General features: G+C 62.7%; 55 protein-coding genes and 1 pseudogene (2 of these 56 running past the window's edge). 29 read left to right on the top strand and 27 right to left on the bottom strand.

What is annotated here, in order from left to right; genetic code table 11:
- Window positions 1-393 carry the 5' portion of a dUTP diphosphatase gene (gene dut, locus JL474_RS12810; protein WP_123635184.1) on the bottom strand. The gene continues 69 nt to the left of window position 1, outside the view, so the window shows 393 of its 462 coding nt (coding positions 1-393); its start codon is at window positions 391-393; the stop codon falls past the left edge of the window.
- 25 nt (window positions 394-418) lie between these two features.
- Entirely contained in the window at window positions 419-1,630 is a 1,212-nt protein-coding gene (coaBC, locus tag JL474_RS12805) for a bifunctional phosphopantothenoylcysteine decarboxylase/phosphopantothenate--cysteine ligase CoaBC (protein WP_203142343.1), read from the bottom strand.
- Between the two features lie 226 nt (window positions 1,631-1,856).
- Here coaBC and radC point away from each other — a divergent pair, with 226 nt between their 5' ends.
- The 3 genes from radC (at window position 1,857) to rpmG (ending at window position 3,146) form a co-directional block, all read left to right on the top strand.
- On the top strand, window positions 1,857-2,534 hold the full coding sequence (gene radC / locus JL474_RS12800) for a RadC family protein (RefSeq protein WP_203142342.1): 678 nt from the start codon (window positions 1,857-1,859) through the stop codon (window positions 2,532-2,534).
- Window positions 2,535-2,742: 208 nt separating this feature from the next.
- Window positions 2,743-2,979, top strand: coding sequence for a 50S ribosomal protein L28 (gene rpmB, locus JL474_RS12795; RefSeq protein WP_004579959.1), 237 nt, complete (start codon window positions 2,743-2,745; stop codon window positions 2,977-2,979).
- A gap of 11 nt (window positions 2,980-2,990) precedes the next feature.
- Window positions 2,991-3,146 carry a 50S ribosomal protein L33 gene (gene rpmG / locus JL474_RS12790; RefSeq protein WP_123635181.1) on the top strand — a complete coding sequence of 52 codons (156 nt, stop codon included), beginning with the start codon at window positions 2,991-2,993 and terminating at the stop codon, window positions 3,144-3,146.
- Window positions 3,147-3,235: 89 nt separating this feature from the next.
- On the opposite strand, the gene JL474_RS12785 is transcribed toward rpmG, so the two are convergent.
- The 3 genes from JL474_RS12785 to JL474_RS12775 all read right to left on the bottom strand — a co-directional run bounded on the left by JL474_RS12785 (window position 3,236) and on the right by JL474_RS12775 (window position 5,583).
- Entirely contained in the window at window positions 3,236-4,105 is an 870-nt protein-coding gene (locus JL474_RS12785) for an endonuclease/exonuclease/phosphatase family protein (protein WP_123635180.1), read from the bottom strand.
- 35 nt (window positions 4,106-4,140) lie between these two features.
- Window positions 4,141-4,773 carry a thiol:disulfide interchange protein DsbA/DsbL gene (locus tag JL474_RS12780; protein ID WP_123635179.1) on the bottom strand — a complete coding sequence of 211 codons (633 nt, stop codon included), beginning with the start codon at window positions 4,771-4,773 and terminating at the stop codon, window positions 4,141-4,143.
- Between the two features lie 195 nt (window positions 4,774-4,968).
- Window positions 4,969-5,583, bottom strand: coding sequence for a c-type cytochrome (locus tag JL474_RS12775; RefSeq protein ID WP_203142341.1), 615 nt, complete (start codon window positions 5,581-5,583; stop codon window positions 4,969-4,971).
- 270 nt (window positions 5,584-5,853) lie between these two features.
- Between JL474_RS12775 and yihA the strand changes: the two genes are divergently transcribed.
- Window positions 5,854-6,516 (top strand): ribosome biogenesis GTP-binding protein YihA/YsxC, encoded by a 663-nt coding sequence (gene yihA, locus JL474_RS12770; RefSeq protein ID WP_190294892.1) that lies wholly within the window; start codon window positions 5,854-5,856, stop codon window positions 6,514-6,516.
- Window positions 6,517-6,684: 168 nt separating this feature from the next.
- Here the strand turns inward: yihA and JL474_RS12765 are convergent, their stop codons facing one another.
- Window positions 6,685-7,380 (bottom strand): TetR/AcrR family transcriptional regulator, encoded by a 696-nt coding sequence (locus tag JL474_RS12765; protein WP_203142340.1) that lies wholly within the window; start codon window positions 7,378-7,380, stop codon window positions 6,685-6,687.
- Between the two features lie 269 nt (window positions 7,381-7,649).
- Here JL474_RS12765 and JL474_RS12760 point away from each other — a divergent pair, with 269 nt between their 5' ends.
- The 4 genes from JL474_RS12760 (at window position 7,650) to ggt (ending at window position 11,842) form a co-directional block, all read left to right on the top strand.
- Window positions 7,650-9,095: a coniferyl aldehyde dehydrogenase gene (locus JL474_RS12760; protein WP_203142339.1), complete on the top strand. Its 1,446-nt coding sequence runs from the start codon at window positions 7,650-7,652 to the stop codon at window positions 9,093-9,095.
- Window positions 9,096-9,246: 151 nt separating this feature from the next.
- Entirely contained in the window at window positions 9,247-9,729 is a 483-nt protein-coding gene (gene coaD, locus JL474_RS12755) for a pantetheine-phosphate adenylyltransferase (RefSeq protein ID WP_123635175.1), read from the top strand.
- Between the two features lie 152 nt (window positions 9,730-9,881).
- A complete protein-coding gene (locus JL474_RS12750; protein WP_123635174.1) occupies window positions 9,882-10,130 on the top strand; it encodes a YfhL family 4Fe-4S dicluster ferredoxin in 249 nt (82 codons plus the stop codon).
- Window positions 10,131-10,132: 2 nt separating this feature from the next.
- Window positions 10,133-11,842, top strand: coding sequence for a gamma-glutamyltransferase (ggt, locus tag JL474_RS12745; protein WP_236012212.1), 1,710 nt, complete (start codon window positions 10,133-10,135; stop codon window positions 11,840-11,842).
- On the opposite strand, the gene JL474_RS12740 is transcribed toward ggt, so the two are convergent.
- From JL474_RS12740 to hemB, 4 genes are read right to left on the bottom strand one after another with little or no spacing between them, the layout of a single operon-like run.
- Window positions 11,835-13,127, bottom strand: a complete 1,293-nt coding sequence (locus tag JL474_RS12740; protein WP_203142338.1) for a DUF945 family protein — start codon at window positions 13,125-13,127, stop codon at window positions 11,835-11,837. The two genes, ggt and JL474_RS12740, sit on opposite strands and share 8 nt — an antisense overlap.
- Window positions 13,124-14,026, bottom strand: coding sequence for a cobalamin-binding protein (locus JL474_RS12735; RefSeq protein ID WP_203142337.1), 903 nt, complete (start codon window positions 14,024-14,026; stop codon window positions 13,124-13,126). Before JL474_RS12735 ends, JL474_RS12740 begins: the two co-directional genes overlap by 4 nt.
- Before the next feature lie 5 nt (window positions 14,027-14,031).
- Window positions 14,032-16,137, bottom strand: coding sequence for a polyphosphate kinase 1 (gene ppk1 / locus JL474_RS12730; RefSeq protein WP_203142336.1), 2,106 nt, complete (start codon window positions 16,135-16,137; stop codon window positions 14,032-14,034).
- A gap of 35 nt (window positions 16,138-16,172) precedes the next feature.
- A complete protein-coding gene (gene hemB / locus JL474_RS12725) occupies window positions 16,173-17,186 on the bottom strand; it encodes a porphobilinogen synthase (protein WP_223807951.1) in 1,014 nt (337 codons plus the stop codon).
- 270 nt (window positions 17,187-17,456) lie between these two features.
- Between hemB and lpdA the strand changes: the two genes are divergently transcribed.
- Window positions 17,457-19,595 (top strand): dihydrolipoyl dehydrogenase, encoded by a 2,139-nt coding sequence (gene lpdA / locus JL474_RS12720; protein WP_203142335.1) that lies wholly within the window; start codon window positions 17,457-17,459, stop codon window positions 19,593-19,595.
- A gap of 18 nt (window positions 19,596-19,613) precedes the next feature.
- Here lpdA and JL474_RS12715 read toward each other — a convergent pair whose 3' ends face one another.
- Window positions 19,614-20,567 (bottom strand): lipase secretion chaperone, encoded by a 954-nt coding sequence (locus tag JL474_RS12715; protein ID WP_203142334.1) that lies wholly within the window; start codon window positions 20,565-20,567, stop codon window positions 19,614-19,616.
- A 212-nt stretch (window positions 20,568-20,779) separates the two neighbouring features.
- Window positions 20,780-21,010 (bottom strand): hypothetical protein, encoded by a 231-nt coding sequence (locus tag JL474_RS12710; RefSeq protein WP_123635167.1) that lies wholly within the window; start codon window positions 21,008-21,010, stop codon window positions 20,780-20,782.
- Window positions 21,011-21,310: 300 nt separating this feature from the next.
- Here JL474_RS12710 and JL474_RS12705 point away from each other — a divergent pair, with 300 nt between their 5' ends.
- The 5 genes from JL474_RS12705 to JL474_RS12685 all read left to right on the top strand — a co-directional run bounded on the left by JL474_RS12705 (window position 21,311) and on the right by JL474_RS12685 (window position 26,619).
- A complete protein-coding gene (locus JL474_RS12705; protein ID WP_123635166.1) occupies window positions 21,311-21,958 on the top strand; it encodes a TetR/AcrR family transcriptional regulator in 648 nt (215 codons plus the stop codon).
- Window positions 21,959-21,962: 4 nt separating this feature from the next.
- Complete coding sequence (locus JL474_RS12700) at window positions 21,963-23,669, top strand: isovaleryl-CoA dehydrogenase (protein WP_203142333.1); 1,707 nt, start codon at window positions 21,963-21,965, stop codon at window positions 23,667-23,669.
- 84 nt (window positions 23,670-23,753) lie between these two features.
- On the top strand, window positions 23,754-24,092 hold the full coding sequence (locus JL474_RS12695; RefSeq protein ID WP_123635164.1) for a DUF503 domain-containing protein: 339 nt from the start codon (window positions 23,754-23,756) through the stop codon (window positions 24,090-24,092).
- A gap of 260 nt (window positions 24,093-24,352) precedes the next feature.
- Window positions 24,353-26,023, top strand: coding sequence for a pyridoxal-dependent aspartate 1-decarboxylase PanP (panP, locus tag JL474_RS12690; protein ID WP_203142332.1), 1,671 nt, complete (start codon window positions 24,353-24,355; stop codon window positions 26,021-26,023).
- Between the two features lie 125 nt (window positions 26,024-26,148).
- Window positions 26,149-26,619, top strand: a complete 471-nt coding sequence (locus JL474_RS12685; protein ID WP_203142331.1) for an Mpo1 family 2-hydroxy fatty acid dioxygenase — start codon at window positions 26,149-26,151, stop codon at window positions 26,617-26,619.
- A gap of 345 nt (window positions 26,620-26,964) precedes the next feature.
- Here JL474_RS12685 and JL474_RS12680 read toward each other — a convergent pair whose 3' ends face one another.
- Both JL474_RS12680 and JL474_RS12675 read right to left on the bottom strand, forming a co-directional pair.
- Window positions 26,965-27,231, bottom strand: coding sequence for a hypothetical protein (locus JL474_RS12680; RefSeq protein WP_123635161.1), 267 nt, complete (start codon window positions 27,229-27,231; stop codon window positions 26,965-26,967).
- A gap of 86 nt (window positions 27,232-27,317) precedes the next feature.
- A complete protein-coding gene (locus tag JL474_RS12675) occupies window positions 27,318-28,883 on the bottom strand; it encodes an inorganic phosphate transporter (protein ID WP_203142330.1) in 1,566 nt (521 codons plus the stop codon).
- 441 nt (window positions 28,884-29,324) lie between these two features.
- On the opposite strand from JL474_RS12675, the gene JL474_RS12670 reads away from it, so the two are divergent.
- The 3 genes from JL474_RS12670 to JL474_RS12660 all read left to right on the top strand — a co-directional run bounded on the left by JL474_RS12670 (window position 29,325) and on the right by JL474_RS12660 (window position 33,737).
- Window positions 29,325-30,413 carry a GGDEF domain-containing protein gene (locus JL474_RS12670; protein WP_123635159.1) on the top strand — a complete coding sequence of 363 codons (1,089 nt, stop codon included), beginning with the start codon at window positions 29,325-29,327 and terminating at the stop codon, window positions 30,411-30,413.
- 61 nt (window positions 30,414-30,474) lie between these two features.
- A complete protein-coding gene (locus JL474_RS12665; RefSeq protein WP_203142329.1) occupies window positions 30,475-30,930 on the top strand; it encodes a flavodoxin in 456 nt (151 codons plus the stop codon).
- 233 nt (window positions 30,931-31,163) lie between these two features.
- Window positions 31,164-33,737, top strand: a complete 2,574-nt coding sequence (locus tag JL474_RS12660; protein WP_203142328.1) for an EAL domain-containing protein — start codon at window positions 31,164-31,166, stop codon at window positions 33,735-33,737.
- Between the two features lie 31 nt (window positions 33,738-33,768).
- Here the strand turns inward: JL474_RS12660 and tesB are convergent, their stop codons facing one another.
- The gene (gene tesB / locus JL474_RS12655) at window positions 33,769-34,635 is read right to left on the bottom strand and encodes an acyl-CoA thioesterase II (protein WP_123635156.1); all 867 of its coding nucleotides are present in this window, start codon (window positions 34,633-34,635) and stop codon (window positions 33,769-33,771) included.
- 145 nt (window positions 34,636-34,780) lie between these two features.
- Between tesB and JL474_RS12650 the strand changes: the two genes are divergently transcribed.
- Window positions 34,781-35,149, top strand: a complete 369-nt coding sequence (locus tag JL474_RS12650) for a hypothetical protein (protein WP_203142327.1) — start codon at window positions 34,781-34,783, stop codon at window positions 35,147-35,149.
- Between the two features lie 51 nt (window positions 35,150-35,200).
- On the opposite strand, the gene JL474_RS12645 is transcribed toward JL474_RS12650, so the two are convergent.
- Together JL474_RS12645 and rd are read right to left on the bottom strand one after the other, a co-directional pair.
- A complete protein-coding gene (locus tag JL474_RS12645; RefSeq protein WP_203142326.1) occupies window positions 35,201-36,355 on the bottom strand; it encodes an FAD-dependent oxidoreductase in 1,155 nt (384 codons plus the stop codon).
- A 65-nt stretch (window positions 36,356-36,420) separates the two neighbouring features.
- Complete coding sequence (gene rd / locus JL474_RS12640; protein WP_123635153.1) at window positions 36,421-36,588, bottom strand: rubredoxin; 168 nt, start codon at window positions 36,586-36,588, stop codon at window positions 36,421-36,423.
- A gap of 268 nt (window positions 36,589-36,856) precedes the next feature.
- On the opposite strand from rd, the gene JL474_RS12635 reads away from it, so the two are divergent.
- From JL474_RS12635 to phoR, 5 genes are all read left to right on the top strand, one after another.
- Complete coding sequence (locus JL474_RS12635) at window positions 36,857-37,414, top strand: hypoxanthine-guanine phosphoribosyltransferase (RefSeq protein ID WP_203142325.1); 558 nt, start codon at window positions 36,857-36,859, stop codon at window positions 37,412-37,414.
- A 25-nt stretch (window positions 37,415-37,439) separates the two neighbouring features.
- Entirely contained in the window at window positions 37,440-37,991 is a 552-nt protein-coding gene (locus JL474_RS12630) for a chorismate--pyruvate lyase family protein (RefSeq protein WP_203142324.1), read from the top strand.
- Window positions 37,992-38,070: 79 nt separating this feature from the next.
- Entirely contained in the window at window positions 38,071-38,961 is an 891-nt protein-coding gene (gene ubiA, locus JL474_RS12625) for a 4-hydroxybenzoate octaprenyltransferase (protein WP_203142323.1), read from the top strand.
- A 201-nt stretch (window positions 38,962-39,162) separates the two neighbouring features.
- Window positions 39,163-39,855 (top strand): phosphate regulon transcriptional regulator PhoB, encoded by a 693-nt coding sequence (phoB, locus tag JL474_RS12620; RefSeq protein WP_123635149.1) that lies wholly within the window; start codon window positions 39,163-39,165, stop codon window positions 39,853-39,855.
- A 67-nt stretch (window positions 39,856-39,922) separates the two neighbouring features.
- The gene (phoR, locus tag JL474_RS12615) at window positions 39,923-41,236 is read left to right on the top strand and encodes a phosphate regulon sensor histidine kinase PhoR (protein ID WP_203142322.1); all 1,314 of its coding nucleotides are present in this window, start codon (window positions 39,923-39,925) and stop codon (window positions 41,234-41,236) included.
- 6 nt (window positions 41,237-41,242) lie between these two features.
- Here the strand turns inward: phoR and JL474_RS12610 are convergent, their stop codons facing one another.
- Entirely contained in the window at window positions 41,243-42,067 is an 825-nt protein-coding gene (locus tag JL474_RS12610) for a response regulator (protein WP_203142321.1), read from the bottom strand.
- A 201-nt stretch (window positions 42,068-42,268) separates the two neighbouring features.
- On the opposite strand from JL474_RS12610, the gene JL474_RS12605 reads away from it, so the two are divergent.
- The 4 genes from JL474_RS12605 (at window position 42,269) to JL474_RS12590 (ending at window position 45,783) form a co-directional block, all read left to right on the top strand.
- Window positions 42,269-43,483 carry a lytic murein transglycosylase gene (locus JL474_RS12605; RefSeq protein WP_123635218.1) on the top strand — a complete coding sequence of 405 codons (1,215 nt, stop codon included), beginning with the start codon at window positions 42,269-42,271 and terminating at the stop codon, window positions 43,481-43,483.
- Window positions 43,484-43,487: 4 nt separating this feature from the next.
- Window positions 43,488-44,033: an ADP compounds hydrolase NudE gene (gene nudE / locus JL474_RS12600; RefSeq protein WP_203142320.1), complete on the top strand. Its 546-nt coding sequence runs from the start codon at window positions 43,488-43,490 to the stop codon at window positions 44,031-44,033.
- A 160-nt stretch (window positions 44,034-44,193) separates the two neighbouring features.
- Window positions 44,194-44,940 (top strand): THxN family PEP-CTERM protein, encoded by a 747-nt coding sequence (locus JL474_RS12595; RefSeq protein ID WP_123635217.1) that lies wholly within the window; start codon window positions 44,194-44,196, stop codon window positions 44,938-44,940.
- 117 nt (window positions 44,941-45,057) lie between these two features.
- Entirely contained in the window at window positions 45,058-45,783 is a 726-nt protein-coding gene (locus JL474_RS12590; RefSeq protein WP_407944058.1) for a pseudouridine synthase, read from the top strand.
- A 16-nt stretch (window positions 45,784-45,799) separates the two neighbouring features.
- Here JL474_RS12590 and JL474_RS12585 read toward each other — a convergent pair whose 3' ends face one another.
- The 7 genes from JL474_RS12585 to JL474_RS12555 all read right to left on the bottom strand — a co-directional run bounded on the left by JL474_RS12585 (window position 45,800) and on the right by JL474_RS12555 (window position 51,499).
- Complete coding sequence (locus tag JL474_RS12585; RefSeq protein WP_203142319.1) at window positions 45,800-46,291, bottom strand: asparaginase domain-containing protein; 492 nt, start codon at window positions 46,289-46,291, stop codon at window positions 45,800-45,802.
- 27 nt (window positions 46,292-46,318) lie between these two features.
- Window positions 46,319-47,221 (bottom strand): D-alanyl-D-alanine endopeptidase, encoded by a 903-nt coding sequence (pbpG, locus tag JL474_RS12580; RefSeq protein ID WP_223807949.1) that lies wholly within the window; start codon window positions 47,219-47,221, stop codon window positions 46,319-46,321.
- Between the two features lie 231 nt (window positions 47,222-47,452).
- Window positions 47,453-47,917, bottom strand: coding sequence for a CopD family protein (locus JL474_RS12575; protein WP_203142317.1), 465 nt, complete (start codon window positions 47,915-47,917; stop codon window positions 47,453-47,455).
- A gap of 86 nt (window positions 47,918-48,003) precedes the next feature.
- Window positions 48,004-48,327 (bottom strand): thioredoxin, encoded by a 324-nt coding sequence (gene trxA, locus JL474_RS12570; RefSeq protein WP_203142316.1) that lies wholly within the window; start codon window positions 48,325-48,327, stop codon window positions 48,004-48,006.
- Window positions 48,328-48,470: 143 nt separating this feature from the next.
- Window positions 48,471-49,100 (bottom strand): TetR/AcrR family transcriptional regulator, encoded by a 630-nt coding sequence (locus JL474_RS12565; protein ID WP_203142315.1) that lies wholly within the window; start codon window positions 49,098-49,100, stop codon window positions 48,471-48,473.
- Between the two features lie 86 nt (window positions 49,101-49,186).
- Window positions 49,187-50,863 carry a dihydroxy-acid dehydratase gene (gene ilvD, locus JL474_RS12560; RefSeq protein ID WP_123635140.1) on the bottom strand — a complete coding sequence of 559 codons (1,677 nt, stop codon included), beginning with the start codon at window positions 50,861-50,863 and terminating at the stop codon, window positions 49,187-49,189.
- Window positions 50,864-50,905: 42 nt separating this feature from the next.
- Window positions 50,906-51,499: a DUF938 domain-containing protein gene (locus JL474_RS12555; RefSeq protein WP_203142314.1), complete on the bottom strand. Its 594-nt coding sequence runs from the start codon at window positions 51,497-51,499 to the stop codon at window positions 50,906-50,908.
- 263 nt (window positions 51,500-51,762) lie between these two features.
- Here JL474_RS12555 and JL474_RS12550 point away from each other — a divergent pair, with 263 nt between their 5' ends.
- Window positions 51,763-54,354: an EAL domain-containing protein gene (locus JL474_RS12550; protein WP_203142313.1), complete on the top strand. Its 2,592-nt coding sequence runs from the start codon at window positions 51,763-51,765 to the stop codon at window positions 54,352-54,354.
- Here the strand turns inward: JL474_RS12550 and JL474_RS12545 are convergent.
- Window positions 54,323-55,165, bottom strand: coding sequence for an SDR family NAD(P)-dependent oxidoreductase (locus tag JL474_RS12545; protein WP_203142312.1), 843 nt, complete (start codon window positions 55,163-55,165; stop codon window positions 54,323-54,325). The two genes, JL474_RS12550 and JL474_RS12545, sit on opposite strands and share 32 nt — an antisense overlap.
- 96 nt (window positions 55,166-55,261) lie before the next feature.
- Here JL474_RS12545 and JL474_RS21635 point away from each other — a divergent pair.
- A pseudogene (locus JL474_RS21635) lies at window positions 55,262-55,438 on the top strand (TetR/AcrR family transcriptional regulator); the annotation flags it as partial.
- Window positions 55,439-55,918: 480 nt separating this feature from the next.
- On the opposite strand, the gene JL474_RS12540 reads toward JL474_RS21635, so the two are convergent.
- On the bottom strand, window positions 55,919-56,444 hold the 3' portion of the coding sequence (locus tag JL474_RS12540; protein ID WP_123635136.1) for a Yip1 family protein. Its footprint extends 83 nt past the window's final position; the window shows 526 of its 609 coding nt (coding positions 84-609); its start codon lies off the right edge, out of view; the stop codon is at window positions 55,919-55,921.

The raw sequence follows: 56,444 nt of genomic DNA, 5'->3' as shown, positions 1-56,444 counted from the left end.
GAAGTCGCCCTGGACCACCGGCACCAGCACCAACTGGGCCACCCGCTCGCCGGGTTCGATGGTGAAGGAGGTCTGGCCACGGTTCCAGCAGGAGACCATCAGTTCGCCCTGGTAATCGGAATCGATCAGCCCCACGAGGTTACCCAGTACGATGCCGTGTTTGTGCCCCAATCCAGAGCGCGGCAGGATCATCGCCGCCAGGGACGGATCACCGATGTGCAGCGCCAGGCCGGTCTTCAGCAGCGTCGTGTCGCCCGGCTCAAGGGTCAGCGGATCGTCCAGGCAGGCCCGCAGATCCAGGCCGGCAGAGCCTTCGGTGGCGTAGGTGGGCATCGGGATGTCGCGGCCGATGCGTTCGTCGAGGATGCGAACCTGGAAGGTCTGTCGGGTCATGCAGTACACCTTAATCTGTCATTCGTTAAAGATTGGAGTCAGTGGAAAAAGCGCGTTGGGCGATCAGGCTGAGCAGGTCCCGTGCCAGGGCCTGCTTGCTGGCCGGTTCGAAGGTACGGCTGTCGGTATCCCAGAACACGGTGACGGCGTTGTGGTCGCTGTTGAAACCCAGACCCGGGCGCGAGACGTCGTTGGCGACGATCATGTCCAGATGCTTGCGCGCCATCTTGTCTCGGGCGTAATGCTCGACATCGCGGGTTTCGGCGGCAAAGCCGACGGTGAAGGGCTTGTCGGCGCGGGCGGCAATGGTCGCCAGGGTGTCCGGGTTGCGCACCAGGGACAGACTCATGCTGTCGCGGGATTTCTTGATCTTGTCGCCGGCGCAGGTTTCCGGCCGGTAATCGGCAACCGCGGCGGTGGCGATGAACAGATCGCAACCGGCTGTCACAGCCGCTTCCGCGGTCTTCAGCATTTCCTCGGCGGTGATCACCGATTCCCGGCGCACGCCGGCCGGACAGTCGAGGGTAACCGGGCCGCTGACCAGCACCACCTCGGCGCCTGCGTCACGGGCCGCGCTGGCCAGGGCATAACCCATCTTGCCGGAGCTGTGGTTGGTGATGTAGCGCACCGGGTCAATCGGCTCCCGGGTGGGTCCGGCGGTAATCACCACACGCCTGCCGGCCAGGGGCTTCGGGCCATCCAGGCGGTCCAGCAAGCGACCGGCCAGGGCGTCCGGCTCCAGCATGCGACCGGGGCCCACATCGCCACAGGCCTGATCACCGGCATCCGGCCCCCAAAGCTCCACCTGCGGATCGTCCGCCAGCAAGCGGGCATTGCGCTGGGTCCGGCCGTTGCTCCACATGGCCTGGTTCATGGCAGGCGCCAGGATGATCGGCGCGGTTGTGGCACAACAGACGGTCGTCAACAGATCGTCCGCCATGCCCTGGGCCAGACGGGCCATGAAGTCGGCGGAGGCAGGCGCCACCATCACCATATCGGCCCACTTGGCCAGCTCGATATGGCCCATGCCGGCTTCTGCTTCGGGGTCCAGTAACGACATGCGCACCGGCTCGCCGCTGAGGGCCTGGAAGGTCAGCGGCGTCATAAACGCTTCGGCGCCGTGCGTCATGACCACCTGCACCGCGTGTCCGGCCTTTTTCAGCAGCCGCACCAGTTCGGCAGATTTGTACGCCGCAATACCGCCTGTCACGCCCAGCAGGATGTTTTTCTGCGCCATGCCCTCTCCCATCTCGTTCCGGTCCACACAACGGGGCCATCATAAACGCCATAAGATAGCACCACAGGCACCCTCCCGACAGCCCGGCGACCATGGTAAGCTGCCCCGCGGCGACGGATTCGCCCACTGCATCTATAAGGAAGCCACAGCGCCCCGATATTCATCACACGGCCCCCGCTGGCGTGCCGTTGTGGTCCGGGGACGCATTGACCCGGAGGGAATCGGGATGACCACACCAACCGCCTGGCCGACGGATGAACGGCCCCGTGAGCGTCTGCTCAAGCACGGCCCTGGCAGTCTCAGCGATGCCGAGTTGCTCGCCATTTTCCTGCGAACCGGTACCACCGGCCAGCCCGTGATGGACCTTTCGCGGTCGCTGCTCAATGATTTTGGCAGTCTGCGGGAGCTGATGACCGCCTCCGCCAATCGGTTCTGCCAGATCCGCGGCCTGGGCACCGCCAAATACGCCCAGGTCCAGGCCGCCATGGAGATGGCCCGGCGGGTTCTCGATGCGCCCCTGCACCAGGGCGATCCGCTGCGCTCGCCGGAGGACACTCGCCGCTACCTCAGCAGCCGGCTGGGCCACTATCCCCATGAAGTCTTTGCCGGCCTGTTTCTGGACAATCGCCATCGCATCATCCGGTATGAGGAGCTGTTCCGCGGCACCATCGACGGCGCGGCCGTCTACCCGCGAGAAGTGGTCCGCCAGGCCCTGGATCACAATGCAGCGGCGGTGATTTTCGCCCATAATCACCCCTCCGGCGTGGCCGAACCCAGCCAGGCCGATATCAGCCTGACCCGTCGCCTGTCCGACGCGCTGCAGTTGCTGGATATCCGGGTGCTGGATCACATGGTGGTGGGCCATGGCGAGGTGGTGTCGCTGGCCGAACGGGGCCTCCTGTAAAGCGCCATACAGACGACAAAACGCCGTCATTCAGCCCCCCATATGAGTAATGCCCGAAAAAACTGGCCAAATTCCCAACAATTTTTTGCGTTGGCCTGGGCATTCTGGTATAAAAGCGTCCCTTTCTGGCGGCGTCTGGCGAGCACCCAGAGGCGCGAAATAACGAATTCTGTATTTCAGGACTTAAGAGCTCAGGTCGGAGGCAAACATGTCCAGAGTCTGTCAGGTTACCGGTAAGCGGCCGGTCACCGGTAATAACGTATCTCACGCGATGAACCACACCAAGCGTCGTTTTCTGCCGAATCTGCAGAACCATCGCTTTTGGGTAGAAACTGAAAAGCGCTTTGTGAAGCTGCGCGTCTCTACCAAAGGTATGCGTATCATCGACAAAAAAGGCATTGACGCTGTGCTGGCCGACCTTCGTGCCCGCGGCGAGAAGGTATAAGGAGCCGCATCATGCGCGAGAAGATCAAGCTGGTATCATCTGCAGGTACGGGTCACTTCTACACGACCCACAAAAACAAGCGCAACACGCCTGAGAAAATCGAGATCAAGAAGTACGATCCGGTTGTTCGCAAGCACGTTGCCTACAAGGAAGCCAAGATCAAGTAATCTTGATCCGCTTTCGAAAAAGCCGACGCTCACCTCGTGACCGTCGGCTTTTTTGTGCCTGTTTGACCGGTAACCGATTCAGAGGGGCTTCAGAATTTCGCGACGTAGCCGGACGGCAGGGCGATGTCCATGGCGATGGGCAGATGATCGGAGACCGGGTGGTTGATGACTTCGGCGCGCCGGATTTCCAGCGAGGGGCTCACGAGAATGTGGTCAAGCGCCCGCTCGGGCCGCCAGCTGGGGAAACTGTGGGCGGTTTCCGGCAGCGGCACCAGGTCGGTTTCCGAGAGCGGCGTGTTGCCCAGCAATTGCTCGGCGTGATTGTTCATATCGCCCATGAGGACCACGTGCTGGTACTCGCCAATCAGGTCGCGCACAAAACCCAGCTGTCGATTCTGGGCCTGGGCACTCAGGGACAGGTGCATCATTACCAGCACCAGGGGATCGTTGGGGTCGCCGTAGCGAGCAACGATAGCACCCCGCCCGGGAATCAGGCCGGGCAATTTGTACTCGGTGACATCCAGCGGTCGGTAGCGGCTGAGCAAACCGTTGCTGTGCTGGGCCAGTCGACCGAGGTTACGATTGAGCTGCTGATACCAGTAAGGAATGCCGCTGGCTTCGGCCAGGTACTGCACCTGGTTAATGAAGCCACTGCGCAGACTGCCGCCGTCACACTCCTGCAGCGCCACCACATCGTAATTGCGCAGCAGTTGGGAAATCTTGTCCAGATTCTCGATGCGCCGACGGTGGGGCAGGATGTGTTGCCAGCTGCGCGTGAAGTAATGACGGTAGGATGAGGTGCTGATACCCACCTGGATATTGTAGGTCAGCAGACGGATATGCCGGTGTGGCTCGAAATCGGGCACGTGTTCGGTGCCGGAACAGGCGCCGACACTGGCGCTCCGAACCGGCGCATTACCGATCAACTCGTTGAGCTGTTTGCGAATTCGCTCGTACATGCCCTGCTGACCTTCGAACCGCCCGCGACAAGGCGTTACTGCGCGTTGCGCTCCTTGTCGACCAGGTAGTCGATCACCTTGATCATGTTCTCGTGACTGCCAGCCATGGATGCGCTGACTTTGTACTTCCCATTGACAATGATAGTCGGAACACCGGTGATCCGTGCACCCCGAACATAGGCCTCAGCCTGCTGCATTTTGGCATTCACGCCGAAGCTGTTGAATGTCTTCAGGAACGCGTCCTTGTCCACACCGTGGTCAGCCAGGAAGTCAGCAATCTTTTCGCCGTTGTTGAGACGTTTGTGGTCCCGCGCCAGGGCATCAAACAGCAGATCGTGCGTCTTGTCGAACACGCCCATGGCCTTGGTGGTGTAGAAAGCACGGGCGTGGACATCCCAGGTCCGCCCCAGAGCCGCCGGCACCAGTACAAAATCGACATCATCCGCCTTCTTCGAGGCCCAGTCTTCGATCAGGGGCTTGAACGCGTAGCAGTGGGGGCAGCCATACCAGAAGACTTCGGTGACTTCGATGTGGTCGGGATTTTGGGTAGGCAGCGGTGAGCTCAGCCGTTCGTAATCCTGACCTTCCTGAAACTGTGCCGCCTGGGCGGTGGCCGCCAGCGGCAGGAGAAGCAGCGCACAAAGCCAGCCTTTCCAGAATGTCGACATTATTCACTCCTATCGTTGTCGTCGCAGGGGCTTGTGACCTCAAACCTGCGGGAAAGTTCGCCACGCGCCGCAGCACGGACTGGTATGAATGGGTGGCATTATTACGGCTCAGCGGCGGGTACGCAACGTCGCGACCCGAAACAGAAAACCCCCGCCGAAGCGAGGGTTCCCAGTGATGCGATCGCCAGAACCCGATCAGTGCAGGCCGGAGACGTAACTGGCGACGGCGGCCATCTCTTCTTCGGTGAGTCGGGAAGCCACGTCCATCATGATCTGGCTCATGGCGCCGGTGCTGCGATCGCCAGTCCGGTAGGCCTTGAGCTGCTTGATCACATAGTCCGGGTGCTGCCCGCTCAGACGCGGGAAACCGCCCGGCTCGTTGCCCAGGCCCTGGGGATTGTGGCAGCCGGCACAGGCCGGCACGCCGCTGGCCAGGTTGCCGCCGCGATAGAGTTGCTCGCCTTTCTTGACCAGATCCGGATTGGCCTTGCCGATCGGCGTCTGCTGCTGGTCGAAATAGGCCGCCAGATCCTGCAGGTCCTTGTCCGACAGATTGGCGAGCAGACCGGTCATTTCCGGGATCTGCCGTTCGCCCGCCTTGATGTGCTGAAGTTGCTTGTAGAGGTAGGTTTCGCCGAGCCCGGCCAGCTTGGGGTAAACCGGCTGCACGGGCTGTGCGCCATTCTGGCCGTGGCAGCCGGCACAGACCGCCGCATTGGACTGACCGGCCTGAGGGTCACCGGCACCGTACGCCGCCGTTGTCAGAGCCACGCCCAGGCCCAGAACGATCCCTGTGATCCGTTTTTTCATGCTCGCCCCGCTCTCTCAATCAGAAATCCCGTGGAGCTTCAGAAAGTCTCCCGGATGCTTTCCGCCCGAACGCACCCAGATGCTCCTTTGTTTCTTGTCATAGCAGTGCTTCCGCCGGAGCGCCAGCCCCGCCGTTCCCACTGAACTGGTGTGATACTATACATTAGTTGCTGGAACCGCACCGTTCAATTCCTTAGTGAAGCTAACGAATTCGAACCGGGAATCGCGCTCCAACCTGTCCATTCACTGTTGACCGGAAACCCTCTGATCGTGTCTGACTCCGCTTCTCCCGGCACCGCCGAGCTCAAGCCCATTGCCTATAACAGCGCCCGCTTCCTGACCAGCGCCTCCCGGGTGGCGGAATGCCCGCCCGATGACGGCAGCGAGGTGGCGTTTGCCGGCCGCTCCAACGCCGGCAAGTCCAGTGCCATCAACGCCATTACGGTCAACAGCAAGCTGGCTCGCACCAGTAAGACGCCGGGCCGCACGCGGCTGATCAACTTCTTCTCGCTCAACCGCCCGGGCTGCCGGCTGGTGGACCTGCCGGGTTATGGCTACGCCAAGGTGGCGAAAGAGATGCAGGAGGACTGGCAAAAGCACCTGGACGACTACCTGTCCCGTCGCGAAAGCCTGAGGGGCCTGGTGCTGGTGATGGACATTCGCCACCCACTGCAGGATTTTGACCGGATGATGATCGAGTGGTGCGAGCAGAGCCAGCTGCCACTGATGATCCTGGCCACCAAGGCGGACAAGCTGAAATCGGGACAGGCCAAACAGGCGATGCTGAAGATTCGAAAGGCGCTGGAAGGGGTGAACTGCCTGGAGCATCTGGTTCAGTTCTCGGCCATGAAAAAGCAGGGCCTGGACCAGGCCCGTAATGCCCTGACGGACTGGCTGGAAGCGGAAGAGCAACCCATCACTGTCGCGCCCTGAGGCCACAAAAAAAAGCTCCCGGCTTGCAGGAGCCGGGAGAACGTCAGGGTTTTGCTTTCAGCTAAAACCTGAGCTTGGCGCTCAGGAAGACGCAACCAGTAATCCGTTCTGGTCCACGTCCGATAACTGAGACCGGATGTTCTCCCGTTAGTTCCTTGCCTTTTGCACCTATTTCATCCGTGAAAACCCGCATAACACTCCGTTTTCTTCCCCCGCACCGATCAGTTCGGGCCGATAGCGCTCCCGGATGGCCATCACATCCTCCCGGTAGGCATCCCGCAGGTACGGCATTTCCAGGGTCAGCACCTGGAAAATGCCCTGTTTGAGCTGTTCCCGGGTGATGCTGTCGGTGCTGTCGCCGGCGTGGGCGGTTTTCAGGAACGCCATCCAGTTGGTGATCACCAGCCAGACATTCAGGGACATGGCGTCTTTCAGCTCGTCGGCCTGGGCCTCGAACAGACCACCGTCGGTCAGACCGGAGAAGATCTGCTTGATGGCCGCCAGGCAACGGCCGGTGAATAGACGGTAGTCCTCCCGCAGACGGGCGTCATTGTCCAGCAGGAACTCCAGGTCCCGGTGCAGGAAGCGGTAGCTCCAGAGGCCGTCGAACACGGACTCCAGGTAGAACATCATGTCGTCCAGGCCCAATGGCCGGTCGTCGGGAATCTCCAGGTAGTAGTCCACCAGCTTTTCGTATTCCTGGAAAATCTCGTAGATGATGTCCGACTTGTTGCGGAAGTGGTAATAGAGGTTGCCCGGCGATATGCCCAGATGGGCGGCAATGTGATTGGTGGTGGTGTTGCGCTCACCCCGCTCGTTGAACAGGTCCAGACTGGTTAAGAGAATCTTGTCGCGTGTTTTCATGAAGCAGGCTTGTTGTTGTGTATGAACCGCACCGGTTTTCGACATTCATCCTATGCCGGAGGCGCCGGATAACACATTGGCCCAAGCGGCCAGATGAGATCCTTGACTCACTAGAGTATATACTCTAATAATACCCTCAAACACAAATCGAACAATTATTGATCACCCCGAACAGCCTCAACGTACTTTTTACGCAGAACCGCGTTCAGACCGCGGACATCCGGCTCCGACCGGACAGGCATCGGGCCCCTGAGGCGAGGAGAGTCACCATGACCGCAAGCGTCGTTCATCTGACCGAAAGCAAAAAGCAGATCCAGCAAACCACACGGTTGTTCGAGGAGCAGCGCCGGGCATTCCGCCGTAATGCCTACCCGTCGTTGACCGAGCGCAAGGAAAACCTGAAACGACTCAAGCGCCTGCTGCTGGCCAACGAGGATCGACTGATTGCGGCCATCGACGAAGACTTCAGCTGCCGGTCCGCCGACGAGACCAAGATCGCCGAGCTGATGCCCGCCGTCCAGGGTATCAACTACGCCCTCAAGAACCTCGGCGACTGGATGAAGCCGTCCAAGCGCCATGTGTCGGTCCTGTTCCAACCCGCCAGCAACAAGGTGGTCTACCAGCCGGTTGGCGTCGTGGGCATCGTCGTGCCCTGGAACTATCCGCTGCTGCTGTCGATCGGTCCCATGACCGCGGCATTGGCCGCCGGCAACCGGGTGATGGTGAAAATGTCGGAATTCACCCCGCACTTCTCGGCCCTGATCAAGCAGCTGATTGAAGACAAATTTCCACAGGACCTGATCAGCATCATCAACGGCGAGGCCGACGTGGCCGCGGACTTCACGGCCCGCCCGTTCGATCACCTGCTGTTCACCGGCTCCACGGCCGTCGGTCGCCATGTGATGCGCGCCGCCGCCGAGAACCTGACCCCGGTCACCCTGGAGCTGGGCGGCAAGTCGCCGGCCATCATCTCCAACGACGTGCCCATGCGCGACGCCACCGAACGATTAGCCTTCGGCAAAGCCGTCAATGCCGGCCAGACCTGCGTCGCGCCGGACTACGTGCTGTGCCCGGCGGATCGCCTGCAGGCCTTCGTCGACGAATTCCGCACCCGGTTTGCCGACATGTACCCCACCCTGCGGGACAACAACGACTACACCGCCATCATCAACGAACGCCAGTACGAGCGCCTGGTGCGCTACATCGACGACGCCCGCAACAAGGGCGCCAAGGTCATTGAGGTCAACCCGGCGGCGGAAAGCCTGGGCGACGGCACCCGCAAGCTGCCGATGCACCTGGTCCTGAACCCCACCGACGACATGCTGGTGATGCAGGAGGAGATCTTTGGCCCTATCCTGCCGGTGGTGACCTACGGCAGCATCGACGAGGCGCTGGACTTCATCAACGACCGGCCGCGTCCGTTGGCGCTGTACTACTTCGGCTACGACCGGGACGCCCAGGACCATGTGGTCGCCAACACCCACGCCGGCGGCATGTGCATCAACGACACGCTCATGCATGTGGCCCAGGACGACCTGCCGTTCGGCGGCATCGGCGAATCCGGCATGGGGCACTACCACGGCAAGGAAGGCTTCCTGACCTTCTCTCATGGCAAGTCCGTCTACGGGCGCCAGAAGCTGAACAGCGGCCGCTTTGTCTACCCGCCCTACAACACACCGTTCCACAAGATGGTGTACCGGATGTTTATCCGCTAGGACTCGCCCGATAACGCCCGGGGCGCTGATTGACACCCCGGGCGATGGATCGCCCCATCCTGTGCCATCAAGGTGCTGCCTGCGCCGGATTTGAACATGCCTGTAGAGTCGGGCTACTATCGCGCAGCATTACCGTCAGCGAGGGCATGCCATGAACACTGTTGTCTATCCCGGGACCTTTGACCCGGTCACCAACGGCCACGTCGACCTGATCGCCCGGGCCTCGCGGCTGTTCGATACCGTGATCGTCGCGGTCGCCGCCAGCACCAAGAAGAATCCCCTGCTGTCCCTGGAGGAACGGATCCGTCTGATCGAAGCATCCACCAGCGACATGCCCAACATCCGGGTGGTGGGTTTCAGCAAGCTGCTGGCCGACTTTGTGCAGGAACAGGGCGCCAACATCCTGATCCGCGGCCTGCGTGCGGTCTCCGACTTCGAATACGAGTTCCAGCTGGCCGACATGAACCGCCGGCTGGCGCCGGGTGTGGAGAGCATCTTCCTGACGCCCGCCAACCATCTGTCCTATATCTCTTCCAGCCTGATCCGAGAAATTGCCTCTCTCGGCGGCGATGTGACGGAGTTCGTGCCGCCGGTGGTGGCCGAGGCGTTGGAAAAGAAATTCGCCAAATCATGATGGTTTTACGGCTGCCCTCGGGCAGCCGTCATCGCCACTCACAGTTGCCGTCGAAATCCGGTAAAATGTCACCATCATTCCAGAGGGTGTAGTGACCCGACGCGGTCGTCACGCCATCCCATCCTTATTTTCCGTATTTTCGAGGGAAACCCATGGCCCTGATGATTACGGACGAGTGCATCAACTGCGACGTCTGTGAGCCGGAATGCCCGAACGAGGCGATCTCGCCGGGCGACGAGATCTACATCATCGATCCCAACAAGTGCACCGAGTGCGTGGGCCACTACGATGAGCCACAATGCCAGCAGGTGTGCCCGGTCGACTGCATCCCACTGGATCCCGAGCACAAGGAATCCGAAGCCCAGCTGATGGACAAGTATCATCGACTGACAGGAGCCTGACGATGACGATGGCACGGACGCCCCGGTTAAGCATTCTCCTCACGGTACTGCTGCTTCTGGGCGGCTGTGCTGTCTTTAACCCGCACAAGCCCGGCAGTCTCGCGGTCGCCAGCGCGCACCCACTCGCCACCCAGGCGGGGTTGCGGGCGCTTGAGGAAGGCGGCAACGCCTTTGACGCCGCCATTGCTACCGCGGCGGTCCTGTCCGTTGTCGAACCCTACAGCGCCGGCCTCGGCGGCGGTGGTTTCTGGCTGTTGCAACAACCCGATCAGAAAACCACCCTGGTCGACGCCCGCGAAAAAGCCCCGGCCGCCAGCACACGGGATATGTACCTGGACGCCAACGGCGACGTGCATCCCGACAAGCTTTCCATCAACGGCCCGTTGGCCGCCGGCATTCCCGGCCAGCCCGGCGCGTTCGCCTACATCAACGAGCACTATGCCGAGCGGCCGCTGCGGGCCAACCTGCAGGACGCCATCCGCATCGCCCGTCAGGGTTTCCATGTGGATCAGCGCTACCACGACCTGGCCGAGTGGCGTCACGAGATCATGCAGCGTTACCCGGCGACCCGGCAGACGTTCCTGGTGGACGGCAAGGTGCCACCGGTCGGCACGCTGATTCGCCAACCGGCTCTGGCCGACACGCTGGAAGCCATTGCCGATCGCGGCTGGGACGGTTTCTACGACGGGCCGGTGGCGCAACGCCTGGTGGCGGATGTGCAGGACGCCGGCGGCATCTGGCAGCTTCAGGACCTCAAGGACTACACCGTGGTCGAGCGCGAGCCGGTGGTGATCCACTATGACGGCGCCACCCTCTGGACCACACCCCCGCCCTCCTCCGGCGGCATTGCCCTGGCCCAGATGTTCGGCATGATGCAGCAGCGCCCATTCAGCGACCTGTTTCCCGACACGCCCGCCGACGATCCGGTGGCTCGCACCCACTACTTGGTGGAAGTCATGCGGCGGGCCTACCGCGATCGGGCCATCTATCTGGGTGACCCTGACTACACCGACATTCCGGTCGATCACCTGCTGGATCCCGCCTACCTGAACCGGCGCATGGCCAACGTCCAGCCTCGGCGCGCCACGCCCAGCCAGTCCCTGGAAGGCGATCTGGACAGCGGCCACCACACCACCCACCTGTCGGTCATGGACGCCGACGGGCGCAAGGTCAGCGCCACCCTGAGCATCAACCTGCCATTCGGCTCGGCGTTCCTGTCCGCCGGCACGGGCGTGCTGCTCAACGACGAGATGGACGACTTTGCCATCAAGCCCGGCGTTCCCAATGCCTACGGCCTGGTCGGCGGCGAGGCCAACAGCATCGAACCGGGCAAACGGCCGCTGTCGAGCATGACGCCCACCATCATGACCAGCGACGACCGCACGGCGATCATCGGCACGCCCGGCGGCAGCCGGATCATCACCATGGTCTATCTGGGGTTACTGGATGTGCTGGACGGGAAATCGGCCGAAGCCACTGTGTCGGATCCGCGCTTCCACCATCAGTACCTGCCGGACGTGATCCAGCATGAACCGGACACCTTTACGCCGGAACAGCAGGCGGCACTGGAAGCGATGGGCTACACGCTGAAGGATGTGGGCCGGCATTACGGCAATATGCAGCTGATCCTGCGGGACCGGGAGAGCGGGGAAACCACCGCGGCGGCCGATCCACGCGGGATCGGCCAGGCGGTGGTGAAGCCGGTCAGATGAGCGGCGGCAGCGGGTAGGACTGGCCGTTGATGTCCAGCATCATATTGTCCAGTTTGGCCTTGATGCGATAGACGTCGCCATCGCGCTTGAGAATACCCTGCTGCACCAGACCCTGCAGGTTGCGTGAGACATCCGGGTCTTCCTCCAGCAGCGCCACCGGCGCCGACAGCTCCAGCTCGCCGGTCAGTTGCTGGACGATCAGCGGCATGTCCGCCTGTTTGGCCTTGGGGACTTCCGGATGAGTCAGGGACCAGTGCCCCTGAATATCGCCATCGGCGGACTTCAGGTCGATGGTGGGCATGCCGACGGTCAGGCCACCGGCGGCCACCGCCTTGGCGGCGTTGCTGAAACGTTGCATCAGCATCATCTGCTTCTGGAACAGAGCCTGCTGCGACAGGGTCGGATCCGGCTGGGCCTGCATCATCTGGATTTCCGTGGCCACCGACTGGAAGTTCAGCCAGGCGTCCACATCCAGATTATCCAGGTTGAATTCGACCCGGTGTGGCCCGTAGCTCTCATCACCTACATTGACGGCATCCAGGGTCAACGCGGAATGCGACGACACGCGCGTGTCGTCCTTCTCCGGCTGGGTATTGCCGGTCAGCTGTAGGTTTTCCAGGCTGACATCCACCTGATCCCCTTCCACATAGGCCAGCTTCTCCACGGTCAGCGCCGCGTCGCCGGACCACAGGCTGCCGGCCACCCGGTCACCTTCCTGGCTCAATTGCAGGTTGTCGAAGCTGGCGCGAATGGCATCGCTGCGCACCACCATGCCCGGCCAGTTCAGGTTGAGCTCCACGTGATCACCGGCGTCGGTCACCTTGGCCCAGCCGTAGGCTTCCGCCGAGTGGAGGGTTTCCCCGGTGTCGTCGTCGGTCAGGTCAATGGCCGGTACGTTCAGGTCCGCTTCCAGCGTGCCCCACAGCCAGGTGGTCAGCGTGAGTTTGGGCAGCGCCTTGGGGAACAGGGTCTTGAGCATCGGCTCGCTGTCCGGAACCGGCTTGAGCTCGACGGAACTGCTCAGCACGCCGTGGGAGACGTCGCCGGTATAGGGAATGCGGTGGGCCTCCCCGGTCTCCGGATCCATCACGGTCATTTCACCGCTGAGTTCGGCGCCGAAGAAGTGCCGGTCATAGCGATCCGTAGCCACATGTACGAGGGGCTGGTCGTGGTTCATGCGGCTGACCGCCTCACCCCACTGCTGCTGGGTCAACACGCCCACACCGTATGGGGCCGCTACAATCACAACCAGCACCAGCGCGCCGGCCAAAATCCATTTTTTCATGTACTGCTGTCTCCTGATTCATGAATCGTCTGCCTGGCCCCGTCAATCGCCCGGCACAGGTTCGCCAGGCCGTCCACCAGTCGCAACGTGGGCCGCGCCAGGGTATCCGGGGGTAACAGGACGAGCTGATCGTACTTTACCGCAGGGAGCGCGCCAAGCACACGCCAACGCTGGAACACGTCCGCCCCGGGATCGCCGGCCGCCAGAATCAGCTGCGGCCGGCGCTCCAGCACGGCCTCAACGCTGACCGTTGCAGTCTTGCCCGGCAAATCCGCGAACAGGTTGCGCCCGCCACAGCGGCGGATGGCGTCAGTGACGTACTGGTCGCCGGCCAGCGTCATCAGCGGGCTGTCCCACACCTGGTAGAACACCCGCACCGGGGAACGGTCGCGATAGGTCTGCGTCAGGCGGGCCAGCTCCCGTCGATAGGCCGAGGCCTTGTCCCGGGCGATGGCGTCACGGCCGGTCAGTCGGCCCAGACGCTCCAGATCGTCAGGCACGGCGGTCAGGGAATCCGGTTCCAGGGCAAACACCGGCAGGCCGAAATCACGCAGGCGGTTGATCACATCCGGCCCGTTACCGCTCTGCCAGGCGACAACCAGATCCGGCTGCAGCGACAGGATGCGCTCCAGATCGAAACGGTCATGACTGCCGATGTGGGGAATAGCATGCGCTTCAGGCGGGTAATCGCTGTACTCGCTGGCGCCGACGATACGCTCGCCCAGGCCCAGCGAAAACAGCAGTTCGGTGGTGTGGGGCGCGAGGCTGACGATACGCCGGGGCGGCGCGTCGAGTGTGACTGTCCGGCCCCCATCATCGACCGCCGACAAGGCCAGGCAAGCGCTTGCCCAGCCCCACAAAAACAGCCCCCACAACGCCGGTCGGATCATGGCCGGCATGGCGATTACTTGGCCGTCAGGCGTTCAAGCAGCAGCAACTGGGACGCCAGACGGTCTTCACCCTCGCCCGGGCTGTTCTGGAGGTACGCCCCGTCCGCCTGCAACTCCCAGCTCTGGCAGTTGTCGGCGAGGTAGGTCTCCAGATCCGAGCGGACCCGTTCGGCCAGTTCCTTGTCGTCCACCGGGAACGCCACTTCCACCCGGTTCATCAGGTTACGGACCATGGCGTCGGCGCTGGAACAGTAGACTTCCTGCTTGCCGCCATGACCGAAGTAGTAGACCCGGGTGTGTTCCAGGAAGCGGCCGATGATCGACCGCACGTGGATGTTGTCCGACAGGCCCGGCACACCCGGTCGCAGGCAGCAGATGCCACGGATGATCAGTTCCACCCGCACACCGGCCCGGGAGGCCCGATACAGGGCGCGAATCACTTCCGGCTCGGTCAACGCGTTGATCTTCATGATGATGTGGCCGTGACTGCCCATCAGGGCTTCGCGGTCGATCAGTTCGATCAGGCGCTTGTGCAGGGTGAACGGCGCGTGGAACAGCTTCTTGATCTTCAGCGCCTTGCCCATGCCGGTGAGCTGCTGGAACAGCTTGTTGACGTCATCGCCCAGGGCGTCGTCCGCCGACAGCAGGCTGTAGTCGGTGTACAGACGGGCATTGCCGGCGTGGTAGTTGCCGGTGCCCAGGTGCACGTAGCGCTTGAGCTTGCCCTCCTCTCGTCGAACGATCAGGATCATCTTGGCGTGGGTCTTGTACCCGACCACACCGTAGACCACGATCACCCCGGCCTCCTGCAGGCGACTGGCCAGCTCCAGGTTTTCCGCCTCGTCGAAACGGGCCCGCAGCTCGATGACGGCGGTGACTTCCTTGCCGCGCCGGGCGGCGTCCATCAGGGCCTCGACGATTTCCGAATCGGCGCCCGTACGGTACAGGGTCTGGCGGATGGCCAGCACCTGCGGATCCTTGGCCGCCTGGCGCAGGAAATCCACCACCGGCGTAAAGCTCTCATAGGGATGCAGCAGCAGGATGGGTTGCTGACGAATGGCGTCGAAAATGATTTCCTTGTTGCGGATCTGGCGGGGCACCGCCGGTGAGAAACCGCTGTAGGTCAGGTCCGGGCGATCCACCAAACTGCCCACAGCCATCAGGCGAGTCAGGTTCACCGGGCCATGGACCCGATAGAGTTCGCGCTCGGTCAGGCCGAATTCCTTGAGCAGGAAACCGGTCAGCTCTTCCGGGCAGTTGTCGGCCACTTCCAGCCGCACCCCGTCGCCGAAGCGGCGGCTCAGCAGTTCGCCGCGCAGGGCGGAAGCCAGGTCTTCCAGGTCGTCTTCCAGCTCCAGGTCGGCATTCCGGGTCAGGCGGAACTGATAGCAACCCTTCACTTCCATCCCCGGGAACAGCTCGTCCGCGTGGGCGTGAATCATCGACGACAGGAACACCAGGTTGTCGCCGCCGTTGCAGATGTCGTCCGGCAGACGCACCAGGCGCGGCAGGGAACGCGGTGCCGGCACGATGGCCATGCCGGTTTCCCGGCCAAACGCGTCCTTGCCATCCAGTTCGACGATGAAGTTCAGGCTCTTGTTGACCAGCCGCGGGAACGGGTGCGAGGGATCCAGCCCGATGGGATTGACCACCGGCAGGATCTCATCCTCGAAGTAACGCGCCACCCACTCGGCCTGCGCCGGCGTCCAGTCGCGACGACGCACGAAGTGGATGTTCTCTTGCTCCATCGCGGGGATCAGCACGTTGTTGAGGATGTCGTACTGTTCGTGGATGTAGTCGTGGGCGACCCGGGAAATCTCGTTGAGCAGCTGTTCCGGCAGCAGGCCATCGGGACCGACACTTTCACGACCGTACTTCATCTGCTGGCGCAGACCTGCCACCCGGATCTCGAAGAACTCGTCCATGTTGCTGCTGAAAATGCAGCAGAAGATTAGCCGGTTGATCAGCGGATGGGTCTCGTCCATTGCCTGCTGCAGCACGCGGTAGTTGAACTGCAGGTGGCTCAGTTCCCGGTTGAAGTAGTTCTCGCTGGCGTTCAGGTCCGGCAGCTGTTCGACCGGCAGGGCGGCTTCCGCAGTGGCTTCCGTTTCGGTGGTCATGGTGTTCGGTATCCCGTTGGATCGGATGTGTCGGCTCAACCGCTCCCTTTGAGCAGCTGCGCGGCGCGTTTGGCGAAATAGGTCAGGATGGCGTCAGCCCCGGCCCGGCGCAGGCACAACAAGCTTTCCATCATCACGGTATCGGCGTCCAGCCAGCCGTTCTCGGCGGCGGCCATGTGCATCGCGTATTCCCCACTGACCTGATAGACAAAAGTGGGCACTTTCAGTTCGTGCTTCACCCGGTAGACGATGTCCATGTAGGGCATGCCCGGCTTGACCATCACCATGTCGGCGCCTTCGGCCAGGTCGACGGCGGTCTCGTGCAGGGCCTCGTCGCTGTTGCCCGGATCCATCTGATAGGTCGCCTTGTTGCCCTTGCCCAGGTTGGCGGCGGAACCCACCGCGTCCCGGAACGGCCCGTAGTAGCCGGAGGCGTACTTGGCGGAATAGGCCAGCACGCGGGTATTGATGTGGCCGGCCTCTTCCAGGGCCTCGCGAATGGCGGCCACGCGGCCGTCCATCATATCGGACGGGGCCACGATGTCGGCGCCGGCATCCGCGTGGGACAGGGCCTGGCGCACCAGGGCTTCCACCGTGACGTCGTTGAGCACGTAGCCGTCGTCATCCAGGATGCCGTCCTGCCCGTGGGAGGTGAACGGATCCAGCGCCACGTCGGTGATCACGCCCAGTTCCGGGCAGGCCTTCTTGAGGGCCCGGGTGGCGCGCTGCGCGATGCCGTGGCGATCCCAGGCACCGGACCCGTCGAGATTCTTCAGTTCCGGCGGCGTCACCGGGAACAGGGCAATGGCGGGTACACCCAGTTCAACCAGCTCCTTCGCCTCTTCCACCAGCAGGTCGATGCTCAACCGCTCAATGCCCGGCATGGAGGGAATCGCTTCGCGCTGGTTCTCGCCGTCCAGCACGAACACCGGGTAGATCAGGTTGTCGACGCTCAGTCGGTGCTCGCGGACCATGCGGCGGGTGAAATCGTCTTTCCGGTTACGGCGCAGGCGGGTGGCGGGATAAAGACGTTGGTTCGATGAAAACACAGCGAGACCTCCTGAATACATGCGACAGCAGTGGGGAACTTCTCCGGACCTGATCCTGGCCGGCCGCGGCGTCGTATCCCACACTATTTCAACGCATTATAGCGAGGGTACCGGCCAAATGTGACAGTCCGGGGACAATCTGTCGCAACCGGCCACAGGAACGTTCAGGTTTGCGGATAGAATTGTGAACGTCTGACCTTATCCTGACAGCAACTGCCGGTCTGTAGGTGGTGTCCACGCATCCGCGCCCATGACAAGGAACCCCAAGCCATGCCCTCATCCCGCAAGACCCTGCTGCTGATCGCCATCGCCGCGCTGATCGCGCTCTTCTTTGCGTTCGATATCGGTCGATTTCTCAGTCTGGACTACATCACCCACCAGCGCGACCTGTTGCAGGCGCAGGTCGAAAGCCATCCGTGGCTCAGCGGCCTGATTTTCTTCCTTATCTACATCGCGGTCACCGGTTTGTCGCTGCCCGGCGCCGCCGTGCTGACACTGCTCGGCGGCGCCCTGTTCGGACTGGCGCTGGGCTTGGTCATTGTGTCCTTCGCCAGCTCCATCGGCGCCACCCTGGCGTTCCTGGCCTCCCGCGTACTGTTCCGCGACTCGGTGCAGCACCGCTTCGGCGATTCCCTGCGGGCAGTGAACCGGGGCGTGGAGCGGGATGGCAGCTTCTATCTGTTCGGCCTGCGACTGGTGCCGGTCTTCCCCTTCTTCGTCATCAACCTGGTGATGGGGCTCACCCCGATGCCGGTGCGGCGTTTCTACTGGGTCAGCCAGTTGGGCATGCTGCCGGGCACGTTCGTGTACGTGAACGCCGGCACCCAGTTGGGGCAGGTGGACAGCCTGGGCGGCATCGTGTCACCGGGCCTGATCGGCTCCTTTGTCCTGCTGGCCATCTTCCCGCTGATCGCCCGCAGCGTCATGAACGGCATCAAGCGCCGGCGGGCCCTCAAGCCCTACAGCAAGCCGGCCCGGTTTGACCGCAACCTGGTGGTCATCGGCGCCGGTTCTGCGGGGTTGGTGACCGCTTACATCGCCGCGGCGACCCGCGCCAGCGTCAGCCTGATCGAAAAGCACCGCATGGGCGGGGATTGCCTCAACACCGGCTGCGTGCCCAGCAAGACACTAATCCGTAGCGCCCGGACCGCCCATGAGGCGAGGCAGGCCGGACGCTTCGGGATCGAGACCGGAACCGTCAACGTCGATTTCGCGGCGGTGATGGAGCGCATCCAGTCGGTCATCCGGACCATCGAGCCCCACGACTCCGTCGAACGCTACACCGATCTGGGCGTGGACTGCATTCAAGGCGAAGCCCGTATTGTCGATCCCTGGCGGGTCGAGGTGGACGGCCGCACGCTGACCACCCGCAACATCGTCATCGCCACCGGTGCAAGGCCGTTTGTCCCACCCATCGAGGGCATCGAGACGGTGAACTACTACACCTCGGACACCGTCTGGCAGCTGCGCGAGGCGCCGAAAAAACTGCTGGTGCTCGGCGGCGGGCCGATCGGCTGCGAACTGGCCCAGGCTTTCGTGCGCCTGGGGGTGCCCGTGACCCAGGTGGATATGGCGCCGCGCATCCTGCCGAGGGAGGATGACGATGCCGCGCAGATCGTTGCCGACAGCCTGCAGCGGGACGGCGTGGAGCTGCACACCAACACCCGGGCGATCCGCTTCCAGCGGGACGGGGACACCTCAACGCTGGTTTGCGAGCGGGAGGGCAACACCCTGCACCTCGACTTTGACGCCGTGTTGCTGGCCGTCGGCCGCCAGGCCAACACCGACCACCTGGGCCTGGACGCATTGGGCATCGACCGCAACCCCAATGGCACCGTTACCGTGGACGAGACGCTGCAAACCCGCCTGCCGGGCGTCTACGCCTGTGGCGATGTGGCGGGCCCCTACCAGTTCACCCACGCGGCGGCGCACCAGGCCTGGTACGCCTCGGTGAACAGCCTGTTTGGCCGCTTCAAGACCTTCAAGGTGGATTACCGGGTGCTGCCCTGGACCACCTTTACCGATCCGGAAGTGGCGCGGGTGGGCCTGAACGAACAGGAGGCTCAGGAACAGGGTATTGCCGTGGAGGTCACTCGCTACGGCCTGGATGACCTGGATCGGGCCATCACCGAAGGCGAGGCGGAAGGTTTCGTGAAGGTGCTGACGCCGCCGGGCAAGGACCGGATTCTGGGGGCTACCATTGTCGGCCCACAGGCGGGCGAGCTGATTACCGAGTTCGTCACCGCGATGAAGCAGGGCATTGGCCTCAACAAGATCCTGGGGACGATCCACGTCTACCCCACCCTGTCCGAGGCCAACAAGTTTGCCGCCGGTAACTGGAAAAAAGCCCACGCTCCGGAAAGCGCCCTGCAGTGGCTGGACCGCTTTCATCGCTGGCGGCGAGGTTAGTTCCGGCCGTTGTGAGCGTTAACGAATGGAATCCAGGGCCTGTACCCGGACCTGCTCCTGGTCACTGAAATACTGATCCCGCAGGCGCTGGACCGCCTCCTGCTGCTCCGGCGCCGCCAGGCCGGCGTCGTCCAGGCGGGCCTTATCAGCCCGGTAGTCGGTCCAACGCCGGTCCCAATCCGCCTGCTCCGCCTCGACCCGGGCCAGGCGCTCCGCCACCTCCGCGCCGAATGTGGATTCGCGCAACTGACTGATCTCAGCCTGGGACGTGTCTGGATCGGCCTGCAGAGCCTGCAACTGCGCTTCGTAATCCACAAACTTTCGGCTTTCGGCCCGTGCTTCGCGCACGGATTCCGGCAGTTCCGCTTCGGCCGCCTGCAGGCGGGCCCGGCGCTGGGCGTCGGTCAGGTCGTCCCGAGCCTGAATCTCACGGCGGGCCGTCTGGTAACGGTCGATCGCTTCTTCCCGGGCAAAGAAGGCGTCGGCGGCCACCTCACCCAGGTACTGGCGACGCAGGTCGCGCATGGTCGCCAGAGCGTTCTCGGCACCCGCAATCCCGGCTCCGCTCCCCACTTGTGTTTCCAGTTGTCCCACCGCCAGCTTGTAGTCCAGGTAATCCCCCAACAATTGGCGGGCCTCGCCGCGGGCCGGCTCGGGCAACGTTTCCAGACGCTGACGGATGCGCGCCACCAACTGCGGCAGGGATTCCTCGCCCAGAGCGGCCAGGTAGTAATCGAACAGGCCGCGCAAGGCGGGTGTGGGCAACAGATGACCCGCCTCATCCACGCGGTCCCAGCCGCCCGGCGGTCGTGTACCCTCCAGGGAGCCCGGCAAGGCCTCCGGCACAGACGCCGCCGGGGCGCTTTCGACCAGCGTCGAGGGAATCGTCGCCTTATCCCCAGCCTTCGGCGGCAAGGCGCGCGACGCCGCCGGTTCCGGAGCCCGGGTCTGATCGGCCGGGCGCAGAATCACGGCAGCGGCGCCGACAACCGCTATAATGCCAACAAAAACGGGAAGATAACGACGATGGAAAGTCATAGTGCCATTTGGGTTGTCAGGCGTTCACCAGAGAAATGTCAGCATAACAACCGGCAGGGCACCACGGCGTCGGACAGCGCACAGTTTGGCGGATCCAGACACGAAAAGCCCCGCAGGACGACTGCCCTGCGGGGTAATGGAATCGGTCAGACCGTCCGGTTGTTGAAACCGGGTTCGGCTCGCCGTGGCGCGTCCGAGCGCAACGTGGTATCCAGTTCGGTGATCTGGCCACCCCTGCCAAGGAATTCATCGATATCGGCCTGCAGTTTTGCCCGAATGCGGGCGCGACCGGCCACCGTGTGTGTATCCTCGGCATCAGAGTCCCAGGTACTGCTACTGCTTGAGCTTTCCAGATTGCTTTCGTCGAATTCACTCATGGCTTTACCTCCACCAGCGAAAACAAACCTGGGGTCCAGCATTTCAGCTCAGAAATCGGACCCGTCTCGGCCGCGGAAAACAGCGCCCCGTTTGACGACTGCCGTGCCTTGCCGACTATATAATCCCGATTCATTGCAAACACCATTCAGTACCAAGCACTTTTTTGTAACGTTTTGTAAAAAGCGAATCGGAAACCAGGAAGACCACGCTGCACCGGCGCAATCAAACGTTCTTTCGGTAACCCGGAGCACGATTGACACAACAAATGAATAATGATTCACTTCTTCTAGGGAGACGCCATGGCCTACCGTGAAACCGAAAAAATGCGTCAAAGGAAAGCCGAGGTTCGTGAGCGCATTCTCCGCTGCGCTTTCCGGTGCGTATCCGAAGGCGGTTTCCGCAATGCCCAGATCAATCAGGTGGCGGACAGAGCCGGCGTCGCGACCGGGACGGTCTATCGCCATTTTGAGTCCAAGGCGGAACTGTTCGCGGAAGTCTTCCGACTGGCCACCGAGCGCGAGGTCAACAAGGTCGCGGAGGCCCTGGCGGAGCCTGGTCATGCGGCGGACCGGCTGGAACGAGCCCTGCGCCAGTTTGCCGAGCGGGCCCTGCATGGCCCGGTCATGGCCTGGTCGCTGATTGCCGAGCCGGTGGACCCGCGGGTTGAAGGCGAGCGTCTCGAGTATCGCCGTGCCTACGCCGAGCATTTTGAACGCACCATCGGCGAGGGCGTTGAAGACGGTTCGCTGCCGTCCCAGGACGCGCGCTTGAGCGCCACCTGCCTGGTCGGCGCGATTGCCGAAAGTCTGGTTGGTCCCCTGTCGCCCACGCAACAGGCACCGACCTTGCCGGAACAGCCCGCCGCTCTGAGCGACGGACAGATCCAGACCCTGATCGAGCCGATCCTCACCTTCTGCCTGCAGGGGGTGACCGGCCAACGGAGATAGCCCCATGAACGCACCCGATACGTCCGCCAGAAACCACGCCGACGCACAGAACGGCTACGACCGATTCCTGGCGAGCACACACGAGGTCCGCAACCAGCCGCCGGCCCTGGAGAACTACAACCTGTTCGATCAGGATCGGGCGTTGCAGGAGAGCGTGTCCCGCGAGGGGGCGGATTGGGCCCGCGACGATCTGGCCGCCTACGGCGCCGTCACCGGCCGCTCCGACATCATCGAGCTGGGATTCCTGGCCAACGAGAACAAGCCGGTCTTCCACACCCACGACCGGTTCGGCCATCGCCAGGATCTGGTGACGTTCCACCCGGCCTATCACCAGTTGATGGATATGGCGCTGACGAACGGCCTGCACAGCAGCCCCTGGACCGATCCTGGCGCCGGCGCCCACGTGGCGAGGGCGGCCCGTTACTACATGCATTCCCAGGTGGAAGCCGCCCACTGCTGCCCGGTGACCATGACCTTCGCCGCCATGCCGTCGATCAACAAGCAGCCGGAGCTGGCAAAAATCTGGGCGCCGAAGATCACCGCCCGCAGCTACGATCCACGCAACGTCCCGGCAGAGCAGAAGACCGCCGTCACCATCGGCATGGCCATGACCGAGAAACAGGGCGGCTCGGACGTGCGCGCCAACAGCACCCGCGCTTTCCCCCTGGGCAGCGGCGGCCCCGGTGAAGCCTACGAACTGGTGGGTCACAAATGGTTCGTGTCGGCCCCCATGTGCGATGCCTTCCTGGTGTTGGCGCAGGCGCCGGGCGGGCTGTCCTGCTTCCTGATGCCGCGCTGGCGCCCGGACGGCAGCAAGAACCCCTGGCAGATCCAGCGCCTGAAGAACAAGATGGGCAACGTCGCCAACGCCTCCAGCGAGGCGGAATTGCGCGGTGCCCTGGCCTGGATGGTGGGCGAGGAAGGCCGTGGCGTACCGACCATCATCGAGATGGTGGCCATGACCCGGTTCGACTGCATGATCGGCAGCTCCGCCGGTATGCGCCAGGCCGCCGCCCAGGCCCTGCACCACTGCCGCCACCGCGAGGCCTTTGGCGCGCGACTCGATCAACAGCCGCTGATGCAGAACGTGCTGGCCGATCTGGCGCTGGAGAGCGAAGCCGCCCTGGCCATGACGATGCGGGTCGCCCGCGCCCTGGACAACCAGGACGACGATCAGGAGCGCCTGTTCACCCGTCTGGCCACGCCCGTGGGCAAGTACTGGATCTGCAAACGAACGCCCAACCACGCCTACGAGGCCATGGAGTGCATCGGCGGCAGCGGGGTGATGGAAGACTGCATCATGCCGCGCCTGCTGCGGGAATCGCCGGTCAACGCGATCTGGGAAGGCAGCGGCAACGTCCAGTGCCTGGACACCCTGCGCGCCCTGCAGAAATCCCCGGACAGCCTGGATGCCTTCTTCGCCGAGGTGGCTCAGGCCCGGGGATCGGACAACCGCTTCGATCGCTTCCTGGCCCGGTTGCAGTCGGATTTCGGCCGCACCGACGACATCCAGTTCCGCGCCCGTAACCTGGTGGACCGGCTCGCCCTGGCGCTGCAGGGCTCGCTGCTGCTGCGCCACAGCACCCCGGCCGTGGCCGATGCCTTCTGCGCCGGCCGGCTGGAAAGCCATGGCGGCCTGAATATCGGCAACCTGCCGTCCGGCGTGGATGCCGCCGCTATTATCGAGCGGGCCACGCCTGTTGTAGACTGAGGGTTCGGTATCCCATCCGGGTGATTCACTCGACAACCGTGAATCGCCCGGCCTGCCCGTTCCTGATGCTGTAGCGGAGTTACTATGTCCGAAGCCCTGCGCCGGTTGCTCGCCGAAACCACGGAGCACCCGGTCATCACGCCCCACCTGGGCGTCCTGACCCTGCACTTCCAGCTCTATGGCTGTGACGACATCAAAGCCAAACGCCGGACCTTCACCCCCATGCGGGCCATCTGGGGCAAGGAGCCGGACCTGGCGGTCGTCGAGACCGGCGATCTCGACGCCCTGGACCGGGCCACCTGGTCCATCGCCGCGCTCGGCACGTCCACCCAACTGATCCAGCAACGCCTCGACCAGGTGGAGAAAGCCATCGAGCAGCGCATCGACGCGCCGGTGCTCGATGTGCAACGCGAGATGCTCTGACGGCCCCTTTCGCCGAGTCCGTTTGCTTGCGTTGCGCCGGGCTATCCCCCAGTCTGGTGTCGTATCTGTCGACGTCTTATACTACGCGACCCGTGGGTGTCCGGCGCTTGCCGCGACACATCCTTATCCAGGGACGCGAAAGCAGCCGTCCGGCGGACCCGGCGCTGCAACAATGAAACGGGCAACCCCCGAATCGCGATGTCTCCGCCGGCAGGAATCCGGCCGGAACCGCATCAACCACTGCAAGATGTGTGGCGCGTATGACCGGTAAGAAGAAAACGGCTCAGGCTTCACTGGAAGCCATGTACAGGGTGTTCACGGTGCCCGAGGCGCCTGACTCCACCCTGAGCCGGATTGACCAGGACATTTCCCGCAACCTGGCGGGCTTCCTGCAGGAACACATCGTCGCCATCGAGCGAGACCTGGGTGACGTGGTGAAGGACTTCAGCGAGTCCGCCATGCCCGAAAAGCCGGTTTTCGTGTCCGAACAGACCCAGTTCCTGCTCGACAAACTGGTCGCTCATTCGGTGCACACCGCCTCGCCCAGTTTCATCGGCCACATGACCTCGGCCCTGCCGTATTTCATGCTGCCGCTGTCGAAAATCATGATCGCCCTCAACCAGAACCTGGTAAAGACCGAGACCTCCAAGGCCTTCACGCCGATGGAGCGCCAGGTCCTGGGCATGATCCACCGACTGGTCTACAACGAGGACAGCGCCTACTACCGCAAGTGGATGCACGATCCGCGCTTTGCCCTGGGCGCCATGTGCTCCGGTGGCACCATCGCCAACCTGACTGCACTCTGGGTCGCCCGCAACAACGCCTTCCCGGCCGAAGGCAGTTTCCGTGGCATCCACGAGGAAGGCCTGTTCCGCGCATTGCGGTACTACGGCCATGAAGGCGCAGCCGTGCTGGTGTCCAAACGCGGTCACTATTCCCTGAGCAAGGCCGCCGACGTGCTCGGCCTGGGCCGCAGTTCGCTCATTGCTGTGCCGACGGACGACGACAACCGCATCCAGACCGACGCCCTGCGCGAGAAGTGCCTGGAACTCCAGGCCCAGAAGGTCAAGATCCTGGCCATCTGCGGTATTGCCGGCACCACCGAAACCGGCAACGTGGACCCGCTCGAGGAAATGGCCGACATCGCCACCGAATTCGGCGCCCATTTCCACGTAGACGCCGCCTGGGGCGGCCCGACGCTGTTCTCCCGCACCTACGGCCCGCTACTGAAAGGCATTGAAAAGGCCGATTCGGTGACCTTCGACGCCCACAAACAGCTCTACGTGCCCATGGGCGCAGGCCTGGTGGTCTTCCGCGATCCCGCCCTGGTCGGTGCCATCGAGCACCATGCCCAATACATCATCCGTAAGGGCTCCCGGGATCTGGGCAGCACCACGCTGGAAGGCTCCCGTCCGGGCATGGCGATGCTGATCCAGTCCGGCCTCAAGATCCTCGCGCGGGAGGGCTATGAACTGCTGATCGACCAGGGCATCGAGAAGGCCAAACGGTTTGCCGAAATGATCGAGGAGCGGCCGGATTTCGAGCTGGTGACCCAGCCGGAGCTGAACATCCTCACCTACCGGTACTGCCCGGCGGAGACCCAGGAGGCCCTGACCCAAGCGGACACCCTGCAATCCGAACGCATCAACGCCTCGCTCAACCGCATCACCAAGTTCCTGCAGAAGACCCAGCGCGAACACGGCAAGGCGTTCGTATCCCGGACCCGCCTGGAGCCGGCCCGTTATCACCGCTATCCCTGCGTGGTGTTCCGGGTGGTACTGGCCAACCCGCTGACCACCCAGGAGATCCTCCGCGACATCCTCGACGAGCAGGTCGAACTGGCCGGTCATGCGGATGTGCAGGATGAAATGGACGTCCTGCACAACCTGACCCGGGCGGTCCTCGACACGCCCCAGGCCAATCGGGCGTAAACCGCCCCTCACCGGCCCGCCAAACCACCCTGTCGCTGCGGCTATGGCCCTCGCCGGCCGCAGCGTTATACTCGTGGGATAAGAAAAAGCCGTATTGGCTTGATAACAACAGCCAAGGAGATCCCATGCGCAAGACAGCAGACCAGTGGTTTGACGAGTACGGCGAGAGCCACCGCAACCCCACCAACAAGGCCATTCACTGGATCGCCGTGCCGGTGATCTTTACCACCATCATCGGCCTGCTCTGGTCGATCCCGACGCCAGCCGCCTTTGACCGCGTGCCTTACCTGAACTGGGGCACCCTGGCCCTGGTCGTCACGACGCTCTGGTACGTTCGCCTGTCGCCCGCCCTGGGCGTCGGCATGGCGCTGTTCAGCGTGCTGATGGCGCTGGTGATCGCCGGCTTCGAGCACACCGGGCTGATGCCGGTGTGGGCCGCCTCAATCATCCTGTTTGTGGTCAGCTGGGTCTTCCAGTTCATCGGCCATCACATCGAAGGCAAGAAACCTTCGTTTTTCAAGGACATCCAGTTCCTGCTGATCGGGCCGGCCTGGTTGATGGGGTTTATCTACCGGAGTCTGGGCATCCGGTATTGAGAGGGTGTTGCAAAAGCGATGCTGGCCACGATCACCACGTAGGTTGGGCTGACGCAGGAAGCCCAACGAACCGGGGTGCCGGCGAATGTCATCCTATGATCGCCAAGCCGCTTTTTTAAAATCGACGCTCCAGGCATGCTGCCATAATGGGAACCTCCGGTGCCCGCCCATATTGGGCTTCCTGCGTCAGCCCAACCTACGCCCTGGCGGCCGTGGACGGCCCTCTCGTGTGACGGAAGCGAGGGCATCCGTCCGCTTCTGGCCCCACGCCACCCGTCTCCAGAACACTGCCCAAACAAAAACGGCGCCGAATGGGCGCCGTTATGCTTCAAAAAGATCCTATCTTCAATAGAGAGCTGCCTCGTCATCCAGCACATCCCGCAGGATATCCAGGAACATCCGGTCCGCTTCGCTCCAGTTCTCCGGAATACGCACCGTGGTGTTGGCGCTGATCTCTTCGGCGATCTTCCGGTTGGCGTCCGGATCGTCCTTGTAGCGACGGGCGATCTCCACACACTTGACCGCCACGGTCGGATCACTCAAGACCTTCTTGATGAAGACCCGCAACTCATCGATCATGCGCGCCTGACGGCTTTCGGATGCAGTGCTCATAAACAACTCCAGATCCTGTCTATCGTTCTAAACTAACCAACCGCCGCCAGTGCGGCAAGCGCTATCGACTCGGTGAACCGGCGGACTCAGCCCGCCATCATACCGCGGATGGTGAAGAACAGAATCGCCGCCATCAGCGCCGAAGCGGGCACCGTAATGATCCAGGCTGCGGCGATACGAACCAGTTGAGAGCGCTTGACCAGCTCTTCCTGGTAAATCTTTTTCAACCGCTTGCGCTCCTTCTTGGACAGCGGTACTTCGGATTTGCTCTTCTTGGCCGTCTTGAGCATCACCGCCATCTCTTCCACCGTCGCCTCACGGAAGCGCGCCAGGAAGTCTTCCAGCCGGTCGCGATCCTCAGGCTCATGATTCTCTACCATCTTGTGCAGCTGACTGGCGTAGCTGCGCTTGAGGTATTCCCGCAGGAAACCGACACCGAACACACCGCCCAGAGCAATGTGCGTAGAACTGACCGGCAGACCCAACTGGGAGGCAATGATCACCGTGATGGCTGCAGACAGGGCAATACAGAAGGCCCGGGTCTTGTCCAGCTCGGTGATCTCGCTGCCAACCGTCTTGATCAACCGCGGCCCGAACAACGTCAGACCCAGTGCCAGCCCGATGGCGCCGACCATCATCACCCACAGCGGAATGCTGGCTGCCGTGGCTACCGCCCCGTGAGTCAGCGCTTCGTTGATCGCCGCCAGCGGCCCAATGGCGTTGGCCACGTCGTTAGCGCCATGGGCGAAACTCAACAATGCGGCGGCGAAGATCAACGGCCAGGTGAACAGACCGTTCACCCCTTCCTCACCATTGGTCATGGTGGCGGCACGACGGCGAATCAGGACTCGCATGCCAAAGAAAACCACCACCGCAAAACCCAGCCCCACCAGAGCCGCACCCATGAAATCGACTTTGATGATGTGCTTGACGCCCTTGAGCATCAGGTAGGTGCCGAAGGCCCAGGCCATGACCGAGACCACCCAGGGAACGATCTTGCGGGCCGCGGCCACCATGTTCGGCTGGTACAACACCGTCTGCTTGATCACATACAGGAAGAACGCCGCTATCAGACCGCCCAGAACCGGGGAAATCACCCAGCTGGCGACAATGGCGCCCATCACGCCCCAGTTGGCCACGCCCCAGCCACCGGCGGCGATCCCGGCCCCCAGAACCCCACCGACAATGGAGTGGGTGGTGGACACCGGTGCGCCCATCCAGGTCGCCAGGTTCAGCCACAGGGCACCGGCCAGCAGGGCGGCCGTCATCAGCCATACGAACGTCTGCACGTCGGTGAAACTGGCGGGATTGATGATGCCCTTCTTGATGGTGGAGACCACATCACCCCCGGCAATCAGGGACCCGCTGGCTTCGAAGATGGCAGCCAACAGGATCGCGCCGCCCAGCGACAACGCCCCCGAACCGACAGCCGGGCCAACGTTGTTGGCGACATCGTTGGCACCGATATTCAGCGCCATATAACCGCCAATCACCGCGGCGGCCATCAACAAGGTGTTACCCGGCATTCCATCGCCGATCTGGCCCACGAAGAGCCATACAATCATCAGGAAGAACAAGCTGATGCCGAGACGGAAGCGCTCGGTCTGCTTACTGGTCAGGGCGCTGTCCATGAAAGACACATTCTGGGGCATGCGGAATCACCATTAAGACAATGTCAGGTGGCGCCACTATAGGCAGTTCGTCACGGAATTGAAATATCCCGATGTTACCCGGGCGACAATCAATCACCCCGGCTCCCGGAAGTCCGTCAGGCCTCACCGGCCGGACCGGGCAATACCAAAATCAGCCACTGCAACGCTGTTCACTTTTCGACCGACGCATTACCGATACAGTAATCGCTCGGATCATCGATGGCCGACGCTCTCGACCGGCAGGTCAGATTTTACAATTCATGACGGGATAGATCGTGAAATAGCTGTTTATTGGCAACTTTTTTGACGCACAATAATTGAATTAGGTGTCACTTTTTTATCGTGTCGCCGAAATGCGCATCGCCGGTGCCAAGAGTCTACGCCGCAGGCCGCAGCAACGAACGCCGACTTCCAGAGCCACAACAATAAAACAGAGACGCCATGAATCGACGCAAGCGCTTGAACTTCAATGGTCAGGAAGAAGTCCGGGTTTCCCGGGTCCTGACCGGCCTGTCGCTGGCCGCATTGGTGTGTCTGTCGGGCATCAGCTTGAAGTCCTGGGAATCCGGCCATCACCGCCATGCCATCGTGTTGGCGTTGTTTTTCGGACTGGTGGTCATCAACCTGGTCAGTTACTGGGTGACCCGCAACCGGGCCCAAAACAAGACCGGCATGCTGTTCATCGTCGGAGGCCTGTTCGTTTACCTGGTCGCGTCCGGCGGCGAAAGCAATACCGGACCACTGTGGCTGTATGTGTTCCCGCCACTGGTGTTCTACCTGACCAGCCTGCGAATCGGCACGATCCTCCTGGCGGCCTGCCTGGTCTTCACGCTGCTGGTGTTCCAGTTCCCCCAGTTGCCGTTCGTGTTGACGCAGTACGAGACGGATTTCCAGCTGCGTTTCTTTACCACCATGCTGTTCGAATCCGTCTTCTGCTTCGTGCTGGAAACCAGCCGCCTCAACGCCCGCAACGAACTGATGCGCCTGGCCGCCAGCCACGAGCAGGCGGCCCGGACCGACGCCCTGACCGGCCTGCCCAACCGACGGGACATGCAGATGCAGCTGGCCAACGAATTTTCACGCTACCAGCGGTCGGGACATCATTTTTCCGTGGTGCTGATTGATCTCGACCATTTCAAACGCATCAACGACACCTACGGCCATGAGGCCGGCGACTACGTCCTGCAGGCCTTCGCCGATCTGATGCAGAATCTCTGCCGGCAAAGCGACCGTCCGTCACGCTGGGGCGGAGAGGAATTCCTGATCCTGCTGCCGGACACTGCCCTGTTGCAGGCATTGACCCTGAGCGAGCGTCTGCGCCATGAAGTGGAGCAATACGGGTTTGTCTATAAATCCAAGCGCCTGCCGGTCACTATCAGCGCCGGCGTCTGCTCGATCAGCCAGAGCGATTCCATCGACCACCTGCTGCGCCAGGCCGACAAGAACCTCTACGACGCCAAGGAATCCGGCCGCAACCGTATCTCCCCCCGGGTGCGTACGCCGTCGACCCGCTCGCCGACCTCGTCTTGAGCCCACCCGGGGCAGCCGCTACCATGGCGCCCCCAACACAGCAACGCGAGGCACCTCATCCATGGCCCAGATTCGCATCCTGGTCGGCAGTGTTTTCGGCGGCGCCCTGATGACGGCCCGCGCCATCCGCACGAATCTCAACGCCGCCGGACACCAGGTCACCGTACTGGAACAGCCCACCCTGGATGACCTGACCAGCAGCGATGACGCCCTGCTGGTGTGCACCTCCACCACCGGTCAGGGGGAGCTCCCCGCCTCGCTTCTGCCGTTCTACGCGCATCTGCGCGACACCCTTCCCATGCAGCCGGGCCGGCCGTTCGGCGTGATCGTGCTGGGCGACAGCTCCTACGGCGATACCTTCTGCGGCGCCGGCGAGCTGATGGAGGAGGCCCTCTACGAAATTGCCTGCCGCAAGGTGGGGGACACCCTGCGTATCGACGCCCTGGAAACGGTCGAGCCGGACGTCGAAGCCCTGCCCTGGGCACAGGAATGGGCTCGTCAGGTCGATGCGATCTGAGACCGGCTTCCCATTCCGGGCCGGCGGACAGACCCGGTCACTGAACACCACGTCATTTCACTTGAGACGATCTGTAAACCTGACCATACTGGTCAAGGTGGAAAGCAGTGGCACCAGACACCCTGCTGACAAAGCGTCAGGACGGACGCGTTAATCTGAGGCCTATACGGGGCCCGGGGAACGCCTTACGGCGATCAACCCCAGCACAACAACCACAACAAAGATCCATACCCGTGCTTCGAACCGTTCTGCTTTACGCCCTGTTGGGCGTTGCGATTATCGTTGTGCCCGATGCACGCGCCGACTTTGCCCACGATGGCCATGTCGAGCCTGCCATCGACTACCTCCTGTTTGCGGACGACCAGCCGAGCATCCGGGATCCGGCGCAAATCAACGCCCTTACCCCGTGGCAATCGCTGCCGGCCGGGGAGACGCCCAATTTTGGCTATATCCAGGACATCGCCTGGTTCCGGTTCCCGGTGCCCACGACGGGCGACACCCGTCACCAGATCCTGGAGATCGGCTACCCGCAGCTCGATTCGGTTCACATCTACCTGATGCGCGACGGCAAGCCGGTCGGCGAACTGGAAACCGGTGACTGGCTACCCATGTCGAGCCGCCAGTTGCAGCACCCGCACTTCCTGTATCACTACACCGTCGAGCCCGGGCACGACTACCAGTTCCTGGTCCGGGTCCAGACCAGCGGTGCGCTGCAGGTGCCCATTTCCATCTGGAAGCGGGACGCCTTCTTCAACTACATTTCGGAAGTCGACCAGGCCCACGCCATCTACTACGGCATCCTGATTACCGTCATCTTCTTCAACCTGTTCGTTTTCCTGGCCATGCGCGAGGCCACTTACCTCTACTACGCGCTGTCCACCTTCGGTTACCTGTTCCTGTTGTCGTCCCTGCGCGGCGCCACCTACCCCGTACTGTGGCCCGACAATCCCTGGCTGCAGAACCAGTCGATGATGATGTCGGTGCCCATCGCCGTATTGTTCTCACTGCTGTTTGCGCGCTCGTTCCTGGAGCTGCACAGCCGCAGCCCGAAGCTGGACCGGGTGGTACGCGCCGGGATCATCATCAACCTGCTGGCGATCCTGGGCAGCTTCCTGCTGACGTACAACACGTCCATGCGCCTGTCGGTGGCCCTGGCCATCCCCAGCTGCCTGCTGCTGACGTTCATCGGCCCGTGGGAGTGGTTCCGCGGCAACCGCCAGGCCAAGCTCTACACCATCGCCTGGGGCATGCTCACGCTGGGCAGCGCCATGACCGCCGCCAACAAGTACGGCTGGGTGCCCACCAACTTCATCACGGAATTCGGCATGGAGATCGGCTCGGCGCTGGAAGCCCTGCTGCTGACCATTGCCCTGGCCGCCCGGCTCTACCAGGAGCGGGAAGACAAGGTGGACGCCCGCGAATCACAGCTGCGGGCCCTCGCGGCCCGGCGCAAGGCGGAACTGCGCATGATGGAGCAGGCCCTGCACAACCCGTTGACCGGCCTGCCCAACCGCAGCTCGTTTGAACTGCAGCTGCAGGACCTGCTGACCCGGGAAAGCGGCCAGCGCCACGCGGTGGGCATCGTGCAGCTGAACAATCTCGACACCATCACCCGCACCCTCGGCCATCAGAATGCGGACCGGGTGCTGGAACTGGCGGCGCGGCGTTTCAACGGCATTTTCCGCGACCTGCCTGGCGTCCACCCAATCGAGCGGGACGAAAACCGCTGCTTCCACGCTGCATCACTGGAATCCACCGCCTTCGGCTTTATCGTCGACGCCGACGAGGCCCGACGCCAGCCGCGCCGGATCATCGAGTGCCTGGAGGCCATCCGCGCGCCCATCGACTACCTGGGGATGCAGCTGCCGCTGGAACCGCGCACTGGTGTGGCCGTCTATCCCGAACACGGCACGGACACCAACACGCTCATCCGCAAGGCCTACGTCGCCCAGGAAAGCGATGACGCCCGGGACCGGGGCCTGGCCTATTACCATCCCAACCAGGACTCCTACAGCGCGGACCGCCTGACGTTGGCGTCCAGCCTGCGGGACGCCCTTCGCAAGGATGAGCTGGCGCTGTTTTTCCAGCCCAAGCAATCCCTGACAGACCAAAGCATCGTCGGGGTGGAAGCGCTGATCCGCTGGCCCGGTCGCAAGATTCCGACGCCGGCGGACCAGATTATTGCCGTGGCGGAGCAGACCGGCCTGATCAAACCGCTCACCCGCTGGGTGCTGGAAAAGGCCATGGTGGCCCGGAACGAACTCGTGGCGGCCGGCCATCCGCACCTGAGCGTGTCGGTCAACATTTCGCCCAACAACCTGCGGGAGCAAGAATTTCCACTGTTCGTCCAGCGCCTGATGACCAGTTATCCGCAGCACGCCGGCAAGATCATCCTGGAGGTCACCGAAACCTCGATGATGCTGGATCCGGCCAACTCCCTGCGCGCCCTGCGCTCGCTCGACTACACCGGCATCCCGCTGTCGATCGACGATTTCGGATCGGGCTACTCGTCCCTGTCCTACATCAAGCGCCTGCCCGCCAGCGAGATCAAGATTGACCGCTCACTGATCACCGACCTGACGTTCCAGGCGGAAGACCGGGTGATCGTGCAGACCACCATCAACATGTGTCATGACCTGGGCTACAAGGTGGTGGCGGAAGGCGTGGAGGATCTGGAAACCGCCGAACTGCTGGCCGGCATGGACTGCGACATGATCCAGGGCTTTCACCTGACACCGCCCCAGCCGATGGAGGAGATACTGCTGTGGCTGGCCGGCCAGAACGGCCGGGAGCAGCGGCGGGCCTGACAGGTGCCAGACCCGAGGTATGGGGCGAGCGCTACTTCTTGTCCCGACGTTGACGGATCAGCGCTTCCTGCGCCGTGGAGGCCACGAGCACGCCGTCCCGGTTGAAGATATTGCCCCGGTTGAAGCCGCGGCCGCCGGAGGCGCTGGGGCTGTCGGTGTCGTACAGCAGCCAGTCGTCGATGCGGAAATCCCGGTGGAACCAGAGGGCGTGGTCCAGGCTGGCCACCTGCATCCCGCGATTCATGAAATTCACGCCGTGGGGGTTGAGAGACGTGCCCAACAAACCAAAATCCGAAGAGTAGGCCAGCAGGCAGCGATGCAGCACCGGATCGTCCGGCAGATCGCCCTGGGCGCGGAACCAGGCCTGCTTGTGGGGCGGCCGCGGCTCCGGTTTGAGCGGGTTGACCGGTGCCACCGGGCGGATTTCGATGGGGCGTTCCCGGGTCAGCTTGTCCCGCAGGTGTTCGGGAATATACTGCTTCATCATCAGGGACAGGGTGTGCTCTGATTTGAGCGTATCGAAGCCGGGTGCGTAGGGCATGGTATCCTGGTGATCAAAGCCGGATTCCTCCACCTGGAAGGACATGGACCCGGTGAGGATCTCCTTGCCGGCCTGGCGGGCGATCACCCGGCGTACCGAGAAGGTACCGCCATCGCGCACCCGCTGGACTTCGTAATCTATCGGCAACTCCGGATGACCCGGACGCAGGAAATAGGCATGCAGCGAATGCGCCGCCCGATCCTCAATCGTACGGCTGGCCGCCATCAGGGCCTGCCCCAGCACCTGGCCGCCAAACACGGCGGGGAACCCCAGATCTTCGCTCTCGCCCTGGAAGTGATCATCACCGATGGGGGCCAGATCCAGCAATTCGACCAGTTTGCGTGTGACGTCCAGCATGCCTGCTCCTGTTGATTCATTCTCTCGAAGGGCGCTTTTTCTACCTCAGCGGACCGACCAAAGCAATGGCCGGCGCGGACAGTCAGCCGCATCCAGCCGGTGCCCTGCGCCCAGTTTAAAGCAGTTTGGGTTCGGGATCGCGCTTTTGGGTTTCTGCCTTTCCGGATTCGCCGATCCCCTCGACTGGCATTACCGTGATGATACCCCCGGACACGTCATCGATCCGATTCCGCCGGATTCTGACAACGCCGGCACGCTAGACAAGCCGCCGCCTCTGCTGGCCTCGCCACAGCAACAGGACGACGACCGGGGCTGGTCGCTGATCAACCCCCAGGTGACGACCGGGCGGCCGGATGCGTTTGTCGATCGGCGGGAAGCCGTGCGGATCAACCAGCAGTCGCAGGATCAGTCACGACTGAACGGCGCTCACGACTCGGCGCTGCTGGACAGCCTCCCCGAATCGTTGCGGGGACTGGATTATCGGCTGGAGATGGGGCTGCGCTACCGTTTTTAAGCGCGGAGGGCCTGCAAGGCGCCCGAGGGCGCCGCAGGGCGGGGTTGCCGCTCAGCCGTGAATCGGCGGAACCTGTTTGGACAACGCCTGCTTTTCCAGCGCGTAATCGCCAGTCACGGCGAAGCCCAGTACGTTGCCGTCGGCATCCTTGAACAGGGCTCGCACGTTGTTGCCGTCCTGCTCGATTTCCCACTCCCCCTGGGCTTCCGGCGCGGGTGGGCAGACCGCCGTGGGGCAACAGGGGGTTTTCACCATCACCGGCATCACGCCGTAGGCCACATCCGTGGGCGTACCGGTCAGGGTCTTGGCCAGAGCGCGGGAGCAGGCCATCAGCGGCAGCACGTACAGCAGGACGTGGCCATCCACCTCGGCGCAATCGCCCAGCGCGTAGATGTTGTCGGCACTGGTCTGCAGCTGGCGGTTGACCTGAATCCCCCGACCCACGGCCAGCCCGGCGGCTTCGGCCAGTTCCACCCGAGGACGCAGGCCGACCGCGGAAATCACCCGGTCAGCGTCCACGGTCTCACCATTGGCCAGGGTCAGGCGAACGCCGTCGCCCTGATGGGCGATGTGCTCGACCACCGTTTCCAGATGGAAGCGCACGCCCTCTTCCGTCAACGCCCTGACCACGGCATTACCGGCCACCGGCGGCACCAGGCCCGGCATGGCGGTATCGGATGGCGCAATCACGTCCACGTCGTAGCCGCCATTGCGCAGGTCGTTGGCGAACTCACAACCAATCAGGCCGGCACCCATGATGGCGACCCGGGACTGACCTTCCAGCGTGTTGCGGAAGGCCCGATAATCCATCAGGTCATTAATGGAATAGACGAATTCCTGACCGTCGCCGTCCAGCGGAATGCGGATGACGTCCGCACCCCAGGCCAGCACCAGCTTGCTGTAAGGCAGTCGCTCGTCGCCGATAAGGACGCATTGGTTGACCGCGTCGATGCCGGTCACCGTGGTGTGGGTGCGCAGCTCGATATTGAGCTGTTCGGTCATGCCGGCGGCATCGGACTGGGCCAGTTCGTCGGCGGTCTTACCCTTGGTAAACCCCGTGGAGAGCATCGGCTTGGAATAGCTGTGACCATCGTCGGCGGTGATCATCAGGACGGGCACTTCCTTGTCCTGCTTGCGGATTTCCCGCGCCAGCGAATAACCGGACAGGCCGGTACCGATAATGACGATGGGGGCATTCTGACTCATGCCACAGCTCTCCTTTTGTAAGTGTTGACGGCTCGCGCCGGTCGGCGGGATCGGGCTGGCCGATCTCAGCCGATTTCAATCATCTCGAAGTCTTCTTTGCCCACGCCGCAGTCGGGGCAGACCCAGTCCTCGGGAACATCTTCCCAGGCGGTTCCCGGCTCAATGCCGTCTTCCGGCCAGCCCTCGGCTTCATCGTAAATCCAGCCACAGACAACGCACTGCCACTTTTTCATCGTCTTTCCTCCAGTTCCCGGACGGTCGGGACTTCTATTTGGTCTACAATCCCACATGCCCTGCATGCCGGATCAGCGGTCAATCATTGGGCCCGACATGATACCCGTTGTCCACGCGATGACCAATGCCAAGGGGGACAAGGGATTCTCCACAGCGGCCAGCACCGGACACGAGACAGGCCTCCCCCGACGCGGCTCGCTCCGGTATAATGGCGTGCTTTTGGGGAGACGCCGGCGGCGCCTCCCCCCGATACAGGATTTGCACGGTATGACTGATTCCCACGACGAGCTGCAACAGGTCTTTGACGAGGCCGACTGCCTCTGCACCGAGCCGGAGGTCCAGGCCGCGATCGACCGGATGGCCGCCGCCATCACCGACACCCTCAAAGACCGCGATCCGCTGCTGTTCTGCGTCATGAACGGCGGGCTGATCCTGACCGGCCAGTTGCTGACCCGTCTGTGCTTCCCGCTGCAGGCCGAGTACTTGCACGCCACCCGCTACCGTCAGGAGACCACCGGCGGCATCCTGGAATGGAAGCTGCGCCCGGACGTGGACATGCACGGGCGCACGGTGTTGATCGTCGACGACATCCTGGATGAAGGCACCACGCTCAACGCCATTGCCGACTACTGCAAGGCCCAGGGCGCCGCCGACGTGCTGACCGCAGTGCTGGTGGACAAACAGCACGACCGCAAAGCCAAACCGGGCCTGAAGGCCGATTTCACCGGCCTGGACGTCGAAGACCGTTTCCTGTTCGGCTACGGCATGGACTACAAGGGTTACTGGCGCAACGCTCCCGGCATCTATGCCGTCAAGGGGCTTTGATATCTCGACCCGGCCGTCTTACGACATGATACTGCCCCGCGTCCCGGCCGCCCGCTGGTACCCTGGCGTGGCGGCCGCCCAGCTGGTCCGGCCCCAGCCGGTGGCTGACGCGCTGTACTGGCTGGAGCTGGAGGGATCGCTGACTCGCGCCCTGCAGCTGCGCTGCCGTGAGCGCTTTCACGTTGACGTCCTGCGCGAGGGCTTCGCGCGGCCGACCCTGGAAGAAGCCCAAACCCTCCACATTCCGCTTCGCCAGCTGGCCTGGATTCGCGAAGTCCAGCTGTGCGGCGACGGTCAGCCCTGGGTCATGGCCCGCACAGTCATTCCGCTGGCAACCCTCCGGGGCCGCGGTCGATGCCTGCGCCACCTGGGCGGCCGCCCACTGGGCGCATTCCTGTTCAGCCAGCGGCGCTGGCATCGGGGCCCGTTCCAGATCGGCCTGACCCAGAACCAGGGACCCGGCCAGCCGACGGTGGGACGCCGCTCCCGCTTCCACCGCGACCACGACGCCCTGCTGGTCGGCGAATATTTCCTGCCCCGCTTGCTTCAGGACGTTTCCAGCCAGAACACAGGTTGAGCGACGCGCTTCAAACCCGATGCATCCCCTCGCTATAATCAGGCGGACGCCCATTTTTACGCCGACAAGCCGAGCCGCCATGACCCTCGATTTCCTGCCCGACCACCTGCAATCCAAGCTCATCGCCTACATGCAACTGCTGCGGATCGATCGCCCCATCGGCACCCTGCTGCTGCTCTGGCCGACGTACTGGGCCCTGTGGCTGGCAGCCGACGGCGGTATGCCGGGCATCGGCAATATCCTGGTCTTCGGCCTGGGCGTGTTCATGATGCGGGCAGCCGGCTGCGCCATTAACGACTTCGCCGATCGCAAGGTGGATGGCCATGTGAAGCGGACCCAGGCGCGGCCGCTGGCCACGGGCCGGATCGCCCCCGCCGAGGCGGTCCTGCTGTTCCTGGGGCTGTGCCTGGCGTCGTTCCTGATGGTGGTGCTCTTTACCAACACGCTGACGCTGTACCTGTCGTTCGGCGGTCTGGTGCTGGCCTTCATCTATCCGTTCATGAAACGTTACACCCACCTGCCACAGCTGTTCCTGGGGGCGGCGTTTTCCTGGGCCATTCCCATGGCCTGGGCGGCGGAAGCCAATGAAGTGACCCGGCTGGCGTGGCTGCTGTTTACCGCCAACGTGCTCTGGACCGTCGCCTACGACACGCTCTACGCCATGGTGGATCGGGATGACGATCTCAAGATTGGCATCAAATCCACGGCCATCCTGTTCGGCGACGCGGACCGCCTGATCGTGGGGATCCTGCAGGCCCTGGTGATCCTGATCCTGGCCATGGTCGGGACTCAGGCGGAATTGGGCGTGTTGTATTATCTCGGGCTGGTGGGCATGGCGGTCTTTTTCCTGTACCAGCAGCACCTGATCCGCTTCCGCGAACGCGAGCCCTGCTTTCACGCCTTCCTCAACAACAACTGGGCTGGTGCGATCGTGTTCGCCGGCCTGTTCCTCGACAGCCTGATGCGCTGACCCGTCTGTCATATACTTGTAACAAAGGCAGGTTGTAATGAGCCAGCAACAAAGGAACCGGGGCGACGGACGCTCCGCCGTTCCGGAAACAGACTGAATTCAAGCACGCCTTCATGCAGCTCCTGCAGCAAGCGGTCCAGGAGCCCGGCACAGCCTGTTTCAGCGATTCCATAACCGCTGGTGATGACAAGGTAGGATGTCATGACGGGAAAAACAGTTCTTATCGTCGATGACGAAGCATCGATTCGCGAGATGATCGCCGTGGCCCTGGAGATGGCCGATTACGATTACCTCGAAGCTGCTGACGCGCTGGATGCGCACGCCATAATCGTGGACAAGAAGCCGGACCTGATCCTGCTCGACTGGATGCTGCCCGGCACCAGCGGCATCGAACTGGCGCGGCGACTGAAGAAAGATGAAACCACGGCGGAAATTCCGATTATCATGCTTACCGCCAAGGTGGAGGAAGACAACAAGGTCCAGGGCCTGGAATCCGGGGCCGATGACTACATTACCAAACCCTTCTCCCCGCGGGAGCTGGTGGCCCGTCTCAAGGCGGTGCTGCGACGCACGACGCCGGCCGGCGTGGAAACCCCGGTGGAAGTGGACGGCCTGCACCTGGACCCGGCCAGCCATCGCGTCACCACCCCGATCGGTGCGCTGGACATGGGCCCGACCGAATACAAGCTGCTGCAGTTCTTCATGACCCATCAGGAACGGGTCTATACCCGGGCACAGTTGCTGGATCAGGTCTGGGGGGGCAACGTCTATGTGGAAGAGCGGACCGTTGACGTCCATATCCGCCGATTGCGCAAAGCACTGGGCGACAAGTACGATCACCTGATCCAGACGGTTCGCGGCACCGGCTACCGGTTTTCCACCCGCGCCGCCTGACGGCTTGCCGTCACTGAATCGCAAACAGGCGCCGCCATTTATTGGGGCGCCCTGACGGGATCGTTCAATGCAGCACAACTGGTCGCATCATCTGCGCCTGATTATCGGTGTCCTGCTGGGCATTATGCTGGTGGGGCTCTGGTTCGGACACCCCCTGATCGGCCTGGCGGTCGGTCTGTTCGGCTACCTGATCTGGACGCTGGTGCAGATGCGCCGCCTCCACCACTGGCTCAGCCACCCGAACGAGGATGACGAAGCGCCGGGCAGCATCGGCATCTGGGGCGAGATCTTCGACGGCCTGCACCGCATGCACCGGGCCAACCAACGCCGTCAGGATCAACTGCAGACCCGCATCAACCGCGTGCAGGAATCCACCAACGCCATGCGCGACGGCGTTATCATGACCGACGCCGACGGCGCCATGGAATGGTGGAACTGGTCCGCCGAATACCTGCTGGGCTTCCGTCGGGAAACCGACCGCGGCCAGCCCATCCACAACCTGATCCGCAATCCGGCCTTCAAGGCCTACTTCGATGCGCGGGACTACCGCGACCCGCTGGAGCTGCGTTCGCCGGCCAAGCCGCACATTCACCTGCAGATCCAGATCAGCCTGTTCGGCGACGACGACCGCCTGATCGTGGCCAAGGACGTCACCCGCCTGTTTCAGCTGGAACAGATGCGGCGGGATTTCGTCTCCAACGTCTCCCATGAGATGCGCACCCCGCTGACGGTGATCAGCGGCTACCTGGAAACCCTGTCGGACCACGCCGACGAAGTGCCTGCCAAATGGCGCCGGGCTTTGACCACCATGTCCCAGCAGGCGGAGCGGATGGAAGCGCTGATCACCGACCTGATCCTGCTGGCCAAACTGGAAACCGGCGAACAGCACATTGACGACCGCGTGACCGACGTGGCCGCATTGATCCGCCAGACCTGCAGCGACGCCAAAGCCGTCAGCGGCGACGCCGGCCACATCATCGAAATGGACATCGGCGAGCGGCATCACCTGTTCGGTGACGAGAACCAGCTGCGCAGCGCCTTCTCCAATATCATTTTCAATGCGGTGAAGTACACGCCGGCCGGCGGCACGATCAAGGTGCGCTGGTACACCGATCGGGAAGGGGCGCACCTGTCGGTCAAAGACAGCGGCATCGGCATCGATCCGGTCCATATTCCGCGCCTGACCGAGCGCTTCTACCGGGCCGATCCCAGCCGTCACCAGCAGACCGGCGGCACCGGCCTGGGTCTGGCCATCGTCAAGCACGTGTTGCTGAACCACGACGGATCGCTGGAGATCAACAGCCAGCCCGGAGAAGGCAGCGAGTTCGTCTGCCATTTCCCGCGCCAGCGCATCACCGAGGCGCCGATCGAGACGGCCTGACGGCGATCAGCCGCCGGCGCGGAAGCGGGCAATGAAGCGCGAGAGGTCTTCCATTTTCTTGGGATCTTCATCGACGAAGCGGATCACCAGGCTGACGAAGTCCGTGTCCTGGCGCTTCTCCACCGCCTGAAGCTGGTGCACGTAGCCGTTCAGCCGCGCCACCTCGCCCTCGTTGATTTCCATATCGACCACCGCCTGGTCGAGGATGCCCGGGAACGACTGGTCGCGCTTGGCGATGACCCGGATTTCGGTGAGGGTGATGTCCTTCACCACGCAGCGCAGCACCGAATCCGCAAAGCGGATCGCCGCCACACTCCGGGACTTGCTGGCAACGGTGCGTTCAGGAGCGGCGGGCGCTTCCTTGGGCTTACCGGTCAGCAGCGCCGCGGATTCCTTGAACGCGTCAGCGGGGCCTTCCAGTGACTTGCCGGAGGACGTCATGGCGTCCTTCAACCGGCGCCCCATCACCTTGATGATCTTCTTGCTGAGGCCATCGGGGCTGAATGGCTTGCCGAGGTATTCGGACACGCCTTCCTGCACCGCTTCGATGACATGGGACTTGTCGCCGCGGCTGGTGATCATGATGAACGGACAGCGCTGGTAATTCTCCTGCTGGCGCACCCAGCGCAGCAACTCCAGACCCGACATTTCCGGCATCTCCCAGTCGCACAGGACCAGATCGAACCGCGTCCGGGTCATCAGGAACTGCGCCTTCTTGCCATTGGCGGCCTCGGTGATCTCGATGACCGGAAAACGTGTGCGGACGGTGCGCTTGACCAGATCCCGCACAAAGCTGGCGTCATCGACCACCAGCGCCTTGAGTGTCGCCATACTACGGCCCCTTCAACAGTAACTGATGACAACTATAGACCAGAGTGCCCCCACAACCGGAGCCCGGTCGGCCCCGATCCTTAAAAAATTGTCACGCCGGGTCGCCGGAGGCGGTATTTTCCGCGGCCCAAAACAGGCTACCATGCGGTTTCCCCGGACTCGCAGCGAGAGGACGCTTTTGTGACAAGACGAACACCTGCCATGCGCACCCTGGGCGGCCTTTTACTGGCCGGATGCCTGTCCCCGGCCCTGGCCCAGACAGAGGAAGGCACCACCCCGTTCAGCGACTGCGTCGCCAGCCTCAAGGACCGGGCCCTGCAGGCAGGCATTTCTCCGGACACCACCGCCAACGTCCTCGACCAGGTCAGCCTGTTGGACCGGGTGATCGAGCTGGATCGCCGTCAGCCGGAATTCACCACCACCTTCGCCGACTACCTCAACCGCCGGGTTAACGAGGATCGTATCAGCAAGGGCCGGGAACTGCTGCGCAGCCAGTCGGAGCTGCTGCACCGGGTGACCGCCAAGACGGGCGTTCCCGGCCCTTACCTGCTGGCGTTCTGGGGGCTGGAAACCAACTTCGGCACCTATTTCGGCAAGATGTCGGTCCCCAGCGCCCTGGCGACCCTGGCCTGCGATCACCGCCGCAGCCGTTACTTTTCCGGTGAGCTGATCTCGGCCCTGCGCATCATCGACGAAGGCGCCATCGATCCGGACCAGATGGAAGGCTCCTGGGCCGGTGCCATGGGCCACGTGCAATTCATGCCGTCGGTTTTCCTGCGCTATGCCGTGGACGCTGACGGGGACGGCAAGCGGGACCTCTGGCACAGCATACCCGACGCCATGATGTCGGCGGGTAATTTCCTGCAAAACCTGGGCTGGGACGGCGACTACCGCTGGGGCCGTGAGGTCCGACTGCCCAAGAACTTTGACTACAGCCTCGCGGGCCTGCAGCGAGGCAAGCCGCTGTCCGAGTGGCGCAAGCTGGGCGTGACCGATGCCTTCGGCAACACCCTACCCCAAGCCGACATCAACGCCGCCCTGCTGGTACCGGCCGGCCACGAGGGCCCGGCCTTCCTGGTCTACCACAACTTCCACGTCATCATGGGCTGGAACCGGTCGGAATACTACGCGTTGGCGGTGGGTCACCTGGCGGACCGGATCGCCGGCGCCGGTGGCCTGCAGAATCCGCCACCGGAGGATGCGCCGCGCCTGTCGAGGGCCGAAGTGGAAGCCCTGCAGAAAGCCCTCAGTGCCCGCGGCTACGACAGCGGCAAACCGGACGGCATCCTGGGTCCGGCCACCCGCAGCGCGATCCGGGACTTCCAGAAAGACCAGAACCTGATCGCCGACGGCTTCCCGGACAAGACCCTGTTCGACGCGCTGGACGTCAAACTCGCCGATCCGGATGCGGGTTGAGTCTATGGACGACAAACCCGAAATTCTCGACACCCGCCTGGTCGCCCGCAGCCGCCTGTTCGGTATCGAGTCCGTCCACTTGCGCTTCAGCAACGGCGAGGAGCGGGAATTCGAGAGACTGCGCACGCCACCTCTGGCGGGCGTGATGTGCGTCCCGCTGTTGGATGACGATACGGTCGTACTGATTCGCGAGTACGGCGCCGGCCTGGAAAACTACCAGCTCACCCTGCCCAAAGGCGCCTACGAGCACGGCGAAGACTGGCGGCAGGCGGCCAACCGGGAGTTGCGCGAAGAGATTGGCTATGGCGCCCGCTCACTGACCCACCTCAAGGACATGAGCCTGTCTCCCGGCTACATGGGCCACAAGATTCGCGTCGTCATTGCACGGGATCTCTACGAAGAATGGCTCGAAGGGGACGAACCCGAGCCGCTGGAGGTGCTGACCTGGAAACTGTCGGACCTGGAATCGCTGGTGCAGCGCGAGGACATGACCGAAGCGCGGGTCATTGCGGCGCTGTATATGGTGCGCGAGAGCTTGCATCGGCTGTAATACCCACGAGCCAAATGTCAGTTTTTTATACAGACCTGACAAATCGCTAAACATACCTCTATGTATTTAAAGACTTTTTAAAGCTGGCACAAATATAGCTTCTCCTGCCGTACGTTCGAAAGAACGAACCTCCTTCGGAATGGACAACAGGAATAACGCTATGAAATTCATAAAAACATGCTTGGGTGCTACAGCGCTGTCTCTCGCCCTGGCTTCGTCAGGTGCCTGGGCCTTCCCGATTGACCTGGATTCTGTTTCAGGACAGTGGTCGAATCATTCGGGCGGACAAAACGTGCATTACAACGCTGCCGGCAATCAGATTCGCTGGGGTTACGGCTATCCGCAAAGCGGCTATGGTTTCGTGGGAAGCGCTCCGCCTTCCGTAACCATTAACGATTCCTCGCCGTTCTCACTCGGGACGTTCACGCATTACAACTACCCGATCTCGAATGAAAGCGCCATCGACAGTGTTGACCTCAACATCTACGCCGATTTCTCAACGGCAGACGGCAGCACGTCGCAAGGCCCCTTTGCCTTCACCTTCCTGCATAATGAAACACCGAATAATGCGCCGGTTGAACATTGCGGAAGCCTCTGCCAGTTCCTGGCCATTTTCGGCATTGATACGTCTTACACCACTCACGACGGACCGGTCGACGACATCGTTCAGATCATTTTTGACGATGCCCTGACCAGTTCTGAATTCAAGATCGGTTCAGAAATCTATTCTCTGAGCATTCTGGGTTTTGAGGGCGATTCGTCCATGCTGACAACGTCCGAGTACAGCCAGACGTCAGTCAACCTGCTCGCAAGCCTCAATGTCCGCGATGTCCCGGAACCGGGCACGCTTGGTCTGATGGGGCTGGGTCTGTTGGCTCTGGGCGCCGCACGTCGACGCGCCGCCTGATCGGACATCCCGGTCGCCAGAAAAGCCCCGCTCCTGCGGGGCTTTTTATTTTATGGCTTGGCGTCCGATCATGAGATCTCGCCAGGCACATTGCCACTGAGAGGTGTTCCGGCGACAATGCCTCAAATTTCTGAAGAGCCCCCTGTCACCTTGCGCCTCGATTACCTGATTTCCAAAGGCAAGAATCTCTCACGCAAAGAGACTCGCCGGTTCATTCTGGCCGAGCGCGTCAGCGTGGATGGACAGACCTGCAAAAAAGCCGCCACGCAACTTACCGGTCGAGAAGTCGTCTGCCTCGACGGCGAACCGGTGTCCTTGCCCGGCGAACGTTATCTGATGCTGAATAAACCGCTCGATGTCGTTAGCGCCACCCGCGATGACGAGCACTCGACGGTGCTCGACCTGGTGCCGCGAGAGCTGCGCCGCGACCTGCATATTGCCGGTCGCCTGGACCGGGACACCACCGGCCTGCTCCTGCTCACCAGCGACGGCCAGTGGTCACACCGGGTCACGTCGCCGCGTTCACAATGCGACAAGACCTACCGTATGGAGGTGGCGGAGCCCTGCACGGATGCCATGCTGACCCAACTCCGCGCCGGCGTCCTGCTCAAGGGCGAAAACAAGCCGACGGCGCCGGCGCAGGTCGAGGTATTGGGGGAGAGGCAATTACGATTGGTGATCCGTGAGGGCCGCTATCATCAGGTGAAGCGGATGCTGGCCGCCGTGGGCAATCACGTGAACAACCTTCACCGGGAAGCCATTGGAGCGGTGCATCTGGATCCGGCGTTGGCGCCGGGCGAGTTCCGCGCACTGACTCCGGACGAAATCGACAGCCTGGGCTGACAGACCACACTGCCGCTCAATCGGTCTCGAAACGACCGGCTTCGCGGTTCTTGCGGGCCTTGCGTGGATCCAGAATCTGGCCACTCATCGCCACATAGACCCCCTCGGGCAGGCTCTGCAAAGCGCCGAGGGCAAAGCCGACATTGAACGGGGCATCGGTCAGGCGCATGCGGGAAGGCTGCATGGCACCGGTGAGGACGATCGTTTTGCCGGGAATATCCAGTAACCGGCGGGCGGTCTCCACCAGGGTGTCGGTGCCATGGGTGATCAACACCCGTTTCTCGGACGCCGAGGCCACCGCCTCCCGGATGACCTCCCGGTCCTCGTCCGTCATGTCGAGGCTGTCCTTGCGAAACACGGACTGCAGCCGGTAGGGCATCTGTACCTGCGCCAATTGGGCGATCTCCGGAAACTCGCTGTCTCCGGTGCTGTATTCACTCTTGGCATCAAAATAGATCTTGTCGATCGTACCGCCTGTGGTCAGCACCAGCAGTCCATCGTCGCTCATCGTCCCGACTCCCCTGTTCACATCGCTCTACGGATCGAGTTTCGCCGTCTGCGTATCGGTCGATCCGGCGTTCTTTTCAGCGTAGTAGGCATTGCGACGATTCTCATAGTTCCGGGCCGCCTTGGCAATCGACCCGCCATGACCGGTGGTCAACCAACGCTTGACGCGCCCGGCATCGCCGATGGGAGTACGCGTTCCGAACGAATCCAGCAGCACGGAAATGACTTCGCGACCGTCGATCCGGGTCACCATGAGCAGGCAGCGCCCGGCTTCGGTAAGGTATCCCGTCTTGCTCAGTTCCACCTGCCAGCTTTTACGGTGAACCAGAATGTTGGTGTTGCCGAACGCCAGCGAATAACGCGGCTGGCGAAAATGGGCGGTGTAATATTCAGTGGTGGTGTATCGGCGCAGTTCAGGATGCTTGAAGGCGGCCCGCACCAGTTTCACCAGGTCACCGGCAGAGGAATGATTCTTGGGCGACAGGCCAGTGGGCTCCACAAAGTGACTGTGGCTCATACCCAGCTCCCGGGCTTTGTCGTTCATCGCCCGCACGAACGCATCAAAACCTCCCGGATAATGACGTGCCAGGGTGTAGGCCGCCAGGTTTTCCGAAGACATCAGCGCGATCCGCAGCATGTCGCCACGCTTCAGGGTCGAGCCGATGCGGATGCGGGAGTAGCCATTGTTCGGCGCTGCCCGATGCCGTTTGTAAACCTCGATCCACTCATTCAATGGCTGGCCGGCATCCATCACCACCACGGCGGTCATCAGCTTGGTGACCGAGGCGATCGGCACGGAACGGTCCGGATGCTTGCTGTAGATCAGTTCGCCGTCATCCATGTAGGCAACGGCCGCATTGACCGAGGCCAGTTCCAGACCGGCCGGATCCGGCGCGGCCCAGGCGCGGGCAGCCAGGCCCAGCCACAGCATAAGAAAGAGAAATCGCGATCGGCATCCGCCCCATTGCATTCTGACCTGACCTCCGGGTTCGGGCTGTTTTTATTGAACAGGCGAGCCTCTGATTCGCTGAAAAACGCGACCATGGCGTGCGCGGAGGCTACGCCGGCGTCCATCAGAAGCTCTCAGGTTTTATACACGGATGGTCCACAGAATTCAGCCCCGACCGAACGTTTGTAACAATCCACCCGGTCCGGGCCGCTTTCAGCCAAAGAACACGTAACGCCCACCGGAGGCGACCACAATCACGATCAACCCCAGGATGAGGTTGATCCCGACGAAGCGGCGGATCTGGCCGATCCGGCGACCGGCTTCGGGGATATCGTTGGCCGCAACGGCCTGTTTCAGGCGGCGGAATGGGGCAAACCAGACGTGCAGGAACAGCAGCATCATGACGATACCCAGGGCGATCATGACGTGAATGTGCCAGCCGGCCCCGGCCATGCCATTGAAATACAGAAACAGGGTCGTCAGCCCGGTCACCAGCAGGACAGCAATGGCCGCCCAGACCCAGGCGAAGAAACGGGCCAACGTCTGGCACCACAGCGGCGCCCGCTGGGCGGGTTCCAGAACGCTGGCTGCGGCGGGACGCAGCGCCATATAGGCAAAGAACATCCCGCCGACCCAGATCACGGCCGCCAGGGTATGCAGGGCTATCAGGTATCCCATGGTGATCACTCCTTCATTTGGACTGATCGCACTCTACCAGATAGCCCGTGCCAGATGGGGGGTTGCCGGTGCGCCGGGCCAACCCGTCAGGCGTGTTCGGTGATGAAGGCGTCGAGAGCGCCAGCGCCGACCGCACCCACCTGGGTACCAACCGGTTCACCGTCCTTGAACAGCATCAGCGTCGGGATGGAACGAACACCAAACTTCACCGCCAGTTCGCCCTGGGCGTCCACATCCACTTTGGCGACCCGCAGACTGTCGGCGCGTTCGTCGGCGAGATCCTCCAGCAGCGGGGCGATGGATTTACAGGGGCCGCACCAGGCCGCCCAGAAGTCCACCAGTACAGGTTTATCCGCCTGCAGGACCTCTTTTTCGAACGTGTCGACGGTTACTGCAATGGGTTGAGTCATGGCTTGTCCTCCTCTGCTTGGAACCGATGATCTGTCATCACCGGAATTTCATAGACCAGTCTACTAGTTTTCGGTGTCAAAAAAAGACGGTCACGGCAGACCGCCTCTCTACTTCTGATCAATCATTTGCGAGCTTGGCGTCCTCAAGCACCTGGCATCGGCACGCCGAGCACGGTCTCGAAAAACATCGCCGCAAAGCGCTCCATCGGAACCACCGACTTGGCCACCTTGGCCCTCAATGTCGCCCCCTGCCAGCCCATTTGCAGCAGTTGTGCGAGGGCATCGGGATCCATCTCGCTCTGGATATCACCGCGCTCGCGGGCCTCATCCAGGCAGCCGGAAAACCGTTTCTGCCAGGCGCTGAAAATCCCGTCCAGGCGCGCCCGGAAAGCTTCGTTCTGACCGGCGAGCTCCTGACCCAGATTGCCAATCAGGCACCCGCGACAGAAGTCACAGGCCGCCATATCGGCGATGGAAGTGTCCAGGTAACGGCGTATCCGCACCAGCGGCGGCTGGGTGTGATCGCCCAGCGTACTGTCGAGTCGGGCGTCGGACGCGGCGGCAAAATCATCGATCACCGCCAGCCCGAAATCCTCCTTGCTACCGAAATAATAGTAGAAGGAGCCCTTGGGCACTCCCGCCTCCTTCAACACCACGTTGATACCGGTGTTGTTGAACCCGCGGCGGGCAATAATATCGCTGCCGACACGAATCAGCTCGGCCCGGGTTTCGTTGCCGGGTCTGGCCTGGGATTTGGAAAGCGTTGTCATCATCAATCTATATTAGACCAGTCGTCTAGTTTGCGTCAAATGGCTCATGGGGCCAGAGGATCGAGCGCCTCCCCTGGCCCCTCACGCCTTCAGGAGGCGTCCGTCACAGCGCCCTTGGAGGCCGAGTTGACCGTCCGTGCGTACTTGGCCAGCACCCCTCTCGGGTAGCGCAGCGCCGGCGCCTGCCAGCGGGCCCGGCGGGCTTCCATGTCATCGTCGGAAATAGCCAGCTCGATGGTGTTGGCCTCGGCATCAATGGTAATGGTATCGCCATCCTCCACCAGGGCAATCGGGCCGCCGTCCTGCGCTTCCGGGGTAATGTGGCCCACCACGAAACCGTGACTGCCGCCGGAGAAACGACCGTCGGTGATCAGCGCGACATCGCTTCCCAGGCCCTTGCCCATGATGGCCGAGGTTGGCGTCAGCATTTCACGCATGCCGGGCCCGCCCTTGGGACCTTCGTAACGGATAACCAGCACGTCGCCGGCCACCACGGTGCCATCCATGATCCGGGCCTGGGCCTCTTCCTCGGAATGGAATACCCGGGCCCGACCGGAAAAGTGGGTGCCTTCCTTGCCGGTGATCTTTGCCACGGCGCCGGTAGGCGCGAGATTTCCCCGCAGGATCCGCAGGTGACTGTCTTTCTTGATGGGGTTGTCCAGGGCATGCACGATCGTCTGGCTGTCCGGATAGGGCGCCACGTCCGCCAGGTTTTCCGCCAGCGTCTTGCCGGTGACGGTCAGGCAGTCGCCGTGCAGCATGCCCGCCTCCAGCAGCATTTTCATCAGAGGCTGGATGCCGCCGATGGCCACCAGTTCCGACATCATGTAGTGGCCGCTGGGTCGCAAGTCCGCCAGCACGGGCACCCGTTTGCCAATGCGGACGAAGTCGTCGATCTCCAGGTCCACTTCGGCGGTGCTGGCCATGGCCAGCAGGTGCAGCACGGCGTTGGTGGAGCCGCCCAGGGCAATGACGACGGTGATGGCATTCTCGAACGCCTCGCGGGTCATGATGTCGCGGGGCTTGATGTCCTTGTCCAGCAGGTTGAGCACTGCCGCACCGGCGGCCCGGCAATCCGCTTCCTTGGTCTCGGAGACCGCGTTCTGCGCCGAGCTGCCCGGCAGGCTCATACCCATCGCCTCAATGGCCGAGGCCATGGTGTTGGCGGTGTACATGCCGCCGCAGGAGCCCGGTCCGGGAATTGCCGTCTCCTCGATCTGTTTCACCTCGATCAGGTCCATGTCGCCCTTAGCGTGGGCACCGACGGCCTCGAACACCGAGATGATATCGGTGTGATTGTCACCGGGCTGGATGGTACCGCCGTAGACGAAAACGGACGGCCGATTGAGCCGGGCCAGCCCCATCATGCAACCGGGCATGTTCTTGTCACACCCGCCGATGGCAACCAGCCCGTCAAAGCCTTCGCAGCCCGCCACGGTTTCGATGGAGTCAGCGATCACTTCCCGCGACACCAGCGAATACTTCATGCCTTCGGTGCCGTTGGCGATTCCGTCGGACACGGTAATGGTGTTGAAGATCAGGCTCTTGCCACCGGCCTCGTCGGCACCGCTGGCCGCTTCCCGGGCCAGCCCGTCGATGTGCATATTGCAGGGCGTCAGGTTACTCCAGGTGGACGCAATGCCCACCTGGGGGCGCTTGAAGTCCTCATCGGTGAAGCCTACCGCGCGCAGCATGGCGCGGCTGGCGGATTTCCCGAGGCCGTCGACCACGGGGCTCGAATAGCGGCGTCGCTTGTCTTCGCTCATAGTCTCTCCCGTTGCACCGCACCCGCTCGATCCGGGCGGCGCTTATCCGTTCTTCTTGAACATCAGCAGACGATTGTTCGCCGGCATAGCCTGTGCCGTGACGAACGCCAGGTGATAGAGGGCGGCCTGCTCGATCACATCCGCCTCGTCCTTGATACCGCTGTCGCGATCACGCTCCCGCAACCAGGCATCCAGCGTGGCGTTGCCCGCGCTGGTGTACTGTCCCTCCCGATTGAAGGGCCCGTAAATCGCCAACCAGCCGTCAGCGGCCAGCGCCTCCGAAGCACAGCGTAACAGCGCGTCCACGACGGTCCAGCCGATAAAGTGCACCGTGTTGGCGGTAAAGACGCCGGCATAATCATGCGCCGGCGGTCCGGTCCGGGTCACGTCCAGCACCACCGGCGGCGGCAGATTGGCCAGACCGGCTTCCGATTGCCAGGCCCGCAAACCGGGCAGGGATTCCGCCAGGTCGGTCAACTGCCAGGTCACCTGAGGTTCCCGCCCGGCGATGAACACGCCGTGCTGTCCCGTCCCGCTGCCCAGTTCCAGCCAACGGCCGCCCGCTTCCAGATAAGGCCGCAGGGCCTCTGCAATGGGCGCCTGATTTCGCAGGCAATGTTCGGCAACAGGCTTCATCCGGAGTCGCTCCACAGGGACATCGCTTCAGGGTAACACCCCGTTAAATAAGGCGCTGCCCTCTGATCTGTGGCGCGGACCTGAAATCACCAAAAGATGAAATGCAAAAAATCTTCAAATGGAGTAAAATATGCGCAAATTCATCATGTTACATAACTTTACCGTGTGTAAGTGAAATGTAACCGGTGACGATAGGTTGGACAGCCTTGTCCAGGAAGGGCCCATGCCGGAACGGAAGCACCCCAACATCATGCGAGGCCGCCATGGCTGATCCGCACGCGCCTCGTGGCCGATACTGGATGTGGTTTCCGCTGGCGCTGTTTCTGGCCCTCGGCATTTATGGTTATCTGCTCAACCTGACGCCGGTCTTCGACTCGGGTGCGGACAGCCGCCTGCTCCCCCCGCTGCTGCCTACCGCCGCCCTGGAGCCGGCCCAGTCACCCGTGAGCTACCGACTGGCCAGCCTGGATCGAATCCTGTCCGAGCAATCCTGGACCAACGAGGCCGGCTGGCAAACGCTCGCACCAAACGACAACGGCCTGGGCTATCTGTCCGGACCCGCCACCTTCCGCGTGACACTCGACAATCCCACCGCTGAAACAATGCCCCTGCTCCTGGATCTGCAGGCGCCGTCCCTGGATCAGGTGCGAGCCGTTCGTATCGCCGGTCACGAACCGCCGCATACCCTGCCGACACTGGGCGACAGTTTCCCCTTCGGCGAACGCCTGGTAGAGCTGCCATCGCTGATCTGGCCCCTACGCCTGGCCCCGCACAGCCAAAACACGCTCCTTTTTGAAGTCATCAACGCCGGCCCCACCCTGTTCCCCCTGCACTTGTCCCATCCCGAACATCTATTGAGCCATGCCGGCAGCGTGATCGCCTGGAAAGCCGTCCTCTATGGCGTCCTGCTCTTTGCCCTGGTGTTCGACCTGGCCCTGTTGCTCACGCTGCGCAGCATGGCCGCCGCCTGGCTCACCTGCCTGTTGGCCAGCATTCTCTACAGCCAATTGTGTGTGGATGGATTCGGTCTCTGGCTGGTCTGGCCCGAGTGGCCGGCCCTGAACAACCTGCTCACGCCCATGCTGGCCCTCAGCGCCGCCGCCTTGCTGGGCTTTGCCCGACATTTCCTGCACCTGACCGGTCGCCCGGCACGGCTCTGCCTGGCGGGCACCGGGGTCATGCTGACGCTCGCCCTACTGGCTCCGCTGCATCTGCCGCTGCTGGGCCAGGGAACCGTATTGATCGCCGGCAGCGTCACCCTGGTATGGGTCCTGGGACTCTCGCTGCTGCGCTGGCCCACCAGCGTATCGGCGCGTCACCTTGCGATCGCCCTGCTCCTGCTGCTGGCCGGCGCCGCGACGGCCATGGCCCGGACAGTGGGCTGGATGCCGGTCAATGCGTTGACCAGCTCCGGTTTCTACCTGGGGACCGGTGCCGCGTCGGTATTCCTCACGCTGGTCGTCGGGTACCGCCTGGTGGAAGAACGACGCCGGCGTTTCGATGCGACTCTCAAAGTGGTCGAAGAACGGCGCCTGCGCGCCCGACTGGAGCAGGACTACGACCAGCTGATGGCCTCTCACCGGGTCACCGGTCGCCCGGACCGGCCGGTCGTGGAGCAGACCCTGGACCAGCTCGCCGCGTCACACGCACCGTTTGTGGTCGGCCTGCTGCGTCTGGAACGCTACGGTGAAATCGAACGGGCGCTAGGCTACCAGGAGGCCGAGAACCTGCTGCGCAAATACCTGACCCGGCTCTGCCGGTTCCTGGAGACCGCTTTCCCCCGCCAGTTGGTGCTGTTCCGCGGCCACCCGCTGGGCACCGTGGACACCTTCAATCACGTCATCGCCCTGCGTACCGACGTGGACAGCATCCCCTGGAACGAGATTCGCACCTGGCTGGAAAAGGCCTTCAGTGAAGATCACTACGCCTTCAGCTGGATGGCGCGACTGGGCCTGGCCTACGCCCCGGAACACGGCGGCAGCGGCAGTGAACTGATCTCCCGGGCCGGCTTTGCCGCCCTGTCCACCGACGTGACCATCAACGTCTACGACCCCTACACCGAGCGTAAACAGAACCTGCAGCACTTCCTGATCCTCGACCTCGACCGCGCCCTGCGCACCGGGGGCATCCAGCTGCACTACCAGCCCAAGGTCAGCCTCATCGATGAGCGGGTGCTTGCCTACGAAGCGCTGATTCGCTGGCAGCATCCGGAGTACGGCGCCATCAGCCCCGGCCAGTGGATTCCCTTTGCCGAGCAGGTGGGCGCCATTCACGGTGTGACGCTCTGGACCATCGAGCGCGCGGCACAGGACCTGGCCGCCCTGGAACAGCAAAGCGGGGCGCCCGTCACCGTGTCGGTCAATATTTCCGCCCGGGATCTCGCCCGAACCGACTTCCACAACGAGGCCCTGGCGATCCTGGCCCGCCATCGCGTGTCGCCCCAGCGATTGATGCTGGAAATTACCGAGACGGCCGTCATGCGGGATGTGGACCAGGCCCGGCAGATGCTGGAGAAGCTGAGTCACGCCGGCTTCCGCATCGCCCTGGACGACTTCGGCACCGGCTACTCTTCACTGAGCGCCCTGGCCACCTTCAGCCTGGACGAGCTCAAGATCGACCGCAGCTTCCTCACCGACATACCAACGGATTCCGTACGCCAACGGATTTTCCACGCCGCGGTGGAACTGGGCGAAGCCCTGGGGTTGCGGATTGTGGTGGAAGGGGTCGAATCCGAGGCGGTGGCCCAATGGCTCAAGCGCTACCCCGGACTCTGTGGGCAGGGTTACTTCTGGGGCCGCCCGGCCCCGCTCGCCGCAACCTCCGTCAGTGGATACGACTCAGTCCAAAGCGATTGACCAGCCCCACACCCATCGCGTAGCTGCGCGGCACGAAGCGCTTGGTCCGCCAGATCAGGCGGGCATCAAACTGAGGCATGACGTAGAGGTCACCGCGCTGGTGGGCATCCAGCGTCATCCGCACCACCTTGTCCGGTGACACGCCGAAACGGTCCATCAGTCGGTGGAACAGCCTGGAGGTGTCGCCGATGATGCGTCCATTGTCACCGATGTTGGTCTTGACGAGTGTCGGGCACAACGCCGTCACCTTGACGCCGGTACCGGCCAGCTCGGCCGACAGCGTCTCGCTCAGCGCCAGCGCGCCCGCCTTGGACACGTTATAGGGCCCCATCAGCGGCGCTGCGGAATAGCTCGCCGTAGAGGCGACGTTGATGATGCCGCCATAGCCCTGCTCCCGCAGTTTCGGCGCAAACACGTGGCAACCGTGGATGACGCCCCACAGGTTGATCCCCAGCGTCCACTTCCAGTCCGCCATGGTGGTTTCCCCTACCGGCGTCCCGCCAACGCCGACCCCGGCGTTGTTGATCACCAGGCTGACGGGTTCGGACAGCAGCGTTTCGGCGTCCTTCGCCAGCTTCTGTACGGCGCTGAGCTTGCTGACATCGCAGACCACCGCGTGAGCCTCGCCCCCGAAAGCGCGAATCTCCTCAGCGGTCGCCCGGGCGCTGGTTTCGTTGATGTCCGAACACAGGACGGCGCCGCCACGACGGGCAACTTCCAGGGCAAAGGACCGACCGATTCCGCTACCGGCACCGGTTACGACTGCAGAAACCGGGCGGTCCGGTTTCTGGGGCAAACGACTTCCGAACATGGGCCACCTAAACTGGTTGAGTGTGAGGGCCATCGATCGGCCCAGCCTGACGAGAAATTAAAGCGAAGACTTGTTCGGATTCAATTCGGAAAAAACATGGCGAGAAAACCGCAACAGGAACGTTCCAGGGCGACCGTCAACGCCATAGTCGAGGCCGGCTTCATCGCCATGGCCAAGAGTGGCCCGGCGGCCACCACGACGCGACAGATCGCTGATATTGCGGGGGTTGGCGTCGGTTCGCTGTACGAATACTTCGACAACAAGGAAGCGATTTTCAGCGAGATGTCCCAGCGTTTCGTGGCCGACACGGTTGCGATGATCCAGCCCCAGGTGCCCCGACTTGTTCGGATGCCGATAGACGAGGCGGTCAAAGCCCTGCTGCAGGCCTTCCGCGAGTTCCTGCAGCACAACGACGGGCGCTATCTCAATTGTGTACAGCACGCCATGACGCTGGACTTCGAGATGTATCTGGAGCCGTTGCAGAAAGCGCTGTCGGACCTGGTCACCCAGTACCTGATGCATCACCCCGAGACCCTGCAGATCCGCAACATCCCGACCATGAGCTACATCATGATCCACGGCGGCATCTTCGCAGTGGTCCGCCATCTGACCGATCCCAACCCGACGATCAGCTTCGACGAACTGGCCGACGGGCTGGCCCGGATGGTCGGCCACTACACCGAACAGGAAATCCGCATCGCCAGGGCCACCCGGGAACGGCTGGCTCAGACCGGTCAGGGCAGCAGCGCTGGATCAACCGATGAACTGGGGCGCGAAGCCGTAGTTCCAGATCAGGACCGAACCGATGCGGGTGGTGACCAGGATCACGAGGGCAACCGTCAGCACCGCGCCGGCGTAGACGATGGCCCGCTCCTTGGGAATCCCCATCACGATCGGTAACCCGTCGAATAACAGGTAACCGGAATAGGCCGCTGCGGCCAGGAACACCAGGGCGTTGAACCAGGGCACCGGATAGAGCAGCGCAAATCCGGCCAGGAACATCGGTGTCGCCGCGTAAGCCGCCAGCGCCATGCCATTGGACTTGTCGTCCTCACTCTTGGCGCCGTAGGTGGTGGCCATCCAGTCAATCATCCAGCCCAGCGCAAACACCCCCACCAGCATCGCGACATAGGTCAGTACGCTGAGTTGGACGGCACTGATATTGGAGAGCTTGATCAGGCGTTCATTGCCCACGGTCCAGCCAAACATGGCCGTGGAGATGTAAGCGCAGATCGGCCCGATCGCGGCCAGGACCAGCACGTAAGCCCAGAGCACATGC

The sequence above is a fragment of the Marinobacter mangrovi genome, assembly GCF_016798325.1.
Lineage (GTDB): Bacteria > Pseudomonadota > Gammaproteobacteria > Pseudomonadales > Oleiphilaceae > Marinobacter_A > Marinobacter_A mangrovi.
Note: the sequence above shows the minus strand (reverse complement) of the source record. Positions and strands in the feature narration are given on the sequence as shown.

Excerpts from the sequence above, each read along its gene's own strand:
- coaBC (WP_203142343.1), bottom strand. The coding sequence starts at position 1,630 with ATGGCGCAGAAAAACATCCTGCTGGGCGTGACAGGCGGTATTGCGGCG.
- radC (WP_203142342.1), top strand. The coding sequence starts at position 1,857 with ATGACCACACCAACCGCCTGGCCGACGGATGAACGGCCCCGTGAGCGT.
- rpmB (WP_004579959.1), top strand. The coding sequence starts at position 2,743 with ATGTCCAGAGTCTGTCAGGTTACCGGTAAGCGGCCGGTCACCGGTAAT.
- rpmG (WP_123635181.1), top strand. The coding sequence starts at position 2,991 with ATGCGCGAGAAGATCAAGCTGGTATCATCTGCAGGTACGGGTCACTTC.
- JL474_RS12785 (WP_123635180.1), bottom strand. The coding sequence starts at position 4,105 with ATGTACGAGCGAATTCGCAAACAGCTCAACGAGTTGATCGGTAATGCG.
- JL474_RS12780 (WP_123635179.1), bottom strand. The coding sequence starts at position 4,773 with ATGTCGACATTCTGGAAAGGCTGGCTTTGTGCGCTGCTTCTCCTGCCG.
- JL474_RS12775 (WP_203142341.1), bottom strand. The coding sequence starts at position 5,583 with ATGAAAAAACGGATCACAGGGATCGTTCTGGGCCTGGGCGTGGCTCTG.
- JL474_RS12765 (WP_203142340.1), bottom strand. The coding sequence starts at position 7,380 with ATGAAAACACGCGACAAGATTCTCTTAACCAGTCTGGACCTGTTCAAC.
- JL474_RS12760 (WP_203142339.1), top strand. The coding sequence starts at position 7,650 with ATGACCGCAAGCGTCGTTCATCTGACCGAAAGCAAAAAGCAGATCCAG.
- coaD (WP_123635175.1), top strand. The coding sequence starts at position 9,247 with ATGAACACTGTTGTCTATCCCGGGACCTTTGACCCGGTCACCAACGGC.
- JL474_RS12750 (WP_123635174.1), top strand. The coding sequence starts at position 9,882 with ATGGCCCTGATGATTACGGACGAGTGCATCAACTGCGACGTCTGTGAG.
- ggt (WP_236012212.1), top strand. The coding sequence starts at position 10,133 with ATGACGATGGCACGGACGCCCCGGTTAAGCATTCTCCTCACGGTACTG.
- JL474_RS12740 (WP_203142338.1), bottom strand. The coding sequence starts at position 13,127 with ATGAAAAAATGGATTTTGGCCGGCGCGCTGGTGCTGGTTGTGATTGTA.
- JL474_RS12735 (WP_203142337.1), bottom strand. The coding sequence starts at position 14,026 with ATGCCGGCCATGATCCGACCGGCGTTGTGGGGGCTGTTTTTGTGGGGC.
- ppk1 (WP_203142336.1), bottom strand. The coding sequence starts at position 16,137 with ATGACCACCGAAACGGAAGCCACTGCGGAAGCCGCCCTGCCGGTCGAA.
- lpdA (WP_203142335.1), top strand. The coding sequence starts at position 17,457 with ATGCCCTCATCCCGCAAGACCCTGCTGCTGATCGCCATCGCCGCGCTG.
- JL474_RS12710 (WP_123635167.1), bottom strand. The coding sequence starts at position 21,010 with ATGAGTGAATTCGACGAAAGCAATCTGGAAAGCTCAAGCAGTAGCAGT.
- JL474_RS12705 (WP_123635166.1), top strand. The coding sequence starts at position 21,311 with ATGGCCTACCGTGAAACCGAAAAAATGCGTCAAAGGAAAGCCGAGGTT.
- JL474_RS12700 (WP_203142333.1), top strand. The coding sequence starts at position 21,963 with ATGAACGCACCCGATACGTCCGCCAGAAACCACGCCGACGCACAGAAC.
- JL474_RS12695 (WP_123635164.1), top strand. The coding sequence starts at position 23,754 with ATGTCCGAAGCCCTGCGCCGGTTGCTCGCCGAAACCACGGAGCACCCG.
- panP (WP_203142332.1), top strand. The coding sequence starts at position 24,353 with ATGACCGGTAAGAAGAAAACGGCTCAGGCTTCACTGGAAGCCATGTAC.
- JL474_RS12685 (WP_203142331.1), top strand. The coding sequence starts at position 26,149 with ATGCGCAAGACAGCAGACCAGTGGTTTGACGAGTACGGCGAGAGCCAC.
- JL474_RS12680 (WP_123635161.1), bottom strand. The coding sequence starts at position 27,231 with ATGAGCACTGCATCCGAAAGCCGTCAGGCGCGCATGATCGATGAGTTG.
- JL474_RS12675 (WP_203142330.1), bottom strand. The coding sequence starts at position 28,883 with ATGCCCCAGAATGTGTCTTTCATGGACAGCGCCCTGACCAGTAAGCAG.
- JL474_RS12670 (WP_123635159.1), top strand. The coding sequence starts at position 29,325 with ATGAATCGACGCAAGCGCTTGAACTTCAATGGTCAGGAAGAAGTCCGG.
- JL474_RS12665 (WP_203142329.1), top strand. The coding sequence starts at position 30,475 with ATGGCCCAGATTCGCATCCTGGTCGGCAGTGTTTTCGGCGGCGCCCTG.
- tesB (WP_123635156.1), bottom strand. The coding sequence starts at position 34,635 with ATGCTGGACGTCACACGCAAACTGGTCGAATTGCTGGATCTGGCCCCC.
- JL474_RS12645 (WP_203142326.1), bottom strand. The coding sequence starts at position 36,355 with ATGAGTCAGAATGCCCCCATCGTCATTATCGGTACCGGCCTGTCCGGT.
- rd (WP_123635153.1), bottom strand. The coding sequence starts at position 36,588 with ATGAAAAAGTGGCAGTGCGTTGTCTGTGGCTGGATTTACGATGAAGCC.
- JL474_RS12635 (WP_203142325.1), top strand. The coding sequence starts at position 36,857 with ATGACTGATTCCCACGACGAGCTGCAACAGGTCTTTGACGAGGCCGAC.
- JL474_RS12630 (WP_203142324.1), top strand. The coding sequence starts at position 37,440 with ATGATACTGCCCCGCGTCCCGGCCGCCCGCTGGTACCCTGGCGTGGCG.
- ubiA (WP_203142323.1), top strand. The coding sequence starts at position 38,071 with ATGACCCTCGATTTCCTGCCCGACCACCTGCAATCCAAGCTCATCGCC.
- phoB (WP_123635149.1), top strand. The coding sequence starts at position 39,163 with ATGACGGGAAAAACAGTTCTTATCGTCGATGACGAAGCATCGATTCGC.
- phoR (WP_203142322.1), top strand. The coding sequence starts at position 39,923 with ATGCAGCACAACTGGTCGCATCATCTGCGCCTGATTATCGGTGTCCTG.
- JL474_RS12610 (WP_203142321.1), bottom strand. The coding sequence starts at position 42,067 with ATGGCGACACTCAAGGCGCTGGTGGTCGATGACGCCAGCTTTGTGCGG.
- JL474_RS12605 (WP_123635218.1), top strand. The coding sequence starts at position 42,269 with ATGCGCACCCTGGGCGGCCTTTTACTGGCCGGATGCCTGTCCCCGGCC.
- nudE (WP_203142320.1), top strand. The coding sequence starts at position 43,488 with ATGGACGACAAACCCGAAATTCTCGACACCCGCCTGGTCGCCCGCAGC.
- JL474_RS12595 (WP_123635217.1), top strand. The coding sequence starts at position 44,194 with ATGAAATTCATAAAAACATGCTTGGGTGCTACAGCGCTGTCTCTCGCC.
- JL474_RS12590 (WP_407944058.1), top strand. The coding sequence starts at position 45,058 with ATGCCTCAAATTTCTGAAGAGCCCCCTGTCACCTTGCGCCTCGATTAC.
- JL474_RS12585 (WP_203142319.1), bottom strand. The coding sequence starts at position 46,291 with ATGAGCGACGATGGACTGCTGGTGCTGACCACAGGCGGTACGATCGAC.
- pbpG (WP_223807949.1), bottom strand. The coding sequence starts at position 47,221 with ATGCTGTGGCTGGGCCTGGCTGCCCGCGCCTGGGCCGCGCCGGATCCG.
- JL474_RS12575 (WP_203142317.1), bottom strand. The coding sequence starts at position 47,917 with ATGGGATACCTGATAGCCCTGCATACCCTGGCGGCCGTGATCTGGGTC.
- trxA (WP_203142316.1), bottom strand. The coding sequence starts at position 48,327 with ATGACTCAACCCATTGCAGTAACCGTCGACACGTTCGAAAAAGAGGTC.
- JL474_RS12565 (WP_203142315.1), bottom strand. The coding sequence starts at position 49,100 with ATGATGACAACGCTTTCCAAATCCCAGGCCAGACCCGGCAACGAAACC.
- ilvD (WP_123635140.1), bottom strand. The coding sequence starts at position 50,863 with ATGAGCGAAGACAAGCGACGCCGCTATTCGAGCCCCGTGGTCGACGGC.
- JL474_RS12555 (WP_203142314.1), bottom strand. The coding sequence starts at position 51,499 with ATGAAGCCTGTTGCCGAACATTGCCTGCGAAATCAGGCGCCCATTGCA.
- JL474_RS12550 (WP_203142313.1), top strand. The coding sequence starts at position 51,763 with ATGGCTGATCCGCACGCGCCTCGTGGCCGATACTGGATGTGGTTTCCG.
- JL474_RS12545 (WP_203142312.1), bottom strand. The coding sequence starts at position 55,165 with ATGTTCGGAAGTCGTTTGCCCCAGAAACCGGACCGCCCGGTTTCTGCA.